At 64.3% G+C, this 54712-nt stretch carries 57 protein-coding genes and 2 tRNA genes (2 of these 59 running past the window's edge); 34 read left to right on the plus strand and 25 right to left on the minus strand.

The genetic code is table 11. The features are described 5' to 3' along the window. From FHW83_RS05505 to FHW83_RS30600, 7 genes are all read left to right on the plus strand, one after another. Positions 1-842: the end of a methyl-accepting chemotaxis protein gene (locus FHW83_RS05505; protein WP_229224030.1), read on the plus strand. Its footprint begins 1066 nt before the window's first position; 842 of the gene's 1908 nt are visible here — the last part of the coding sequence; the start codon falls outside the window, past its left edge; it ends in the stop codon at positions 840-842. A 48-nt stretch (positions 843-890) separates the two neighbouring features. Continuing rightward, positions 891-2591: a hypothetical protein gene (locus tag FHW83_RS05510; protein ID WP_176645347.1), complete on the plus strand. Its 1701-nt coding sequence runs from the start codon at positions 891-893 to the stop codon at positions 2589-2591. A gap of 80 nt (positions 2592-2671) precedes the next feature. Further along, positions 2672-3337: a hypothetical protein gene (locus tag FHW83_RS05515; protein ID WP_176645348.1), complete on the plus strand. Its 666-nt coding sequence runs from the start codon at positions 2672-2674 to the stop codon at positions 3335-3337. A gap of 88 nt (positions 3338-3425) precedes the next feature. Continuing rightward, positions 3426-4136 carry a BON domain-containing protein gene (locus FHW83_RS05520; protein WP_176645349.1) on the plus strand — a complete coding sequence of 237 codons (711 nt, stop codon included), beginning with the start codon at positions 3426-3428 and terminating at the stop codon, positions 4134-4136. A 177-nt stretch (positions 4137-4313) separates the two neighbouring features. Next, the gene (locus FHW83_RS05525) at positions 4314-5594 is read left to right on the plus strand and encodes an MFS transporter (RefSeq protein WP_176645350.1); all 1281 of its coding nucleotides are present in this window, start codon (positions 4314-4316) and stop codon (positions 5592-5594) included. 182 nt (positions 5595-5776) lie between these two features. Further along, positions 5777-6535, plus strand: a complete 759-nt coding sequence (locus tag FHW83_RS30595) for a metallophosphoesterase (protein ID WP_229224031.1) — start codon at positions 5777-5779, stop codon at positions 6533-6535. Positions 6536-6562: 27 nt separating this feature from the next. Beyond that, entirely contained in the window at positions 6563-7912 is a 1350-nt protein-coding gene (locus FHW83_RS30600; RefSeq protein WP_229224032.1) for a hypothetical protein, read from the plus strand. Between the two features lie 96 nt (positions 7913-8008). Here FHW83_RS30600 and FHW83_RS05535 read toward each other — a convergent pair whose 3' ends face one another. Further along, on the minus strand, positions 8009-10120 hold the full coding sequence (locus tag FHW83_RS05535) for a S9 family peptidase (protein WP_176645351.1): 2112 nt from the start codon (positions 10118-10120) through the stop codon (positions 8009-8011). A 96-nt stretch (positions 10121-10216) separates the two neighbouring features. Between FHW83_RS05535 and FHW83_RS05540 the strand changes: the two genes are divergently transcribed. Further along, on the plus strand, positions 10217-11062 hold the full coding sequence (locus FHW83_RS05540) for a PhzF family phenazine biosynthesis protein (RefSeq protein WP_176645352.1): 846 nt from the start codon (positions 10217-10219) through the stop codon (positions 11060-11062). On the opposite strand, the gene FHW83_RS05545 is transcribed toward FHW83_RS05540, so the two are convergent. The 7 genes from FHW83_RS05545 to FHW83_RS05575 form a co-directional block, all read right to left on the minus strand. Next, on the minus strand, positions 11059-11829 hold the full coding sequence (locus tag FHW83_RS05545) for an ABC transporter substrate-binding protein (RefSeq protein ID WP_176645353.1): 771 nt from the start codon (positions 11827-11829) through the stop codon (positions 11059-11061). The genes FHW83_RS05540 and FHW83_RS05545 overlap by 4 nt on opposite strands. 62 nt (positions 11830-11891) lie before the next feature. Beyond that, positions 11892-12653 (minus strand): hypothetical protein, encoded by a 762-nt coding sequence (locus FHW83_RS05550; protein WP_176645354.1) that lies wholly within the window; start codon positions 12651-12653, stop codon positions 11892-11894. An 86-nt stretch (positions 12654-12739) separates the two neighbouring features. Further along, the gene (locus tag FHW83_RS05555; protein ID WP_176645355.1) at positions 12740-13516 is read right to left on the minus strand and encodes an ABC transporter substrate-binding protein; all 777 of its coding nucleotides are present in this window, start codon (positions 13514-13516) and stop codon (positions 12740-12742) included. 116 nt (positions 13517-13632) lie between these two features. Next, positions 13633-13708: transfer RNA gene (locus tag FHW83_RS05560), tRNA-Lys, on the minus strand. A gap of 50 nt (positions 13709-13758) precedes the next feature. Next, positions 13759-15531, minus strand: coding sequence for a GspE/PulE family protein (locus FHW83_RS05565; RefSeq protein WP_176645356.1), 1773 nt, complete (start codon positions 15529-15531; stop codon positions 13759-13761). Positions 15532-15546: 15 nt separating this feature from the next. Continuing rightward, complete coding sequence (locus FHW83_RS05570; RefSeq protein ID WP_176645357.1) at positions 15547-16353, minus strand: spermidine synthase; 807 nt, start codon at positions 16351-16353, stop codon at positions 15547-15549. A gap of 87 nt (positions 16354-16440) precedes the next feature. Continuing rightward, the gene (locus tag FHW83_RS05575) at positions 16441-16962 is read right to left on the minus strand and encodes a glycine zipper 2TM domain-containing protein (RefSeq protein ID WP_176645358.1); all 522 of its coding nucleotides are present in this window, start codon (positions 16960-16962) and stop codon (positions 16441-16443) included. 311 nt (positions 16963-17273) lie between these two features. Here FHW83_RS05575 and FHW83_RS05580 point away from each other — a divergent pair, with 311 nt between their 5' ends. The 6 genes from FHW83_RS05580 (at position 17274) to FHW83_RS05605 (ending at position 23029) form a co-directional block, all read left to right on the plus strand. Then, positions 17274-17759: a barstar family protein gene (locus tag FHW83_RS05580; RefSeq protein ID WP_373997171.1), complete on the plus strand. Its 486-nt coding sequence runs from the start codon at positions 17274-17276 to the stop codon at positions 17757-17759. Between the two features lie 106 nt (positions 17760-17865). After that, positions 17866-18477 (plus strand): phosphoribosylglycinamide formyltransferase, encoded by a 612-nt coding sequence (purN, locus tag FHW83_RS05585; protein WP_176645359.1) that lies wholly within the window; start codon positions 17866-17868, stop codon positions 18475-18477. A gap of 21 nt (positions 18478-18498) precedes the next feature. Further along, positions 18499-19788: an RsmB/NOP family class I SAM-dependent RNA methyltransferase gene (locus FHW83_RS05590; RefSeq protein ID WP_176645360.1), complete on the plus strand. Its 1290-nt coding sequence runs from the start codon at positions 18499-18501 to the stop codon at positions 19786-19788. 69 nt (positions 19789-19857) lie between these two features. Then, complete coding sequence (locus FHW83_RS05595; RefSeq protein WP_176645361.1) at positions 19858-21201, plus strand: mechanosensitive ion channel family protein; 1344 nt, start codon at positions 19858-19860, stop codon at positions 21199-21201. Between the two features lie 98 nt (positions 21202-21299). Further along, positions 21300-22496 carry a fatty acid desaturase gene (locus tag FHW83_RS05600; protein WP_176645362.1) on the plus strand — a complete coding sequence of 399 codons (1197 nt, stop codon included), beginning with the start codon at positions 21300-21302 and terminating at the stop codon, positions 22494-22496. Between the two features lie 200 nt (positions 22497-22696). Beyond that, complete coding sequence (locus FHW83_RS05605; RefSeq protein ID WP_176645363.1) at positions 22697-23029, plus strand: hypothetical protein; 333 nt, start codon at positions 22697-22699, stop codon at positions 23027-23029. Positions 23030-23081: 52 nt separating this feature from the next. Here the strand turns inward: FHW83_RS05605 and rpmG are convergent, their stop codons facing one another. The 4 genes from rpmG to FHW83_RS05625 all read right to left on the minus strand — a co-directional run bounded on the left by rpmG (position 23082) and on the right by FHW83_RS05625 (position 25575). Continuing rightward, positions 23082-23249 (minus strand): 50S ribosomal protein L33, encoded by a 168-nt coding sequence (gene rpmG, locus FHW83_RS05610; protein WP_005665735.1) that lies wholly within the window; start codon positions 23247-23249, stop codon positions 23082-23084. A 12-nt stretch (positions 23250-23261) separates the two neighbouring features. After that, positions 23262-23498, minus strand: coding sequence for a 50S ribosomal protein L28 (gene rpmB, locus FHW83_RS05615; protein ID WP_008451488.1), 237 nt, complete (start codon positions 23496-23498; stop codon positions 23262-23264). A 161-nt stretch (positions 23499-23659) separates the two neighbouring features. Further along, a complete protein-coding gene (gene radC / locus FHW83_RS05620; protein ID WP_176645364.1) occupies positions 23660-24334 on the minus strand; it encodes a DNA repair protein RadC in 675 nt (224 codons plus the stop codon). A gap of 53 nt (positions 24335-24387) precedes the next feature. Beyond that, positions 24388-25575, minus strand: coding sequence for an acyltransferase family protein (locus tag FHW83_RS05625; protein WP_176645365.1), 1188 nt, complete (start codon positions 25573-25575; stop codon positions 24388-24390). 144 nt (positions 25576-25719) lie between these two features. Between FHW83_RS05625 and FHW83_RS05630 the strand changes: the two genes are divergently transcribed. The 6 genes from FHW83_RS05630 to FHW83_RS05655 all read left to right on the plus strand — a co-directional run bounded on the left by FHW83_RS05630 (position 25720) and on the right by FHW83_RS05655 (position 31018). Next, on the plus strand, positions 25720-26166 hold the full coding sequence (locus FHW83_RS05630) for a peptidylprolyl isomerase (RefSeq protein WP_176645366.1): 447 nt from the start codon (positions 25720-25722) through the stop codon (positions 26164-26166). Continuing rightward, entirely contained in the window at positions 26166-27131 is a 966-nt protein-coding gene (ispH, locus tag FHW83_RS05635) for a 4-hydroxy-3-methylbut-2-enyl diphosphate reductase (protein ID WP_176645367.1), read from the plus strand. Before FHW83_RS05630 ends, ispH begins: the two co-directional genes overlap by 1 nt. Before the next feature lie 220 nt (positions 27132-27351). After that, complete coding sequence (locus tag FHW83_RS05640) at positions 27352-28281, plus strand: branched-chain amino acid ABC transporter permease (protein WP_176645368.1); 930 nt, start codon at positions 27352-27354, stop codon at positions 28279-28281. A gap of 13 nt (positions 28282-28294) precedes the next feature. After that, entirely contained in the window at positions 28295-29512 is a 1218-nt protein-coding gene (locus FHW83_RS05645) for an ABC transporter ATP-binding protein (RefSeq protein WP_176645369.1), read from the plus strand. Between the two features lie 13 nt (positions 29513-29525). Beyond that, positions 29526-30296, plus strand: coding sequence for an ABC transporter ATP-binding protein (locus FHW83_RS05650; protein ID WP_176645370.1), 771 nt, complete (start codon positions 29526-29528; stop codon positions 30294-30296). Then, positions 30296-31018 (plus strand): ABC transporter ATP-binding protein, encoded by a 723-nt coding sequence (locus tag FHW83_RS05655; protein ID WP_176645371.1) that lies wholly within the window; start codon positions 30296-30298, stop codon positions 31016-31018. Before FHW83_RS05650 ends, FHW83_RS05655 begins: the two co-directional genes overlap by 1 nt. A 220-nt stretch (positions 31019-31238) precedes the next feature. Here FHW83_RS05655 and phaP read toward each other — a convergent pair whose 3' ends face one another. Continuing rightward, on the minus strand, positions 31239-31799 hold the full coding sequence (phaP, locus tag FHW83_RS05660; RefSeq protein WP_176645372.1) for a phasin family protein: 561 nt from the start codon (positions 31797-31799) through the stop codon (positions 31239-31241). Positions 31800-32134: 335 nt separating this feature from the next. Between phaP and FHW83_RS05665 the strand changes: the two genes are divergently transcribed. The 3 genes from FHW83_RS05665 (at position 32135) to pbpG (ending at position 34949) form a co-directional block, all read left to right on the plus strand. Then, positions 32135-33043 (plus strand): DMT family transporter, encoded by a 909-nt coding sequence (locus tag FHW83_RS05665; protein ID WP_176645373.1) that lies wholly within the window; start codon positions 32135-32137, stop codon positions 33041-33043. An 8-nt stretch (positions 33044-33051) separates the two neighbouring features. Further along, positions 33052-33747, plus strand: a complete 696-nt coding sequence (locus tag FHW83_RS05670) for a nitroreductase (RefSeq protein ID WP_176645374.1) — start codon at positions 33052-33054, stop codon at positions 33745-33747. Between the two features lie 128 nt (positions 33748-33875). Beyond that, complete coding sequence (pbpG, locus tag FHW83_RS05675; RefSeq protein ID WP_176645375.1) at positions 33876-34949, plus strand: D-alanyl-D-alanine endopeptidase; 1074 nt, start codon at positions 33876-33878, stop codon at positions 34947-34949. Here the strand turns inward: pbpG and FHW83_RS05680 are convergent. Beyond that, positions 34931-35710: an IclR family transcriptional regulator gene (locus FHW83_RS05680; RefSeq protein WP_176645376.1), complete on the minus strand. Its 780-nt coding sequence runs from the start codon at positions 35708-35710 to the stop codon at positions 34931-34933. The two genes, pbpG and FHW83_RS05680, sit on opposite strands and share 19 nt — an antisense overlap. A gap of 103 nt (positions 35711-35813) precedes the next feature. Between FHW83_RS05680 and FHW83_RS05685 the strand changes: the two genes are divergently transcribed. From FHW83_RS05685 to FHW83_RS05730, 10 genes are all read left to right on the plus strand, one after another. Then, entirely contained in the window at positions 35814-36197 is a 384-nt protein-coding gene (locus FHW83_RS05685) for a diacylglycerol kinase (RefSeq protein ID WP_176645377.1), read from the plus strand. Positions 36198-36285: 88 nt separating this feature from the next. Beyond that, the gene (locus FHW83_RS05690; RefSeq protein ID WP_176645378.1) at positions 36286-37293 is read left to right on the plus strand and encodes a sulfate ABC transporter substrate-binding protein; all 1008 of its coding nucleotides are present in this window, start codon (positions 36286-36288) and stop codon (positions 37291-37293) included. A gap of 4 nt (positions 37294-37297) precedes the next feature. Then, complete coding sequence (locus tag FHW83_RS05695) at positions 37298-37852, plus strand: alpha/beta hydrolase (protein WP_176645379.1); 555 nt, start codon at positions 37298-37300, stop codon at positions 37850-37852. 26 nt (positions 37853-37878) lie between these two features. Then, positions 37879-38517, plus strand: coding sequence for a peroxiredoxin (locus tag FHW83_RS05700; protein ID WP_176645380.1), 639 nt, complete (start codon positions 37879-37881; stop codon positions 38515-38517). Between the two features lie 72 nt (positions 38518-38589). Further along, the gene (locus FHW83_RS05705; RefSeq protein WP_176645381.1) at positions 38590-39366 is read left to right on the plus strand and encodes a sulfite exporter TauE/SafE family protein; all 777 of its coding nucleotides are present in this window, start codon (positions 38590-38592) and stop codon (positions 39364-39366) included. A gap of 95 nt (positions 39367-39461) precedes the next feature. Beyond that, positions 39462-40337 (plus strand): sulfate ABC transporter permease subunit CysT, encoded by an 876-nt coding sequence (gene cysT, locus FHW83_RS05710; protein WP_176645382.1) that lies wholly within the window; start codon positions 39462-39464, stop codon positions 40335-40337. A 1-nt stretch (position 40338) separates the two neighbouring features. Next, positions 40339-41229 carry a sulfate ABC transporter permease subunit CysW gene (cysW, locus tag FHW83_RS05715; RefSeq protein ID WP_176645383.1) on the plus strand — a complete coding sequence of 297 codons (891 nt, stop codon included), beginning with the start codon at positions 40339-40341 and terminating at the stop codon, positions 41227-41229. 4 nt (positions 41230-41233) lie between these two features. Beyond that, a complete protein-coding gene (locus FHW83_RS05720; protein ID WP_176645384.1) occupies positions 41234-42304 on the plus strand; it encodes a sulfate/molybdate ABC transporter ATP-binding protein in 1071 nt (356 codons plus the stop codon). Beyond that, on the plus strand, positions 42301-43233 hold the full coding sequence (locus tag FHW83_RS05725) for a CysB family HTH-type transcriptional regulator (RefSeq protein ID WP_176645385.1): 933 nt from the start codon (positions 42301-42303) through the stop codon (positions 43231-43233). The genes FHW83_RS05720 and FHW83_RS05725 overlap by 4 nt, the downstream gene beginning before the upstream one ends. A gap of 118 nt (positions 43234-43351) precedes the next feature. Next, the gene (locus FHW83_RS05730; RefSeq protein WP_176645386.1) at positions 43352-44956 is read left to right on the plus strand and encodes a methyl-accepting chemotaxis protein; all 1605 of its coding nucleotides are present in this window, start codon (positions 43352-43354) and stop codon (positions 44954-44956) included. 6 nt (positions 44957-44962) lie between these two features. On the opposite strand, the gene FHW83_RS05735 is transcribed toward FHW83_RS05730, so the two are convergent. From FHW83_RS05735 to FHW83_RS05760, 6 genes are all read right to left on the minus strand, one after another. Further along, positions 44963-47305, minus strand: coding sequence for a TonB-dependent siderophore receptor (locus FHW83_RS05735; protein ID WP_176645387.1), 2343 nt, complete (start codon positions 47303-47305; stop codon positions 44963-44965). A 187-nt stretch (positions 47306-47492) separates the two neighbouring features. Further along, positions 47493-48542, minus strand: a complete 1050-nt coding sequence (locus FHW83_RS05740) for an aldo/keto reductase (protein ID WP_176645388.1) — start codon at positions 48540-48542, stop codon at positions 47493-47495. A 9-nt stretch (positions 48543-48551) separates the two neighbouring features. Continuing rightward, a complete protein-coding gene (locus tag FHW83_RS05745; RefSeq protein WP_176645389.1) occupies positions 48552-49589 on the minus strand; it encodes a quinone-dependent dihydroorotate dehydrogenase in 1038 nt (345 codons plus the stop codon). A 33-nt stretch (positions 49590-49622) separates the two neighbouring features. Next, complete coding sequence (locus FHW83_RS05750; RefSeq protein ID WP_176645390.1) at positions 49623-50351, minus strand: arginyltransferase; 729 nt, start codon at positions 50349-50351, stop codon at positions 49623-49625. Between the two features lie 41 nt (positions 50352-50392). Beyond that, positions 50393-51121: a leucyl/phenylalanyl-tRNA--protein transferase gene (gene aat / locus FHW83_RS05755; RefSeq protein ID WP_176645391.1), complete on the minus strand. Its 729-nt coding sequence runs from the start codon at positions 51119-51121 to the stop codon at positions 50393-50395. After that, positions 51118-51699, minus strand: a complete 582-nt coding sequence (locus FHW83_RS05760; protein WP_176645392.1) for an NUDIX hydrolase — start codon at positions 51697-51699, stop codon at positions 51118-51120. Before FHW83_RS05760 ends, aat begins: the two co-directional genes overlap by 4 nt. 161 nt (positions 51700-51860) lie before the next feature. Here FHW83_RS05760 and FHW83_RS05765 point away from each other — a divergent pair. Further along, positions 51861-51937, plus strand: a tRNA-Met gene (locus FHW83_RS05765). Positions 51938-51989: 52 nt separating this feature from the next. Here the strand turns inward: FHW83_RS05765 and FHW83_RS05770 are convergent. The 5 genes from FHW83_RS05770 to FHW83_RS05790 form a co-directional block, all read right to left on the minus strand. Beyond that, the gene (locus tag FHW83_RS05770) at positions 51990-52457 is read right to left on the minus strand and encodes a DUF29 domain-containing protein (protein WP_176645393.1); all 468 of its coding nucleotides are present in this window, start codon (positions 52455-52457) and stop codon (positions 51990-51992) included. 46 nt (positions 52458-52503) lie between these two features. Further along, entirely contained in the window at positions 52504-52719 is a 216-nt protein-coding gene (locus FHW83_RS05775) for a hypothetical protein (protein ID WP_176645394.1), read from the minus strand. A 100-nt stretch (positions 52720-52819) separates the two neighbouring features. Continuing rightward, the gene (locus FHW83_RS05780) at positions 52820-53707 is read right to left on the minus strand and encodes a DNA-3-methyladenine glycosylase (protein WP_176645395.1); all 888 of its coding nucleotides are present in this window, start codon (positions 53705-53707) and stop codon (positions 52820-52822) included. Continuing rightward, a complete protein-coding gene (locus FHW83_RS05785) occupies positions 53704-54588 on the minus strand; it encodes a DMT family transporter (RefSeq protein ID WP_176645396.1) in 885 nt (294 codons plus the stop codon). Before FHW83_RS05785 ends, FHW83_RS05780 begins: the two co-directional genes overlap by 4 nt. Positions 54589-54657: 69 nt before the next feature. After that, on the minus strand, positions 54658-54712 hold the 3' end of the coding sequence (locus FHW83_RS05790) for an XdhC family protein (RefSeq protein WP_176645397.1). Its footprint extends 968 nt past the window's final position; 55 of the gene's 1023 nt are visible here — the last part of the coding sequence; the start codon falls outside the window, past its right edge; the stop codon is at positions 54658-54660.

Below are 54712 nucleotides of genomic sequence, written 5' to 3' on the forward strand. Positions count from 1 at the left end.
GCGAAGTGAACGCCAACGCGGAAGCGCTGGCGGCGGCCTCGGAACAAGTCAGCTCCACGGCGCAGTCGCTGGCGCAGGCGGCCAGCGAGCAGGCGGCCAGCGTGGAGCAAACCTCGGCCTCGGTCGAGCAGATGACGGCGTCGGTATCGCAGAATACCGAGAATGCCAAGGTCACGGACGCCATTGCCTGCAAGGCCTCCGGCGAAGCCACCGAGGGCGGCGAGGCGGTCAAGTCCACGGTGGCGGCGATGAAGCAGATCGCCGCCAAGGTGGTGATCATCGACGACATCGCCTATCAGACCAATCTGCTGGCGCTGAACGCGGCCATCGAGGCGGCGCGCGCCGGCGAGCATGGCAAGGGCTTTGCCGTGGTGGCGGCCGAGGTGCGCAAGCTGGCCGAACGCAGCCAGGTCGCGGCCCAGGAAATCGGCCAGGTCGCCACCAGCAGCGTTGATCTGGCCGAACGTGCGGGCCACATGCTGGACGAGATGGTCCCCAGCATCAAGAAGACTTCCGACCTGGTGCAGGAAATCACGGCCGCGTCGGAGGAGCAGTCGAGCGGCCTGGCGCAGATCAATTCCGCCATTACGCAACTGAGCCAGACCACCCAGCAGAACGCGGCCGGCTCGGAGGAGCTGGCGTCCACCGCGGATGAGATGAGCACGCAGGCCAGCGAGCTGCAAACGGCCATGGGCTTTTTCAAGGTGGACGCGGCCAGCCAGGCCGGGCGCGGCGCGGCGCGCGATACGCGCCAGCGCGCGGCGCAGGCGCCGGCCACGCGCAGGCAGCACAGCGAGCGTTTCGCCACCAATGTGGACGAGGCCAATTTCGTCCGCTATTGAGAGCTTCGCCTGCATTACAATGTGGTCCTCACTCCACAAGAGGACCACATGAAAAAAATCCTGCTTCCGTTGGCCATGGCGATCGCCTGCGCCAGTGCCTGCGCCGCGCCGGCCGACGTCAATCAACTCAACAAGATGAGCAAGCGATACGCGCCGATCGCGCTGACCGCCGACACCAGCCATCTCTCCGCCGGCGACAAGAAAGCCATCGCCAAACTGATCGAGGCGGCCAAGATCATCGACGTGCTGCAACTGCGCCAGCGCTGGTCCGGCAACGAGGCGCTGTGGGCCGCGTTGAAGAAGGACGCCACGCCGTTGGGCAAGGCGCGCCTGAACTACTTCTGGCTCAACAAGGGACCATGGTCCATCCTCGACGATCACCAGTCCTTCCTGCCGGCCGAAGTGGGCGGCATCAAGGTGCCGGGCAAGAAGCCCGAGGGCGGCAACTTCTATCCGGAGGACGCCACCAAGGCCGAGCTGGAAAAGTGGATGAACGCCTTGCCGGCGGTCGATAAGGAGCAGGCGCAGTGGTTCTTCACCACCATCCGCAAGAACAAGGATGGCCTGTTCACCACCGTGAAGTACTCCGACGAATACAAGGCCGACCTGGAGAAGGCCGCCGCCTTGCTGAAGCAGGCCGCCGCCGATACCGATAACGCCTCGCTGAAAAAATTCCTGGAACTGCGCGCCGAAGCCTTCCTCAGCAACGACTATCTCGCTTCCGATTTCGCCTGGATGGACCTGGATTCGCCGGTCGACATCACCATCGGCCCTTACGAGACCTATAACGACGAGCTGTTTGGCTACAAGGCCGCGTTCGAGGCCTACGTGAACATCCGCGACCAGAAGGAAACCCGGAAGCTGGACTTCTTCGCCAAGCATATGCAGGAGCTGGAGGACAACCTGCCGCTGGACGCGCAGTACCGCAATCCCAAGGTCGGCGCGCTGGCGCCGATGGTGGTGGTCAACCAGGTGTACGGCGCCGGCGACGGCAACATGGGCGTGCAGACCGCCGCCTACAACCTGCCGAACGACGAGCGCATCATCAGCCAGCGCGGCTCCAAGCGCGTGATGCTGAAGAACGTGCAGCAGGCCAAATTCAAATCGACGCTGACGCCGATCGCCAAGCTGGTGCTGCGTCCGGCCGACCAGAAGGACCTGGACTTCGATTCCTTCTTCACCCACATCCTGGCGCACGAGATCACCCACGGCCTGGGACCGCACATCACCAAGAACGATGGCAAGGAATCGACGCCGCGTCAGGACCTGAAGGAAGCCTATTCCACCATCGAGGAAGCCAAGGCCGACATCACCGGCCTGTACGCGCTGGGCTACATGATGGACAAGGGCCAGCTGCAAGGCGCGCTGGGGCAGGGCGCGGCGGCGGAGCGCAAGCTGTACACCACCTTCCTGGCGTCGGCGTTCCGCACGCTGCACTTCGGCCTGACCGACTCGCACGCGCGCGGCATGGCGATCCAGGTCAACTACCTGCTGGACAAGGGCGGCTTCGTGTCGCACGGCGACGGCACCTTCTCGGTCGACTTCGGCAAGATCAAGCAGGCCGTGATCGACCTCGACCGTGAATTCCTGACCATCGAAGCCACCGGCGACTACGCGCGCGCCAAGGACATGATGGCCAAGTACGTGGTCATCCGTCCCGACGTGCAAAAGGCCTTGGATAAAATGAAAACTGTACCGAACGACATCCGTCCGGAATTCAAGACCGCCAACACCTTGTTGGGCAAGTAAGCATTACAGTTTTTCTACGTAGTAATATACCTGCCGTCGGGCAATAATTCTTGCCCGGCGCATGCTACAGTTTGATCACCATGATCAAACGCGCCCTCCTTCCCCTGCTGCTGTTGACGTCCTCGCTGGCCGCCGCCGCCGACCTGACCGAGATGGAAATCCGCTGGCTGAAAGCCGGTTCCGCCGTGCTGGCCTACGCCAAGCAGGAGCTCAAGCTGCCGCTCGACATCACGGTGCAACCGCAGGCGCGGCCGACCGACGTGCCGCTGGCGCTGGGCTACGACAATGGCCGCTGCAAGCTGGTGCTGTCGATGCGCGGCAATCCCAACGCCGAGGACATCCTCGACAACGTCGCCGAGGCGCAACGGCCGCTGATGATCGAGGCCATGGTGGCGCACGAGATCGGCCACTGCTGGCGCTACGCGCAAGGCAACTGGCACGCGGTGCCGGCCGGCTTCGAGGAGCAACCCTTGCAGGCCGATAGCCACGCGCTGCGCGACACCCGCCGCGAGGAAGGCTATGCCGACCTGGTGGCGCTGGCGTGGATACAGCAACGCCATCCCGAACAATACGCCGCCGTGGCCGGCTGGATGCGGCAAGTGCGCCAGCCGTCGCCCGCCACCGGCTCGCACAGCACCCTGACCTGGCTGCAGCTGGCGCCGACCGGCGCCGCCTTCACGCCGGGCCTGCCCCTGTTTGAACAGGCCGATCGCCTGTGGCAAAAAGGGCTGTTGCAGGATCAGTAAAATCCCCGACTGTGTACGTTTCCGCACGGAGTGCTCGACCGTGCGGGCGTTTAATGGTGTCCACCAACCACCACAAGAGGGACACATCATGAACAAATTACTCTGCTTCGTGCTGGCCACCGCGGCCAGCGCTGCCTTCGCCGCCACCCCGAACAACGACACCGTGGCGTACAAAGCGGCGATCAATAAAGCCGACGCCGACTACAAAACCGCCAAGGCCGCCTGCGACGCACAATCGGGTAATGCCAAGGATGTCTGCCAGGAGCAGGCCAAGGTCAATCGCGCCAACGCCGAGTCGACCGCCGCCCTGCAGTACAAGAACGACAAGAAGTCCATCGAAAAAGCCCAGATCAACGTGGCTGACGCCCAGTACGACCTAGCCAAGGCCCAATGCGCCACCCGCACCGGCGCCGACAAGGACAGCTGCCTGAGCGGCGCCAAGGCGCAGCACACGGCGTGGGTGAATGACGCCAAGGCCGGCAAGAAAGCCGCCGACACCGCCCAGACCGGCATCGACTGCAGCGCGCTGAGCGGCACCGACAAGGCCTCGTGCGAAGCGCGCTCGAAAACCGAGCTGGCCAAGGACGCGCTGGCCGACACCGCCATCACCACCAAGGTCAAAACCGAACTGATGGCCGAGCCGGCGCTGAAATCGCTGGACGTGCACGTGGAAACCACCAACGGCACCGTGATGCTGAGCGGCTTCGTGCCATCGCAGGCGGAGGTCGACAAGGCGGTGGACGTGGCGCGCAATGTGAAAGGCGTCAACAAGGTGCAAAGCTCGCTGCGCATCAAGTAAGCCAAGTCAGTGCAGTAGGGCAGGGCGGGCAAGCCCCCACGCCCGTCCGCCCCGGCGCCCGGCCGCGTTCCCCTGACGCCGCCGGGCGCCACCTTTTCGCTTGTATTCATGATAGTCATCATCTAAAATGGTGGAAAGCGCGCCGTTCCGGCGCGCGTCGCCTTTGCGAGGACCTTCATGTTTGCACAACCTTTATCAAGCTGGCTGCAGCGGCGCGGCCTGCACTTTTCGTGGGTCATCGTGGCCCTGACCTTCTTCACCGGGCTGTCGTCGGCCGCCGCGCTGGGCCTGCCGGGCGCCCTGCTGCAACCGCTGTCGAAGGAATTCGGCTGGGACGTCGAGCAGATCTCGTCCGCGCTGGCGGTGCGTTTCGCGCTGTTCGGCCTGATGGGGCCGTTCGCGGCCATCTTCATGGAACGCTTCGGCGTGCGCAACGTCGTGGTCACCGCGCTGACGCTGGTGGCGGCCGGCATGGCGCTGGCGACGCGGATGACGCAATTCTGGCACCTGGTGCTGTTCTGGGGCATCATGCTGGGCGTCGGTTCGGGCCTGACGGCGCTGGTGCTGAGCGCGGTGGTGTCCAACCGCTGGTTCGACAGCCATCGCGGGCTGGTGGTCGGCATCCTGACGGCCAGCTCGGCCACCGGCCAGCTGATCTTCCTGCCGGTGGGCGCGTGGATGATCGAACACATGGGCTGGCGCATGGCGGTGCTGCCGGTGTTCGCGGCGTGCGCGGCGATGGCGGTGGCGGTGCACCTGCTGATGCGCAACCGTCCGGGCGACCTCGGGCTGGCGCCGTACGGCGCGGCGGCGGGCGCCGTGCCGGCCGCCGCGCCGGTGATGCGCGTCACGCTGGCGACGCCGTTCAAGATCCTGGCGGAAGCCTCGCGCAGCAGCGTGTTCTGGATCCTGGCCGGCACCTTCTTCATCTGCGGCCTCAGCACCAACGGCCTGATCCAGACCCACTTCATCTCGCTGTGCGGCGACGCCGGCCTGGGACCGGTGCCGGCCGCCTCGGTGCTGGCGATGATGGGCGCGTTCGACCTGGTCGGCACCATCGGCTCGGGCTGGCTGTCGGACCGCTATGACAACCGCAAGCTGCTGCTGATGTACTACGGCCTGCGCGGGCTGTCGCTGTTGTGGCTGCCGTATTCCGAATTCACGCTGTATGGCCTGTCGACCTTCGCCATGTTCTACGGCCTGGACTGGATCGCCACCGTGCCGCCGACCGTGCGCCTGACCGGCGCCACGTTTGGCAAGGAGAAGGCGGGCATGGTGTTCGGCTGGATCTTCGCCGCCCACCAGCTGGGCGCGGCGGTGGCCGCGTACGGCGCGGGCCGCATCCGCACCCTGCTGCTGACCTACAACCCGGCCCTGATCGCCGCCGGCGCGGCCTGCCTGGTCGCGGCCGCCATCGTCATGCTGATCCGCAAACCGGCGCAGGCCAAGGCCGCCTAATAAATCCGGGGTCAGGTCCTCCATTTCTACACGGCCTCTGCCGTAGCGGACGCTACGGCAGAGGCCGTGTAGAAATGGAGGACCTGACCCCGGATTGGTGGTAGCGCTTCCAAAATGTAATCAGGCGGTCATTTAGCGGTGCAACAATGCGCCGACTTTTAACCAGCGTGATGGAGTTTTGTATGCGTGTTGTTTTATCCGTGGCGGCGTTGAGCGCCGTCGCCGCCGCCTTGCTGGCGGCATGCGGCAGCGACGGTCGGCCGATCACTGAAACCAATCCGGGCGACGGTGTCAATTCCACCGCCGTCGCCTTCATGAGCGACGTGCACTTCGAGAACATCTACGGCGACTTGAAAAGCAGCCAGTTCTCCGGCATTCCGACCAAGGATGGCAAGAACGCCACCATCCGCACCATGTACGCGCAGCTCACCTCGACGCGCCTGTTCAACGAAAACTATTTCGCCTTCCGCGCCGCGCTGGATGACGCCTACAACAAGGGCATCCGCCTGGTCGCCATGCCGGGCGATATCTCGGACGATGCGCAGCCGATCAACATCGACGGCCTGGCCGATATCCTGCACGAATACCAGGCCAAGGGCATGCGCTTCTTCATCGCCCCCGGCAATCACGATCCCAACGAGCCGTATGACGATGACGAGGCCGGCAAGAACGATTTCCTGACCAGGGACGGCAAGGAGCAGAAGATCTACGCTGTCAACAACGCCGCCTGTAAGGCCAAGGACCCGGCCGTGGTGTGCACCAACCAGCTGATGGAGCAGGGCTACGAGAAGCTGATGGGCAAGCTGGGCGAGTTCGGCTATGCGCCCAACAAGAACGATGTCTACTGGGAAACGCCGTTCAGCAACTACGCCGACGGCAAGTACAGCTACGAGGCGGCCAGCGCGGCGGCCGACCTGAGCAAGCGTCAGTTCGAAATCTGAACCGAAGGCGAGGGCGGCAAGTACAAGGTGGCGGGCAAGACTTACAGCCGCTGCGTCAACATGGTCGACGCCAGCTATCTGGTGGAGCCGGTGAAAGGCATCTGGCTGCTGGCGCTGGACGGCAATGTGCACGCGCCCAACGCCAACTTCGATCCGGCCAATCCGAAATACTTCAAGGGCTATGACAACGCCGGCGACGCCGGCTGGAACAAGATGCTGACCCACAAGATCCACCAGATCGAGTGGATCAAATCGGTGGCCGCGCGCGCCAAGGCGCAGGGCAAGCAGCTGATGTCGTTCTCGCACTATCCGACCATGGACTTCTACGCCAACCAGACCGATGCGATGAAAGCCGTGTTCAAGCCGGGCGCGTTCCAGGTGTCGCGCATGCCGGCCGCGGCCACCACGGCGGCGCTGGCGGCCACCGGCCTGCCGCTGCACGTCGGCGGCCACATGCACTTCAACGGCACCAATGATTACAAGGACAGCGCCGGCAACTACCTGGTCAACGTGCAGTCGCCGTCGCTGGCGGTGTTTGGCGCGGCGTACAAGATCGTCAGCTACCAGAGCAGGGATCTGATCGACGTGCAGACCGTGAGCCTGAACAATGTCGCGCGCCACAACGAGCTGTTCCCGCTGTACCAGGTGGAGTACGACTATCTGCAGGGCAGCGGCGCGGCCGGCGATGTCGCCAAGCGCTGGAACCGCGGCATCTTCGATAGCAAGTCATACGGCGAGTTCACGCGCACCTACTTCGGCGAGCTGTCGCGTCTGCGCTTCATGAGTGACTACTGGCCGTGCGAAATGAAGGAGGCGGCGATGGCGTTGGATGCGCGCCAGATGCTGATCCTGTCGCAGCTGCAGACCAAGGTAACGCTGGCGCAGTTGAAGGACAATCCGTCGGTGCTGCCGCTCACGGCCGCCTGCGCCGCCAAGGGCGCGGTGACCGACGGCGGTGTCGCCGCCAGCCAGTTGACGGCGGACTGGGCCGTGGCCACCGCCAAGGCGGAACAGCTTGCCGCCGCCGCCAACCTGAAGCTGGGCGACTTCGCCAAGATCAGCGCCTACGAGTTTTACGGCGACTTCCACCGCACCGTGTACGCCGGTGAACTGGCGCTGCGCGACATGGGTGCCGAGCGGGTGGCGCAGTACAAAGTGTTGATGGGCGCGTTCCCGGCATCGCCGGCGGCGATCATCAGAGTGGGCGATCAACTGTCCGACCAGAACCCGGTGCACGTGGCGTTCCAGTCGCAGTTCAAGCAAGTGTTCACCATCCTGAAAGGCCTGGGCTCGGGCAAGCCCAGCGAGCACTTCACCATCGACCTCAAGGCGCAAAAGCTGAACAACGCCAGCAGCAGCGGCCTCAGCTTCAACTAAAACTTCGGGGTCAGCTCTGACATTCGGACATTCGGGAACTAATTAAAAATTTTTAGTTCCCATTTGTCCGATTGTCAGAGCTGACCCCAAATTGCTTTACTTCAGGTATTTGGCGAGCCAGCCGTGCACTTCGCTGTAGAAGTAGCGGCTGTTTTCGCCTTTGAGGATCCAGTGGTTTTCGTCCGGGAACACCAGCAGCTTGCTCGGCACGTTCAGGCGCTGCTGCGTGGCGAAGTTCATCAGGGCGTTGTTGGCCGGGACGCGGTAGTCCAGCTCGCCCACCGAGATCAGGATCGGCGTCTTGAAGCCCGTGCCTTTCTCATGGTTGCCGCCCTGTAGCACCGGGCTCTGCTCGCGCCACACGGCCCTGTCGCCCCAGACCGGGCCGCCGCTGTTGACCTCGCGCCCCCAGACGCTGTCGCTGGTGCCCCATTGCATGATGAGGTCCATCTCGCCCGCGTGCGAGACGATGGCCTTGTAGCGCGTGGTGGTCGCCTGCAGCCAGTTGGCCAGGTGGCCGCCATAACTCGCGCCGCCCGCCGCCAGCCTGCCGCCGTCGATGTAGCTGTATTTTTTGAGGGCTTCGTCGACCGCTTCGTTGATTTCGTCGGCCGGGCCTTTCAACGGGTCGCCCTGGATCGCGCGCGCGAAGTCTTCGCCGTAGCCGGTCGAGCCTTTGTAGTCGGTCAGCAGCACCACGTAGCCCGGCTGCGCCAGCAGGTGGTAGTTCCAGCGGAGCACGAACTGGTCGCGCCACATGTTGGCCGCGCCGCCATGGATGACCGCGAACAGCGGATACTTTTTGTTCGGGTCGAAGTTGGCCGGCTTGACGATCATGTTGTGGATCATGCGGCCGTCGCTGGCCTTGAACCAGAAGTGCTCCGGCGCCTGCCAGTCGATGCCGGCCGCGCGCTCGGTGTTGAACGCGGTCAGACGTTTCGGCGCGCCGTCGCCGAAGGCGTATACCTCGGGCGGATTGATCGACGATTCCCATACGCCCACCAGCGCCTTGCCGCCCGCGTTCAGCGAACCGATGCTGCCGGTCGGCGGCGATGGCTCGTCGCGCAGGTCGCCGCCGCTGTAGTTGATGGAGTGCAGCTGCTCCAGGCCCGCGTGCTCGTAACTGAACACCACGCGGTTGACGCCGGCCGGCAGCGCGTAGCGCGAGATCGAACGGTCCAGCCCGGCGGTGAGGATTTTCGGCGCCGGATTGGTCACCGGCCACGCCAGGCTGGCCAGGCGGCTCAGGTCGTAGACCTTGCCCGGCTCCTCCGCCTCGGTCAGGGTGAACAGGGTTCTGCCGTCGGCGCTGAATTTGAGGTTGCCGTAGCTGCGCTTGTCGGCGGTCAGCTGGGTCGCCTCGCCGCCGGCCACCGGCACGCTGAAGATTTGCGTGTAGCCCGAGGCGCGCGCCAGTTCGTCGCGGTTGGTCGAGGCGGAGAACACGATGGCCTTGCCGTCCGGCGCCCAGATCGCGTCCAGCGTCTGGCCTTCGTCGCCCTGGCCGCCGCCGAAGCCTGGCATGGCCGCCAGCCTGGTCGCGCTCAGCAGGTCGCGCGGCTTGGCGCCCGGCTCGGCGTCCATCACGAACAGCCGCACTTTTTTGTCGTCCAGCCATTTGTCGAAGAAGCGCGGCGGGAAGCTTTCGTAGGCGCGCGCGCTGTATTTGCGGTCCTTGCGCTCCTTGGCGGTTTTCTTGACGTCCTCCTCGCTGGCGTTGCCGGGGTAGATGTCGCTGACGAACAGGATCCGCTTGCCGTCCGGGCTGAATTTCGGCTGGCGCGCGCCCAGCGTCAGCGTGGTCAGGCGCTGCGCCTCGCCGCCGCCGGCGACGTCGATGCGGTAGATCTGGCCGGCCTCGTCGCCCTCGCGCTTGGCGATGAAGATCAGTTGCCTGCCGTCGGGCGACCAGTTGGGCGCGCCTTCGCCACCCTTGCTGAAGGTGAGGCGGCGCGCCGGCGTGTCGTCGGTCAGCGATTTGATCCACAGGTCCGACCATTGCTCCTTGCTGTCATAGGCGGGTTCGGTGACGGCGAATACGGCCCATTTGCCGTCCGGGCTCGGTTGTGGCGCGCCCACGCGCTTCATCAGCCATACATCCTCGTGAGTGATGGCGTGCTTGGCCGCCGCGGCGTCGGCCGCGAAAGCCGGGCCCGTCAGTTGGGCCGAAATGATGAAGGCGAGCAGGGAAAGTCGCGGTATAGTCATGGCGAGTTCGCTTCAAAGTCAGTGAAACAACGATAGTGGCCACAACCGTCATTGCTGTCAATCAAGTTTTCCTTCTTTTCAGATCACGGAGACAACATGCAGACCATTACCAAGGTTCACAAAGTCGCGGCGTTCACCAGCGGCGACGCCGGCGGCAATCCGGCCGGCGTGATGATACGCGCCGCGCTGCCGGAGGAGCCGGCCATGCAGCGCATCGCCGCCGAGATGGGATTTTCCGAAACGGTGTTCGCCGCGCCCCACGAGGATGGCTGGCGCGTGCGCTATTTTTCGCCCGACGGCGAGGTGGCGTTCTGCGGCCATGCGACCATCGCGCTGGGCGCGGTGCTGGCGCGGCAGCATGGCGACGGCATTTTCCCGTTGACCACCAATCACGCGCGGGTGACTGTGGAGGGGCGCGCCCACGGCGACGGCGCCATGGCGGCGCTGCAGTCGCCGGCCACCTCGAGCGCGCCGGCCGCGCCGGCGCTGGTGCGGGAAGCCTTGCAGCTGTTCGGCTATACGCTGGCCGACCTGGACGACCGCATCCCGCCCGCCATCGCCAGCGGCGGCGTGCGCCACCTGGTGCTGGCGCTGGCCAGCCGCGACAAGCTGCGCGCCATGCGCTACGAGCTGGGCGCGGGACGCGGCCTGATGCAGCGCCACGGCCTGACCACCGTCGCGCTGGTGCACGCGGAAACGCCGCGGCGCTTCCACGCGCGCAATCCGTTCGCCTCGGGCGGGGTGTATGAGGATCCGGCCACCGGCGCGGCGGCGGCGGCGCTGGCCGGCTATCTGCGCGACCTCGATTGGCCGCACGGCGGCGCCATCGACATTATCCAGGGCGAGGACATGGGCGCGCCCTGCCTGTTGCAGGCGCAGATTCCGAACCAGCCCGGCAGTTCGATCCGCGTCTCAGGCAGGGCGCGCATGATGGGCGATTAATCCCACTTCTTGAGCAGGCGCGCCAGCTCGCCGTTCTTTTCCAGTTGCTCGACGGCGCGCTGCACGCGCTGGCGCACCAACGGATCGACGTGGGTGCCCATCGCCATGTAGACGTTGGTGGTGGCCATCACGGTGGGCAGGATCTTGACCTTGCCCGCCAGGCCGGCGCGGTCGATGAAGCCCTGCATGCCGGGCGCGCGGTGCAGGAAGAAGCGGCCGCGTCCCGCCGCCAGCTTGTGCAGGTTGATGGCCGGGCTGGTGGCGCTCGGGTCGACGTGCAGGCCGCCCACGCGCTCCAGCATCTCCGGCGTGGTGTAGCCGCGGTTGGTCAGGATGACGGCCTGGGGACCCAGCGCGCGCACGTCGTCCCAGTCGTGGATGACGGCGCGCTCGCCGGCGCGCGCGATCAGCTGGTAGCGCAGCTGGAACAGCGGCGGGTCGAGGAACACGTACTGGCGCGCGCGCTCGTCGGTCTTTTGCACGGCGCACAGGGCGTCGTGCTGGTGGGTGGCGAGCTCGGACAGCGCGCGCACCAGCGGCAGCCATTGCTGGTCGCCGACGAATTGCAGCGTCGGGTCGGTGCGCTCGATGGCGCGGAACAGGTCGACGCACAGGCCGACCACGCGGCCGATGCCGGCCGGGATGAACTTGGGTTCCGTGCCTTCCTGCGCCACCACTTTCAGGACGGTGACCGGGGCCGCCGGCGCCGGCGCGCCCAGCAAGGCGCACAGCAGCGCCAGCGCGCGCCGCAATCCCTTCGACAACATGGACTCTCCCGTGGTTGCTTATGGACCGAAAGTATAGAGCAGGCGCGGCGGCCGGTGCGCGCTTATTGCTTGAGCAGGCGCGGCACGCCCTCGCTGACGGCCGCGCGCAGCAGGTGGTCGAGGTAGTCGGTTTTCTCCTTGGCGCTCAGCGCGCCCCAGGTGCGCACGGCGCGCTCGTCGGCGTTCTGGGCGTAGGTCACCATCTGGCTTTGCCTGAGGCGCACCTCGCGCTCCACCGCCAGCGTGTCGGCGTTGATCAGGCGCAGCTTGACGTAGGCGAACGGCATCAGCACGCCCTGGGTGCTCTCGTGATTGTCCGGCTTGTCCTTGTACGCGACCACATGCACCCGGTCGTCCATGTAGAAGCCCAGGCCCTCGATCTTGCCGGTGCCGCTGGATTCGTTCATGAATTTCAGCTCGGCGTCGGCGCGGTATTTGGTGATCAGGATCAGGTGGGTGATGCCCTTGTCCTTCCAAAGGCTTTTCAGGAACTCGCGGTCGGCCTGGTGGGCGGTGGCATCGTCGAACATGGCGTTCTGCTGCTGGTGCAGGCCGGCGTCGGTGCTCAGCATCAGGAAGCGGCCGGCGTCGGGCTGGACCTGCTGGACGGCGGCGCTGGCCGCGCGGATGGCGGCCTCGTCGAACAGCGTGTTCTCGCCCAGCGAATACACCTGCTTGTCGTTGGTGTCGGTGCGGCTGCCGATCTCCGGCACGTAGGTGACGGTGGAGATGCTGTCCCCCACCAGCGAGAGGATGCCGTATTTGCGCGGCGCCTCGGCGGCGTGGACGGAAGCGGCCAGCAGCAGCGCGGCCAGGACGGGCATGGAGGGTTTCATGGGCAGGCGGCGAAGTTATGTTGCGACAATCTTAGCATTGTTGACTCCTGGAAATACTCACCAATTGCCACGCGCTAGTCCCATTTGCGCATCAGCCGCTCCAGCTCGCCCTTCCTGTCCAGCTGGTGGAGCGCGTCGGCCAGCCGCTCGCCGATCCTGGCGTCCAGCTGCTTGCTGGTGGCGAAGTACAGCTTGGCGCTGTACATCACCGGCGGCAGGATTCTGACCTTGCCGGCGGTGCCGGTGCGCTGCAGCAGTCTTTGCAGGCCGGGGCCGCGGTGGAAGTACAGGCGGCCGCGGCCGGCGATCAGCTTTTGCAGGTTCAGCTCCGGGCTGGTCGAGCTGGCGTCGACCTCGATGCCGCCCATGGCGGTCACGATGTCGCCGGCGGCGAAGCCGCGGTTGACCAGCACCACGCCGTCGGGCGCGAGCCTGCGCACGTCGTCCCAGGTCTGCAGCGCCACGTCGTCGTTGGCGCGCACCAGGAAGTGGTATTCGATGGTGTACAGCGGCGGGCCGATGAAGTTGAAGCGCCGCTCGCGCTCGGCGGTGCGCTGGACCGCGCACTGCACGTCCTCGAGGCCGGCCTCGAGCTCGGAGTAGGCGCGGATCAGCGGCTTCCAGCGCTGGTCGCCGACGAAGCGCAGGCCGGGATCGATGTGCTCGATGGCGCGCAGGATGTCGACGCACAGGCCGGCGATGCGGCCCTTGCCGTCGGCGATGAACTTGGGCTCGGTGCCCTCCTGGGCGGCGGTGCGCAGCTCGATGGGGGCCGGGGCGGCGGCGGCGGGCAAAGGCATCAGGCAAGCGGCCAGCAGCAGCTTTGTCCCTATGCCATGCGCAACAGTCATATTCACCTCAAGGAGTCCGCGCCCGCGCTCTTGGCCCTAGCTTACACCAGCGCCCGCCAGCGCGGCGAACGGACGAAAAAAAAGCTTCCGTTCTGGAAGCTTTTTCTGGAATTCGGTGGTAGGCCGTGCGGGATTCGAACCTGCGACCAACGGATTAAAAGTCCGCTGCTCTACCAGCTGAGCTAACGACCCCCGAAAGAGGCCGTATTATAGACTGTCCGCCGATAATTGCAAAGGGGTTTTTATTGGGCGCCCAGCGCCGCCGTGACTTTCAGCACCTCGTCGGCGCTGGTCACGCCTTCCTGGATCTTCAGCGCGCCGGCGACGCGCAGCGGCTTCATGCCGTCGGCCACGCTCTGGCGGCGCAGCGCCTGGATGTCGGTTTCCTCGCGTACCTGCGCGCTGAAGGCCGCCGTCACGGTGAGCAGCTCGTACAGGCCGGTGCGGCCGCGGTAGCCGGTCTGGCGGCACTCGGGGCAGCCGACCGGCCGGTAGATCACGGCCGGCTTGGCCAGGTCCCACTCGCCGGCCAGGCTGTGCCAGATCTCGTCGCTGAGCTCGCCGTCGGCGGCCTTGCAGTCGGCGCACAGCGTACGCACCAGGCGCTGCGCCATGATGCCGATCAGCGTCGCCTCCAGCAGGTAGTAGGGCACGCCCAGCTCCAGCAGCCGCATCACGGCCGAGGGGGCGTCGTTGGTGTGCAGGGTGGACAGCACCAGGTGGCCGGTCAGCGCCGCCTGGATCGCCATCTCGGCGGTGGCCAGGTCGCGGATCTCGCCCACCATGATGATGTCGGGGTCCTGCCGCATCAGCGCGCGCACGCCGTCGGCGAACGACAGCTCGATGCCGGGCTGCACCTGCATCTGGTTGAAGGCCGGCTCCACCATCTCGATCGGGTCCTCCACGGTGCAGACGTTGACCTCGGAGGTGGCCAGCGCCTTGAGCGTGGTGTATAGGGTGGTGGTCTTGCCCGAGCCGGTCGGCCCGGTGACCAGGATGATGCCGTGCGGGCGCCGCGTCAGCGCGTCCCAGCGCTGGGCGTCCTCGGGCGGGAAGCCCAGTTCCGGCAGGGTCTTGACCACCACCTCCGGGTCGAAGATGCGCATCACCAGCTTCTCGCCGAACGCGGTGGGCAGCGTCGACAGGCGCAACTCGACCTCCTGGCCGCCGGCGGTGCGGGTCTTGATGCGGCCGTCCTGCGGGCGGCGCTTCTCGATCACGTCCATGCGCCCCAGCAGCTTGATGCGCGCGGTCATGGCGATCATCACCACCGCCGGCACCTGGTACACCTGGTGCAGCACGCCGTCGATGCGGAAGCGGATCGCCGCCATGTCGCGCTTGGGCTCGAGGTGGATGTCGGAGGCGCGCTGCTCGAACGCGTACTGCCACAGCCAGTCGACGATGTTGATCACGTGCTGGTCGTTGGCGTCGACCTGCTTGTTGCTCTTGCCCAGCTCCACCAGCTGCTCGAAGTTGTTGCGCAGCGCCAGGTCGTTGCCGCTGGACTGGTTGGCCTTCTTGATCGACTTGGCCAGGCTGAAGAACTGGGTGATGTATTGCGCGATGTCGAGCGGGTTGGCGATCACGCGGCGCACCGCGCGGCGCGAGATCTTGGCGATCTCGGCCTCCCATTCCTGGGCGTTGGGGTCGGCGGTGGCCACCACCAGCGTGTCGGCGGTCAACTCCACCGGCAGGATGTTGAAGCGCGCCGCGTAGCTGGCCGACATGACGTCGGCCACCCTGGTGAAATCGATCTTCAGCGGGTCGATGCGGATGAACGGCAGATTGGCGCGCCGCGCCAGCCACTCGCACAGCGCGTCCAGCGTCAGCAGCTTGTGCGGCGGCCGCGCCGACAGCAGCTTGACGTGCGCCACCGCGCACAGCGGATGCATGTAGCCGCTGGTGTTCTTCAGGATGGCCGAGCTTTGCGCGTACAGTTCCTTGACCTCGGCCTTGCGCACCATGCCGTCGGCCAGCAGCCATGTGTAGATCTGTTGCAGGTCGAGCGGTGCCATGGTGCGCCAGCCTTTCTATTGCGTGGTTATGCCCTTGACCCAGGATTTGGCCGGCAGCTTGGTGTCGGCCGCGATCTGGGCGGCGCGCGCCGCCAGCGCCGCCGGATCGAGCGCGCGCTGGCGCTTGAAGGCAATCGCGACCACGTTACCATCATGTACCCGCGGCAGGCAAATCACCTGCGCAAACGCGAACTTCATGGCCTTCAGGTTGCGCGCGTAGCTCGGGTGGTCGCCAAACAGGTTGACCGTCATCACGCCGTCCTCGGTCAGGCAGGCGTTGCACGAGCGGTAGAATTCCGGCGTGTCGAGCACCGGGCCGCGCGCGGTGGCGTCGTACAGGTCGACCTGCAGCGCGTCCAGCGTGTTGGCGTTGGCCGGGTCGTTGACGTAGTCCTGCGCGTCCATCTCCAGCACGCGCAGGCGGTCATCGTTGGGCGGCAGCTTGAACATGGTTTCGCAGATGGCGATCACCGAGGGGTTCAGTTCGACCGCCGTGACCTGCGCGTCGGGGAAGGTGGCGTGGCAGAACTTGGTCAGCGCGGCCGTGCCCAGGCCCAGCTGGGCGATGCGGCGCGGCTGTTCCAGCCACAGCATCCACGCCATCATCTGCTGGGCGTATTCGAGCTCCGGCCAGTTGGGCTTGCGGATGCGCATGGCGCCCTGCACCCATTCGGTGCCGAAGTGCAGGTAGCGCACGCCGTCCTGCTCGGACAAGGTCACTGGCGCGTATTTCGGTTTGCGGGCCTTGGCGGGCGCCGTGTCCGGCTTGCTGGCGGGGCGCGAGGATTCTTCTTTTTCGATGGATTTGCGTTTAATTAACATGGGGCGGGCCGCTGGAGGTGACACGGCATTATCTGAAAACGACAATGCCGGCGCAAGGCCGGCATTGAAGGGAGGGGCGGGCAGGGCTCAGCGCTGCATCGGTTCCACCACCACGCGCAGGCGCACGCGCTCGCCCGGGTCGTAGGACATGACGCTGGTGTAGTTGCGGCCGCGGTAGTCGTAGGTCACCTCGTAGCCCGAGGTGCGCGACTCCCAGTGGTCGACCGTGCGGCACTGCTTGACGGCCTGCTGCGACACCGGGCCGCTGCTCGGGGTGTTGGCGTTGTCGACGCGGTCGCCCACCAGCGCGCCGGCGATGGCGCCGGCGGCGGTGGCCACCGAGCGGCCGGAGCCGCCGCCCACCTGGTTGCCGGCCAGGCCGCCGACCAGGCCGCCGATGATGGCGCCGCCCACGCTGCGCTCGGGCGCCGGCTGCTGCACCTGCACGTACTCGGTGCGGCATTCCTGGCGCGGACGGTTGATCTGTTCGACTTGCGGGGTGACGCGCACCACGCGGCCGAAGTCCTCGAAATCGGCGGCTTGGGCATGGGCAAAGGGCATGGCGCTCAGGCACAGGGCCGACGCGATCAGTTTGGCTTGCAGATTCATGTGATACCTCGTTTTGGTTCAGGGTGTCTATCAGGGGGATTCTGATATTGCATGAAACGTATGGTAATCCCGCGCGCAAGCCCCGACTAGTGGCCGGGCGGTATCTGTGGCAACAAATTGTAACAAGGGGGCAAGGGCGAATTGTGCCGATTCCACCGCTAAAACCGGCAAAAAACTTCTGTTTTTAACAAATATTGCGTTAGACATCACATACGTGTTGATCTGGGAGGAACAACACGTTACCCTAATATGCGTATGGGATTAATGGCCGGCGCCGACCTGCTGGCCATGTTTAGTGGACAGGTGCTCAAATTATTTACTCTTTAATACACAAGTTAGGCACTCCCGACAGTAATAAAGTGGACACTCCGTACATACCAGGTCAAATTGAGGGAAACGAGAGCTTGCTGGCCAGCGTGCCGCCCAACCTCGTGCAGTCGATCCGCGCCTTCCGCGTGGCCGAGCTGCAGGAGGAGGCCGCCCGTCTGGGACAGCACTTCCTGTACGCGCACTGCATCGCCGGCGCGACCAAGCAGCAGGTGCTGGGCATCATTTCGGAATCGTTCCAGTTTCCCAAGGGAGTAGGCAAGAACTTCGACGGGCTGCGCACCACCCTGACCGAGACCATGTACCAGGCCGGCGCGCAAACCGGGTTCCTGATCGTGCTGGAGCAGTTGCCGAACACCCAGAAATTTGACAAGGAGGCAAGGGAAACCCTGCTGGACGTCTTCCGCGACGCTGCCGATTACTGGGCCGACAAGAAAGTGCCATTCCGGGTGTTTTACTCCTTCGAGTAAGCCCGCGCCGCCGCCTGCCCGCGCCTGGGCAGGCGGCGCGCCGTCTGCTGCATCGCAACAATTCTTCGGTGGCCCTGTGCCTGTGGACAAGGTACAATGCCGGGTTATGAAAAACATCGTCATCCTGATTTCCGGCCGCGGCAGCAATATGGAAGCCATCGTGCACGCCCTCGCGCGCGAGGGCTGGCCGGCGCGCGTCGCCGCCGTGATCAGCAACCGCGCGGACGCCCCGGGACTGGCCTTCGCGGCCCGCCACGGCATCGCCACCGCCGTGGTGGCCAACAAGGATTACGCCAGCCGCGCCGAGTTCGACGCCGCGCTGCGGGCGGTGATCGACGGTTACGCGCCCGACCTGGTGGTGCTGGCCGGCTTCATGCGCATCCTGACCGAGCCGTTCGTCGCGCATTACGCCGGCCGCATGCTCAACATCCATCCGTCGCTGTTGCCGCTGTTCCCGGGCCTGGCGACCCACGCGCAGGCGCTGGCGGCCGGCGTGCGCGAACATGGCGCCACGGTGCATTTCGTCACGGCCGAACTCGATCACGGGCCGCTGGTGCTGCAGGCCGCCGTGCCGGTGCTGCCGGACGACACGGTCGAGACCCTGTCGGCGCGCGTGCTGGAACAGGAACACGTGATTTATCCGCGCGCGGTGCGCTGGTTCGTCGAGGACCGGCTGCGGCTGACGCGCGGCGCGGTCCAGGTGGACCACAGTCAGTAACAAAATTAACCAAGGAATTCCATGAGATTGCCTCCAGCGATACTCGCCAACGCCGAAGAAGTGTTGCGCGAGATTTTACGCTTTGCCGCGCCGGCCGACACCACCCTGTCGCGCTACTTCAAGGACCACCCGCGCCTGGGCGGCCGCGAGCGCGGCGCCATCGCCGAAGCCGTGTACAACGTGCTGCGCAACAAGAACTTCTACACCGACTTCTCGGAGGCCGGCGGCGGCGCCACCATGCGCCGCCTGACCCTGCTGGGCATGGCCGACGCCGTCGGCCTGGCGTCGCTGGGCGGGGTCAGCGAGGACGAGGCGGCGTGGGTCACGCGCATCCTCGAGATCGATCGCGGCCTGATGCACAAGTCGAGCCGCTCGAACATGCCGAAGTGGCTGTTCGACAAGCTGGTGGCGCAGATGGGCGAGCAGGAGACGCTGGCGCTGGCCGACGGCATGAACCGCCCGGCGCCGCTGGACCTGCGCGTCAACACGCTCAAGGCCAACCGCGACGAGGTGATCGCCAAGCTGGCCGAGGCGCCGATCAAGGCCGAGCCGACGCCGTTCGCGCCGCAGGGCCTGCGCATCCAGACCAAGCCGCAGCTGCAGAACCTGCCGCTGTTCAAGGACGGCCACATCGAGGTGCAGGACGAGGGCAGCCAGATCCTGTCGGCGCTGGTCGCGGCCAAGCGCGGCGAGATGGTGGTGGACTTCTGCGCCGGCGCCGGCGGCAAGACGCTGTCGCTGGGCGCGGCCATGCGCAACACCGGCCGCCTGTACGCGTTCGACGTGTCGGAAAAGCGCCTGACCAAGCTCAAGCCGCGGCTGGCGCGCTCCGGCCTGTCGAACGTGCATCCGGTGGTGATCGCGCACGAGCGCGACGCCAAGATCAAGCGCCTGGCCGGCAAGATCGACCGCGTGCTGGTCGACGCCCCGTGCTCGGGCCTGGGCACGCTGCGCCGCAACCCGGACGTCAAGTGGCGCCAGCAGCCGGACGCCATCGCCGAGCTGCAGGCCAAGCAGGCCGCCATCCTGGACGGCGCCGCGCGCCTGGTCAAGGGCGGCGGCCGCCTGGTGTACGCCACCTGCTCGGTGCTGGACGACGAGAACGACTTCATCGCGCGCCAGTTCCTGGAAACCCATCCGGACTTCGAGCTGGTGCCGGCGAGCAAGGCGCTGGCCGAGCAGAAGATCGACCTCGAGATGGGCGACTACCTGAAGCTGTTGCCGCACCGGCACCAGACCGACGGCTTCTTCGCCGCCGTGTTCGAGCGCAAGCCGATGCCGAAGAAGGCCCCGGAAGCGGACGACGAGTAAACCTACAGGCCGGCGATCCCGGCCTGTTTTACGTTAAGCTACACACCTCAACAACCAATCCCTGTCACGATGGCGCAACAACAACCCCTGCTCAACCTGATCGAAGACCTCACCGGCGACCTTGGCGACCCGCGCATCCTGTGGCAGATCGGCGCCATCGCGCTGTGCGCCGCGCTCGGCTTCGGGCTGGCGCGGGTGCTGAAGAAGCGCTTCGGCCGCCAGGAGGCGCAGGGCGGGGTGCTGGGGTTCGGCGTCGAGAGCTTCGGCCGCGTGATGGCGCCGCTGATGGTGGTGGGCCTGCTGGCGCTCGCGCGGCTGGTGCTGCTGCGCTACCACTTCCACGTCAACTGGCTCGACGTGGCGCAGCCGATCTTCGGCTCGCTGGTGGTGATCCGCTTCACCTTCTACCTGATCCGCCGCGTGTTCGCGCGCAACGGCCGCACCATCAGCCCCGGCATGCTGGCGTTCGAGAAGGTGTTCCAGCTGCTGGTGTGGCTGGCCTTCGTGCTGTACGTGACCGGCATGTGGGTCGACGTGTTCGACGTGATGGAGGGCACCAAGCTGCCGATCGGCAAGTACAAGGTGTCGATCGCCGATATCCTGCAGGCCAGCGCCTCGGTGATCGTGCTGCTGATGCTGGCGCTGTGGGCCGGCGCCGCGCTCGAAGAATGGCTGATGAAAATGCAGGGCGGCATGCACACCAACCTGCGCGTGGTGCTGTCGCGCACGGCGCGCGCGGTGCTGATCCTGGTGGCGGTGCTGATGAGCTTGTCGCTGGTGGGGATCGACCTGACGGTGCTGTCGGTGTTTGGCGGCGCGCTCGGCGTCGGCCTCGGCCTGGGCTTGCAGAAGATCGCCAGCAACTACGTGTCGGGCTTCGTGATCCTGCTGGACCGCTCGCTGACCATCGGCGACATGATCACGGTCGACAAATACAGTGGCCGCGTGACCCAGATCAACACCCGCTACACCGTGCTGCAAAGCCTGGACGGCATGGAATCCATCGTGCCGAACGAGATGCTGGTGTCGGGCGCGGTGCAGAACTCCTCGCTGACCAACAGCCGGGTCAACCTGTCGACCAAGGTGTCGGTGGCGTACGACACCGACGTCGACTTCGTGATCCGGCTGCTGGGCGAGGCCGCCCAGACCGTGGAGCGGGTGCTGAAGGAGCCGGCGCCGTCGGTCAACCTGACCGCGTTTGGCGCCGATGGCCTGGACCTGACGGTCAACTTCTGGATCGACGATCCGGAGAACGGCCGCGGCGGCGTGACCTCGGACGTCAACCGCGCGATCTGGCGCGCGCTCAAGGAAAACAACATCTCTGTTCCATTCCCGCAACGCGAAATGCGCATCCTCGGCCCCGTGCCCGCGCCCCTGGCACCACAGGAAAGCACGACCGTGCCTTCGGAATAATCAGTGATTCACAGAAAACCGTCGTACAATATCGTCCAAAAGCGGGGCACGGCGGGCGGCGTACGCCTGTAAAAATTTCAATCTTGGTTGGAGTAGTAATGAGTTTATATGCAGTATTGGATTTCCTGTCGAACGGCATCACCCGCTTCACGGGCTGGGAAGTGTTCTTTTACACCCTGGTGGTGACCCATATCACCATCGCCGGCGTGACGATATACCTGCACCGCTGCCAGGCGCACCGCGCGCTGGACCTGCATCCCGTCGTCAGCCACTTCTTCCGCTTCTGGCTGTGGCTGACCACCGGCCAGGTGACCAAGGAATGGGCCTCGATCCACCGCAAGCACCACGCCAAGTGCGACACCGAGGAGGATCCGCACAGCCCGGTCACGCGCGGCATCAAGAAAGTGTTCTGGGAGGGCGCCGAGCTGTACCGCGCCGAGGCCAAGAACAAGGAAACCATGGAGAAGTACGGCCACGGCACGCCGGACGACTGGATGGAGCGCAACGTCTACACCCGCTACAGCGCGCTGGGCGTGTCGTCGCTGCTGGTGATCAACTTCCTGCTGTTCGGCGTGATCGGCATCACCGTGTGGGCCGTGCAAATGCTGTGGATCCCGGTGACCGCCGCCGGCATCATCAACGGCATCGGCCACTACTGGGGCTACCGCAACTACGACTGCGCCGACGCGGCCACCAACATCATCCCGCTGGGTCTGCTGATCGGCGGCGAGGAGCTGCACAACAACCACCACACCTTCGCCACCTCGGCCAAGCTGTCGTCCAAGTGGTATGAGTTCGACATCGGCTGGGGCTACATCCGCACGCTGGAGATGCTGGGCCTGGCCAAGGTGAAGAAGCTGGCGCCGGAGCCGAAGTTCGCCAAGGACAAGCTGGAGGCCGACTTCGACACCCTGCAATCGGTGATCGCCAACCGCTACGACGTGATGGCCAAGTACGCCAAGTCGATCAAGAGCGCCTGGAAGGAAGAGCTGGAGCACCTGAAGGACAAGGCCCAGCTGGAGGCGCGCTTCCTGAAATCGTCGCGCAAGCTGCTGCAGCGCGAGCCGGGCAAGCTGGAGGCGCCGCAACAGCAGCAGCTGTCGGAACTGTTCCAGCACAGCAAGGCGCTGGAAACCATGCACAATATGCGCGTGGAGCTGGGCGTGATCTGGGAGCGTTCGCACTTCACGCGCGACCAGCTGCTGCACAAGCTGCAAGACTGGTGCAACCGCGCGGAAGCGTCGGGCATCAAGTCCCTGCAAGACTTCTCGCTGCGACTGCGCAGCTACGCATAAGAAATGGCCCTTCGGGGCCATTTTTTTTGTGAGGTGGGCATTGGGGAGCTTGTTGCCGGATCGCCGCAAGTGGCGTATCCGCCTTGATCACCTTTGACCAAGTCCAGCAGCCCATTTTCCTACAAGCCCGGATGGCGCCCGCCTATATGGGCGGGCCGGGCGCCTCGCTACACTGCATGCTCAATGGAGAAAGGGAGGACATGATGCGATCAAGCTATCGGACCATCCTGGCGGGCGGCCTGCTGATGCTGGCGCTGGGCGCATGCAAGGACAACAGTGTCAACGGCACGCCCAGCGGCGCGGGCAACAGCGAGTCGGGCGCCAGCGGCGGCTCGGCGGCGGCGCCGGGCGGTGAGCGCGGCAACACCGGCGCCAGCTCCGACACCCCGGCCGCGGCGGCGCCGGGCACCACCACGGACGGCGCCGCAGGCAACGCCGGTGCCGGCACCAGCACCGCGACCGGCGGCAACCCCAACGCCACCGACCGGCCAGTCACGCCGCCGCCGGACGGCAAGACCAACACCACGCGCTAGCATAAAAAAAAGCCACTCGATGAGTGGCTTTTTCACAGAAGCGAAGACCGGATTACTTGATCTTGGTTTCTTTGTAGATCACGTGCTTGCGTGCTTTGGGATCGAACTTGGTGATCTCCATTTTCGCAGGCATGGTGCGCTTGTTTTTGGTGGTGGTGTAGAAGTGACCCGTGCCTGCGGTCGATTCCAGCTTGATTTTGTCGCGGCCAGTTTTTGCCATGATAGCTCCCTATTAGACTTTTTCGCCACGGGCGCGCATGTCGGCCAGAACGGCATCGATGCCGACCTTGTCGATTACACGCAGACCAGCGTTGGACAGACGCAGGGAGACCCAGCGGTTTTCAGATTCAACAAAAATACGACGGTTCTGCAGGTTAGGCAGGAAACGACGTTTGGTTTTGTTGTTTGCGTGGGAAACGTTGTTGCCGACCATCGGCTTCTTCCCAGTAACTTGGCAAACACGTGCCATAACGCACTCCTTAAAAGACATTCCAAAATTGGAAAAACAAGAGTATATCCAAAAAAATCAGGTTTTTCAATCACTTACGAAAAACAATTGTGTCTCGATAACGTGGAAAAATTTAACAATTGTGAATCCGCTCGTAAACCCTTGAGCGCATAGGGGTAAACCTAGAGTTGTCCATGCTCGGCAAACGAGTGGATTTGATGCCCGGCGACCACAAAGTGGTCGAGGATGCGGATATCGACCAGCGCCAGCGCCTGCATCAGCGCGCGCGTCAGCAGCAGGTCGGACTCGCTCGGCTCGGGCGTGCCGGACGGGTGGTTGTGGGCCAGCATCACGCTGGCGGCGTTGCGCGCCAGCGCCTCCTTGACCACCTCGCGCGGGTAGACCGAGGTGTGGGTGAGGGTGCCGCGAAACATTTCCTTGGCGTCGATCAGGCGGTTCTTGACGTCGAGGAACAGCACATGGAAGGACTCGAAGGACTTGGCGGCAAAGGTGGTGCGCAGGTATTCCTTCACCGCGCGCGGCGAGCTGAGCATGGAACCGTTGTGCATCTCTTCCCGTATCGCGCGGCGCGCCAGCTCCATCACCGCCTGCAATTGCGCGAACTTGGCTGGCCCCAGCCCGTGGACGGCGGCGAATTCCGGCAGCGTCGCGCTGAACAAGCGCTGCAGCGAGCCGAAATGGCGCATCATGTCCTGTCCCAGCTGGACCGCATCCTTGCCGGCCACGCCGATGCGCAGGAATATCGCCAGCAGCTCGGCGTCGGACAGCGCCTGCGCGCCTTCGCGGATCAGGCGTTCCCGTGGGCGTTTTTCTTGCGGCCAATCGTGGATGGACATGGCGAGCTCCTTGTGAGCTCCCATTATCGGCATGCGCCATGAGCGGGTACTGATCAAAGCCGGAGGAAGATGTTTTTCCGGTAGAGCTGCAACAAGATGGCGCCCAGCAGCAGCACCAGCCCCGCCGAGTAGGCGAGCGAGGCGACGCGCGCATCGGCCAGCATCCCGCCCAGCAGGCCGGCGAAGTAGTCGTGGTAGCTGGCCGGCGGGCCGGCGCGCAATGGCAGCTGCAACAGACAGTCCAGCAGGCTGATGCCAACGAAAGCCAGGGTGGCATTGGCGCCGAACGCCAGCACCGGCGCGGCGCGGCGGAGCGGCCACAGGACGATGATCGCCAGCAGCGCAAAACCGGCGGAGGCCAGGGCAAAGCTGGGCGTCCAGATTTTCTTCACCAGCGGCAGCCAGGGATCGAGCGCAAAGCCGGCCAGCAGCAGGGCGGCGCCGATGGCGGCCAGTTTGATGAGCGTGCCGCGCGCGGCGTCGTCGCGCAGCATGAGGCCGGCCGCCAGCCCGGCCAGCACGTTGACCAGCGCGCCCACCGTGGACAGCAAGCCTTCCGGCTCGTAGGTGACCACGCCGTCGCTCAGGCCGTAAGGCCACATGTGGTGCACGCCGAAAACGGCGCGGTCGATGACGGCCGGCAGGGCGTGCACGGAATCAAAGCAGGCGGGACCGCAATGGGGCGCGTCCCAGCCCAGCAGCAGGGCGCCATAGCCGGCCGCCAGCACCGCTGCCGCGCTGCAGACGCGCAGCGGGCGCAACACGAAACCGCTGTCCGTGCGCCGGCCGAGCGCCAGCACCAGCAAGCCGGCCGCGAAATAGCAAATGCCGATGCGCTGCAGGATGCCCATCACCCGCACCTGGGCAAAGTCGAAGTAGGGCAGCAGGTTGAGCAGCAGTCCCAGCAGGAAGAGGGCGGCGCCGCGGCGGGCGAGGTAGGCGATCACGGCCGCCACCGGCCGGCGCTCGATGCGCCCGAGCAGCGAAAACGGCATGGCCGCGCCAACGCAGAACAGGAAGCAGGGGAAGATCATGTCGGCCAGCGCAAAGCCGCGCCAGCCTGCATGGTTGAGCACGCCGAAGCGGTGCTCCCAGTCGCCGGCGTAGGCCACCAGGATCATGCCGATCACCGCCAGGCCGCGCAGCAGGTCGATGGCGATGACGCGCGTGGACACCGCCTGGAGGGCGCCGGCGCGCGCGGGCCGCCCTGCAGGCGCGGCGGCGGGGGAGGCGGTAGGCATTGCCGAGTCTCCTTTTTATAATCTGGGATCGTTTCCATACTGCGCTTGAAAACGTTTTCAGTCAACCTTTGTTTGATGTCGGCGAGCGCAAAGCGCTGGGTGGCTTACAATATGGCCTTTGTCAGTTCACACTAGCTTACGCCCATGTCTAACGAGCAACCTGTCGTCACCGCGTCGTCCTACCTTACCCTGAACTATCGTCTGGCTTCGCTGGACGGCAAGGATATCGTCACCACCTTCGGCACCACGCCCGCCACGCTGCTGATGGGCCAGGGCCAGTTGGCGCCCGTGCTGGAGGAGTTGCTGATCGGCTTGCCGGAAGGCACGCACCAGACCTTTGAGGTGAGCGGCGGCATCGGCCCGCGCAATCCCGAGCTGATCCGCGAAGTCAGCCGCGCCACGCTGGACCAGAACTCGGCGCCGGACGCGGAATACAAAATTGGCGACCTGGTCGATTTCGCCGCTCCGGGCGGCGGCCGTTTTGCCGGCATTTTGCGTGAATTGGGCGAAGAAACCTGCGTGTTCGACTTCAATCACCCGCTGGCCGGCCAGCCGTTGAAGTTTGAAGTGCAACTGATCTCGGTGCTGTGATGAGCGATAAAGAACTCCTGTTGGCCCAGCCGCGCGGCTTTTGCGCCGGCGTCGACCGCGCGATTGAAATCGTCGAGCGCGCCCTGCAGCAATTCGGCGCCCCCATCTACGTGCGTCACGAAATCGTCCACAACGCCTACGTGGTGGCCGACCTGCGCGCCAAGGGCGCCATCTTCATCGAGGACCTGGACGAGGTGCCGGCCGGCCAGACGCTGGTGTTCTCGGCCCACGGCGTGTCCAAGGCGGTGCGCGCTGAAGCCGACGCGCGCGGCTTCAGCATCTTCGACGCCACCTGCCCGCTGGTCACCAAGGTGCACGTGGAAGTGGCCAAGATGCGCAAGCAGGGCTGCGAGATCATCATGATCGGCCACGACGGCCACCCGGAAGTCGAAGGCACCATGGGGCAGACCGAGGAGGGCATGTACCTGGTCGAAACCGTCGAGGACGTCGAGAAGCTGCAGGTGACCAAGCCGGACCAGCTGGCCTACGTGTCGCAGACCACGCTGTCGGTGGACGACACCGCCGACATCATCGAGGCGCTCAAGCGCAAGTTCCCGGCCATCATTGAGCCGAAGAAGGGCGACATCTGCTACGCCACCACCAACCGCCAGGAAGCCGTGAAGTTCATGGCGCCGCAAGTGGAGGTGGTGATCGTGGTGGGCAGCCCGAACAGCTCGAACTCCAACCGCCTGCGCGAAGTGGCGGAAAAGAAGGGCACGCCGGCCTACATGGTCGACAACGCCAGCCAGATCGACCCGGCCTGGCTGGACGGCAAGCTGCGCGTCGGCGTGACGGCCGGCGCCTCGGCGCCGGAAGTGCTGGTGCAGGCCGTTATCGACCGCCTGAAGGAGTTGGGCGTGCGCAGCGTGCGCCCGCTGGAGGGCGTGGAGGAGAACGTCACCTTCCCGCTGCCGAAAGGCCTGGACGGCGTCCAAAAAACTGCACCAGTCGAGGGCGCGATCTAACTATTGTTTGGACGGCGCGGAATATAATTCAGCGCCGTTGGTATTATTCCACGATTAGTTTTTCGGAATTGTCGCTATCATTTGCAACGCTCTAAACGGGTAACGAGACACCGATCAGGCATGAATCTTGCATAGTGGGCATGCAGTCAACGGCGGCACTACGGGGACACCCGGGTGCCGTTTTTGTTACATGGTCGCATAACAATAGGTAAAGGCATAAATGGATACTTTTATCCAACAAATCATTAACGGACTGGTGCTGGGCAGCATGTATGCGCTGGTCGCGCTCGGTTACACCATGGTGTACGGCGTGCTGAATCTGATTAACTTCGCCCACGGCGATGTGCTGATGATCGGCGCCATGACCGGTCTCACCATCCTCAACATCCTCAACACCCATTTCCCGGACTTGCCCAGCTACGTCAAGCTGGCGATCGCCATCGGCGGCGCGATTCCGGTCTGCATGATCGTCAACGTCATCATCGAGCGCGTGGCCTACCGCAGCCTGCGCAATGCGCCCCGGCTGGCGCCGCTGATCACCGCGATCGGCGTGTCGACCTTGCTGAACACCTTCGCCATGATGATCTGGGGCCGCAACCCGCTGGCCTTCCCGCAACTGCTGCCATCGGATCCTATCGCCATCGGCGGCGCGCTGATCTCCCCGACCCAAATCCTGCTGCTGGCGCTGGCGCTGGTGTCGATGGCCGGCCTGGTGCTGCTGGTCGAGAAAACCCGCATGGGCCGCGCCATGCGTGCCACGGCGGAGAATCCGCGCGTGGCCGGCCTGATGGGCGTCGATTCGAACAAGGTCATCATCGCCACCTTCGCGCTGGGCGCGGCGCTGGCGGCGGTGGCCGGCGTGATGTGGGGCGCCAACTACGCCTCGATCCAGTTCTCGATGGGCTTCCTGCCCGGCCTGAAGGCCTTCTGCGCGGCGGTGCTGGGCGGCATCGGCAACATCTACGGCGCCATGCTGGGCGGCATCGTGCTGGGCATTATCGAAAGCCTGGGCGCCGGCTACATCGGCGACCTGACCGGCGGCTTCCTCGGCAGCCACTATCAGGACATCTTCGCGTTCGTCGTGCTGATCCTGGTGCTGACGGTGCGTCCGTCCGGCATCATGGGCGAGCGCGTGGCGGACCGCGCGTAAGGAGGGCGGCAATATGGGCATCATGAACTTCGACACCACCCGCAATCCGCGCAAGGCCTACGCCAGCATGGCCGTGCTGGCCATCCTGGTGGTGGCCTTCCCATTCTTCGCGCAGAACTACGGCAATTCCTGGGTACGCATCGCCGACATGGCCCTGCTGTACATCATGCTGGCGCTGGGCCTGAACATCGTGGTCGGCTTCGCCGGCCTGTTGGACCTGGGCTACATCGCGTTCTACGCGGTGGGCGCCTATCTGGCCGGCCTGCTGGCCTCGCCGCAGTTCGCCACCCTGCTGGAATCGATCATTTCCCAATATCCGGCGCTGGGCGAGTCGCTGGTCGCCATCCTGGGGCCGGAGATCCAGCAAAACGGCATCCACCTGTCGGTGTGGGTGATCGTGCCGCTGGCGGCGGCGCTGGCCGCCTTCTTCGGCGCCTTGCTGGGCGCGCCGACGTTGAAGCTGCGCGGCGACTACCTGGCCATCGTGACGCTGGGCTTCGGCGAGATCATCCGCATCTTCATGAACAACCTGAACGAGCCGATCAACTTCACCAACGGCCCGCAGGGCATCAACCTGATCGACCCGATCAAGGTGTTCGGCGTCAACCTGGCCGGCGAGGCCGGCTCGCGCGCCACCGTCTACATCGGCGGTTACGGCATGCCGTCGGTGAACGCCTACTACTTCCTGTTCCTGTTCCTGTGCGTGGCGGTGGTGTTCGTCACCTCGCGCCTGCAGCATTCGCGCCTGGGCCGCGCCTGGGTGGCGATCCGCGAGGACGAGATCGCCGCCAAGGCGATGGGCATCAACACCCGCAACGTGAAATTGCTGGCGTTCTCGATGGGCGCCTCGTTCGGCGGCATCGCCGGCGCCATGTTCGGCTCGTTCCAGGGCTTCGTCTCGCCCGAGTCGTTCTCGCTGACCGAGTCGATCGCGGTGCTGGCGATGGTGGTGCTGGGCGGCATCGGCCACATTCCGGGCGTGATCATGGGCGGCGCGCTGCTGGCGGCCCTGCCGGAAGTGCTGCGCCACGTGGTCGAGCCGCTGCAGGAGAAACTGTTCGGCCACGTGCTGATCGAGGCGGAAGTGCTGCGCCAGCTGCTGTACGGCCTGGCCATGGTGCTGATCATGCTGAACCGTCCGGCCGGCCTGTGGCCCGCGCCCAAGCATGAGGACCGCCCGGATGGCGACTCCGACACCAAGAATCAATCGTCCGGCGTGATGGCGGCTTGAGGAAGAGACAATAATGACTGAACAGGTAATTCTCCACATCGCCGGCGTCAACAAGCGCTTCGGCGGTTTGCAGGCGCTGACCGATGTCGGCATCAAGATCATGAAAGGCCAGATTTATGGCCTGATCGGCCCGAACGGCGCCGGCAAAACGACGTTCTTCAACGTGATTACCGGCCTGTACCAGCCGGACACCGGCACCTTCGAGCTGGCCGGCAAGCCGTATTCGCCGTCGGCGCCGCACGAGGTGGCCAAGGCCGGCATCGCCCGCACCTTCCAAAACATCCGCCTGTTCGGCGAGATGACGGCGCTCGAAAACGTCATGGTGGGCCGCCATGTGCGCTCGAAGCAGGGCGTGTTTGGCGCGATTTTCCGCCACAAGGCTGCGCGCGAGGAGGAGGCGGACATCCGCCGCCGCGCGCAGGAGCTGCTGGACTTCGTCGGCATCGGCCAGTTCGCCAAGCGCACCGCCAAATTCCTGTCCTACGGCGACCAGCGTCGCCTGGAAATCGCCCGCGCGCTGGCCACCGATCCGCAGCTGCTGGCGCTGGACGAACCGGCGGCCGGCATGAACGCCACCGAGAAACTGGCCCTGCGCGAACTATTGATCAAGATCAAAGAACAGGGCCGGACTGTGTTGTTAATTGAACACGATGTAAAGATGATGATGAGCTTGTGCGACCGCCTGATGGTGCTGGAATACGGCAAACCGATCGCGGAAGGTCTGCCGGCGGAGATACAAAGCAATCAGGCGGTGATTGACGCCTACCTCGGAGGATCGCATTAATGAGCGACAACGTTCTAAAAGTATCGGGACTGAAAGTCGCGTACGGCGGCATTAAAGCCGTCAAGGGCATCGACCTCGAAGTAAACAAGGGTGAATTAATCGCCCTGATTGGCGCCAATGGCGCCGGTAAAACCACCACGCTGAAAGCCATTACCGGTACGCTGCCACCCTGCAAAGTCGAAGGCACGATTACCTATCAGGGCGAGGCTTTAAAAGGCACCAAATCCTTCCATTTAGTGGAAAAGAAATTGGCGATGGTGCCGGAAGGCCGCGGCGTATTTACCCGCATGACGATACACGAGAATCTCATGATGGGCGCATATACTCGCGACGATAAAGCCGGCATTGAATCCGATATTGCGAAATGGTTCGATGTATTCCCGCGTTTAAAAGAACGCGCGCAGCAATTGGCGGGGACTTTATCGGGCGGCGAACAACAAATGCTGGCGATGGCACGGGCATTAATGTCGCATCCAAAATTATTATTATTGGATGAGCCGTCGATGGGTTTATCGCCGATCATGGTGGAAAAGATTTTCGAGGTGATCCGCAATGTCTCGAAAGAGGGCATTACCATTTTGCTGGTGGAGCAAAACGCCAAGCTCGCCTTGCAGGCCGCCCATCGCGGTTATGTCATGGACTCCGGCAACATCACCATGACCGGCAACGCCAGCGACATGCTGGACGATCCCCGCGTCAAAGCCGCCTACCTGGGCGAATAAGCCCGCTCTCCTATGAGAAAGCCGCTTCGCGCGGCTTTTTTATCGTCGCAATCATGCCAGAACTTGGCGCGTATAAGCCGTTTTCTGGCTTGGAGCGGGGATAAAAAAAAGCCTCGGGATTAACCGAGGCTCTTAAGGACACCCGTTAAAAGCGGAACCCACGGATGCCGAGGAGACCTTTCAAACGGGAGCCGGCGCCCTACCGCGCCGGCGTCCTTGTTTATTTCTTGGCTGGAGCGGCTTTAGCGGCGGCAGCGCTGAATTGGTTCACAGCGGCATTCAGATTGGTTTCCAGCGATTCAACCGCTTGTTTTGCGGTCTTGGTGAATTGCTCGTAACCGGCGCTGGCGTTGCCGATGGCCGATTTAAACAGGGCCACGGCATTTTCGGTGCCGGCCGGGGCGTTTTTGCTCACTTCTTCAACCAGCGAAATAACCTTGCGGTTGGTTTCAGCGATCTGGGTTTCAGCGGCTTTGCTGAATTCGGCGCCGGTGCTGGTGGCGATGGTCGCCAGGTGACGGCCATAAGCGATGGTTTTTTCAGCGCTTGGTTGAGCCTGGGCAGTGGCCAGCGAGAAGAATTCCTGTGGATCTTTAGCGGCCAGCAATTGCTTGGCGGTGCTCGAGGTTTCTTCCAGCGACGCTTTGGCGGCGGTCAGGTTCAGATCGACGAATTTCTCCACGCCTTCGAAGGCTTTATTGGTCAGGGTCGAGAAAATAGCGAATTGGGCTTCGAAATTGGCTTTGGTCGCATTCGAGAATTGCTCAGGAATCGAAAACATTTAGTTCTCCAGGAAAAATAGTCATTAATAAATACTGCTGTTTCTACCGTCGGTGAGAAACCTTCTAACTACGTTTCAGACCGAACAACGAATTGTGCAACGCAACAAACCCGATTTTACGGCCTTCAAAAATTAAGTCAAGCGATTTTTTGTGCGTTGCACCAAAGAACCCAGTCTTCGTCTTGGAGAAATATTGACAAAACCAAATTCTTGCTTCCCGCCGAGGAAAATAGCGGCCTCCCGATGAGAAATGGGCCGCCGTGTTAGACTGGCCCCCATCCCGAGTCGGCGCCGGCATGTGGCGCCGATTGCCTTTCAGATCACAAGTCGACTTGATGCCCGATACCTCCAAAGCCGTTCCCATGGCCCGGCACGCCACTTTTTTGTCGCCGTTGCCCTTGTTTTTCGTGCTGTTGTGGAGCAGCGGCTTCATCGTCGCCAAGTTCGGTTTGCCGTACGCGCCGCCGCTGACCTTCCTGCTGCTGCGCTTCCTCGGCGTGCTGGTGTTCCTGGTGCCGGCCGTGCTGTTGCTGCAGGCGCCTTGGCCGCAGGGCAAGATCGGTCACATCGCCGTGGCCGGCTTGCTGGTGCAGGCCGGCTACCTGATCGGCGTCTGGTGCGCCATCAAACAGGGCATGCCGGCCGGCCTGTCCGCACTGATCGTGGGCATGCAACCGATCCTGACCGCGTTTGCCGCGCCCCTGATTGGTGAAAAAGTCCGCCCGCGCCAGTGGCTGGGCCTGCTCTTCGGCATCGGCGGGGTGGGGCTGGTGGTGGCGGCCAAGATCCAGCTGGTCGGCCTGACGCCGGCGGCGATCCTGCTGTGCGTGCTGGCGCTGGTGAGCATCACGGCCGGCACCCTGTATCAGAAGCATCATTGCCCGCAATTCGACCTGCGCGTCGGCACCGTGATCCAGTTCGCCGCTTCCGCCGTGCTGATATTGCCGCTGGCCATTATTTTCGAGGGGCTGGGCCCGGATTTTGCTGCGGTGCGTTGGGAGCCGCGCTTCATCGGTGCATTGCTGTGGTCGGTGCTGGGGCTGTCGATCGGCGCGATCTTCCTGTTGTTCGCCCTGATCCGCAGAAATGACGCCACCCAGGTCACCAGCTTGATGTATTTGACGCCGCCAACCACCGCTATCATGGCGTGGCTGATGTTTGGCGAAGCTTTCAACGCCCTCGGCATGGCAGGCATGGTGCTGGCCGTCACCGGCGTGATATTCGTGGTGAAGCAACCCAAGTGAGAGGACGCATGATTTCCAATCCAGCCCAGCAAGCCGTCGACGCGGCCATCACCTCGCGCCGCTCGATCCGCGCGTACCTGGACATGCCGGTGGCGCGCGAGGACATCGAAGCCATCCTGCGGGTGGCCGCGCGCGCGCCGTCCGGCACCAATACCCAGCCGTGGAAAGTCCATGTGCTGCAGGGCGAGCGCAAGCGGCGCTTGTCCTCCGCCATCCTGGCCGCACATAACGATCCGGAGCTGGCCCGGCAGCACACCGAGGAATACGCCTACTATCCGCGCGAGTGGGTCTCGCCCTATATCGAGCGGCGCCGCAAGGTCGGCTGGGACCTGTACGCGCTGCTGGGCCTGACGCGCGACAACAAGGCCGGCATGGCGGCCCAGCATGGCAGGAACTATGAATTTTTCGGCGCCCCGGTCGGCCTGATCTTCACCATCGACCGCGTCATGGAGCAGGGCTCGTGGCTGGACTACGGCATGTTCCTGCAAAGCGTCATGGTGGCGGCGCGCGGGCGCGGGCTCGACACCTGCCCCCAGGCCGCGTTCACCCAGTATCACCGCATCATCCGCGAGCAGCTGGCGTTGCCGGAAAACGAAACCGTGGTGTGCGGCATGGCGCTCGGTGTTGCCGATTTGAGCAAGATCGAGAATTCTTTGATCACTGAGCGCATGGCGCTCGAAGAATTTGTTAAATTTGTCGAATGACTCAGCTTGTTTTTCCCGTATTGCGGCTACGCAACCAATCACGCGGAAAAGGTTAAATTTGCTTGCGCTCGCTCAGCGTTTTGCTACACTGCAACGAGTGTTGAATCCGATTTTTTTGGGGAAGTGGAATGGTTAAACTCGCAATAAGCGCGCTCATCTCGCTGATGTTTGCATCCGCCGCCATCGCCGCGCCGGCGACCGACGCCGGCGACGCCGCGCCCAAAAAACAGCAGGTGAAAAAGAAACGCCAGGCCGTGCGCCTGGCCGCCGCCGACGCCGGCGAACGCGTGGTCAAGCGCGTGATCAAGGTCAACGGCAAGCGCAAGGTGGTGTACCAGCGCGTGCTGGCCGCCGCGCCGGCCGTGCCGACCATGGGCGACCTGGCCGGCCTGAACCAGACCAGCGATCCGCTCGACCTGAAATCCAATGTGGCGCTGGTGCTGGACCAGGCCAATTCGGAAGTGCTGTTTGAAAAGAATTCCAACGTCGCCCTGCCGATCGCCTCGATCACCAAGATGATGACCGGCCTGATCGTGGTGGAAGCCAGGCAGGACATGGACGAAGTCCTGACCATCACCGACGAGGACGTGGACCGCGAAAAATTCAGCAGCTCGCGCCTGAAGGTGGGCACGCAGATGACGCGCGCCAACATGCTGCACATCGCCCTGATGAGTTCGGAGAACCGCGCCGCCTCGGCGCTGGGCCGCAACTACCCGGGCGGCAAGGCGGCCTTCGTCGAAGCCATGAACGCCAAGGCGCGCGAGCTGGGCATGACCGACACCCATTACGTCGATTCCAGCGGCCTGTCGAAAATGAATGTGGCCAGCGCGCGCGACCTGGCCAAGCTGGCCATGGCCGCCTACCAGCAGCCGATGCTGCGCCAGTTCTCCACCGATCCGAAGGCCATCGTCGAAACCAGCAACGGCCGGCCGATGCAGTTCGGCACCACCAACCATCTGGTGGCCAGCCCCGACTGGGCGATCGGCCTGCAGAAGACCGGCTTCATCAATGAAGCCGGGCGCTGCCTGCTGATGCAGGCGGTGATCGAGGGCCGCTCGGTGATCATGGTGTTCCTCGATTCCAAGGGCAAGCAGTCGCGTACCGCCGACGCCGGCCGCATGCGCAAATGGCTGGAAGCGCTGCGCCCGGCCAGCCTGGGCGGCACCAGCAGCGCCGGCGCCGCCTATTCGACCGGGATGTAACCGAGGGTGACGGAGATCTGGCGCGCGGTCAGCACCAGGTCTTCCAGCCATTCTTCCTGCAGACGGTCGGCCGGCGCCGAGATCGACAGCCCGGCGATCAGCTTGCCGCTGTCGTCGTAGATGCCGGCGGCCATGCAGCGCACGCCCAGTTCCAGCTCCTCATTGTCGCGCGAGTAGCCGCGCGCCTTCACCAGGCTGAGCTCGCGCTCCAGCTTGCCCAGATCCGTGATCGAATTCTTGTTGTGCCCGGCCAGGCCGGTGCGCGTGGCGTAGGCGCGGATGGCTTTCGGCTCGTCCACCGACAGGAACAGCTTGCCGGTCGAGGTCAGGTGCAGCGGGCCGCGCCCGCCGATCGCGCGCACCACCTGCATGCCCGAGCGCTCGGAGAACGCGCGGTCGATGTAGACGATCTCGTCGCCCTGGCGCACCGACAGGTTGATGGTCTGCTGGGTTTTTTTGTGCAGTGCACGCATGAAATCCAGCGCGGCTTCGCGCACGGACAGGCGGCTCTTGACCACATTGCCCAGTTCCAGCAGCCGCATGCCGAGCCGGTAGGTGCCCGGTTCGACCCGGTCGACAAAGCGGGTGACCACCATGTCGTTCAGAATCCGGTGGGCGGTGGACGGGTGTAGCCCCGAGACCTTGGATAATTCCTTCAGGCTCACGGGGTCGGGATACTTGGCCAGGGCATCGAGCAGCGCCACCATGCGCTCGATCACCTGGATGGTGGTCTTTTGCTCTGGAACGGGTTCGATTTTCATGATGTGGTTGGTGCGATGCAGTATTCAATACCAAACTTTATACCATAATGTGGAAAAAAACGAAAATGCTGCATAATGTGACATTATTTCTTTTTGCTACATCATGGATCCAGTCAGCGAGTTCAAGAGCAAGAGCGGCCTCAAACGCATCTACACGGCATTTTTCTATTCCATCGACGGCTTCCGTTCGGCGTGGCGCAACGAGCACGCCTTCCGCCAGGAGGTGGGCGTGTTCGCGGTCGGCGCCATCATCGCGCTGCTGCTGAAGGTCTCGGCGTTTGAAAAGCTGGTGCTGATCGGCGTGCTGCTGCTGATCCTGATCGTGGAGCTGATCAATTCCTCGATCGAGGCGGTGGTGGACCGGGTGTCGCTGGAGCGCCATCCGCTGTCCAAGAACGCCAAGGACTTCGGCAGCGCGGCCGTGCTGCTGACCTGCCTGCTGGCGATCGCTACTTGGTCTGTGGTGCTTTACAATCGTTTCATATGAGTTTTCTGAATATGGAACTGATAAAAGCTTAGTTCTCATTTATAAGAGCCGGCAGTAATCTGGAGCCCTTCACTACTAGGGGAATCCAATGCTGTCCAAGAAAATCATAGCTGCCGCCGTTCTCGCCGTTTCCGCCATTGCCCCAGCCCTGGCTGCGGACATCTCGCTGTTGAATGTGTCGTACGACCCGACCCGCGAGCTGTACCAGGACGTCAACACCGCGTTCGCCAAGGAGTGGAAGGCCAAGACCGGCGACACCGTGAAGATCAAGCAATCGCACGGCGGCTCGGGCAAGCAGGGCCGCGCTGTGATCGACGGCCTGGAGGCCGATGTGGTGTCGCTGGCGCTGGCCTACGACATCGACGCCATCGCCGAGCACAAGCTGCTGTCGCCGGACTGGCAGAAAAAACTGCCGCACAACAGCACCCCCTACACCTCGACCATCGTGTTCCTGGTCCGCAAGGGCAATCCCAAAGGCATCAAGGATTGGAACGACCTGGTGAAACCCGGCGTGGCCGTGATCACCCCGAATCCGAAAACCTCGGGCGGCGCCCGCTGGAACCACCTGGCCGCCTACGGCTACGCCCTGCGCCAGCCGGGCGGCAGCGAAGCGTCGGCTAAGGACTTCCTGAGCAAGCTGTACAAGAACGTGCCGGTGCTCGATTCCGGCGCGCGCGGCGCCACCACCACCTTCGTCGAGCGCGGCATCGGCGACGTGCTGATCGCCTGGGAAAACGAAGCCCTGCTGGCGATCAAGGAACTGGGCCCGAACAAGTTCGACATCGTGGCGCCGTCGGTGTCCATCCTGGCCGAGCCGCCGGTGGCGGTGGTCGACAAGGTGGTCGACAAGCGCGGCACCCGCAAAGTGGCGGAAGCCTACCTGAACTTCCTGTACACCGATGAGGCGCAGGACATCATCGCCCAGAACTACTACCGTCCGGGCACCGACAAGGCGGCCAAGAAGTACGCCGCCCAGTTCCCGAACGTCAAACTGTTCACCATCGCGCAGGTGGCCGGCGACTGGACCAAGGCCCAGAAGACCCACTTCGCCGACGGCGGCCTGTTCGACCAGATCTACCAGCCGACCGGCAAGTAAGACCATGGCCAGCGTCTTTGAACAGCTGCGCGTGCTGATCGCGCCCGGCCTGCACAACAGCGGACCGGACCACTGGCAAAGCCGCTGGCAACGCCTGTACCCCGCCTTCGAGCGGGTGCGGCAGGACGACTGGGAAACGCCGGACCTGCCGCGCTGGTCGGCGCGGGTGGACCAGCTGCGCCGGCGCGACCGGCGTCCGACGCTGATCGTCGCCCACAGCTTCGGCGCGCTGGCCACGGTGCACAGCGTGGCGCGCGATCCGGACAACGTGGCGGGCGTGCTGCTGGTGGCGCCGGCCGATCCCGACAAATTCCAGGTGGCCGCGCTGCTGCCGCAGCAAGCCTTGCCCGTGCCCTCCATCATGGTCGGCAGCACCAACGATCCGTGGATGGCGGCGCCGCGCGCCGAGCTGTGGGCGCGGCGCTGGCACAGCCGCTTCATCAATGGCGGCGCGCTGGGCCATATCAATGCCGAGTCCGGTCTGGGCGACTGGCCGGAGGGGCTGGAAACCTTGTACTTTTTAGCAGAGCAGGCGCACAATAGCGCATTGTCTGTGTGACCACTTTCTACTCTGGAGACCAAGTTATGACTATCCGTCTGGGCGATACCGCGCCCGATTTTGAACAAGATTCGTCGATCGGCAAGCTGAAGTTCCACGAGTGGGCGGGCAATTCGTGGGTGGTGCTGTTCTCGCACCCGGCCGACTTCACCCCGGTCTGCACCACCGAGCTGGGCCTGACCGCCAAGCTGAAACCGGAATTCGACAAGCGCAACGTCAAGGCGATCGCGCTGTCGGTCGACCCGGCCGAATCGCACCAGGCCTGGATCAAGGACATCGAGGAAACCCAGAAGACCGTGGTCGGCTTCCCCATCATCGCCGACGCCGACCGCAAGGTGGCCACGCTGTACGACATGATCCACCCGGAAGCCTCGGCCACCGCCACCGTGCGCACCCTGTTCGTGATCGATCCGAACAAGAAGGTCCGCCTGAGCATCACCTACCCGATGAGCACCGGCCGCAACTTCGACGAGGTGCTGCGCGTGATCGACGCGCTGCAACTGACCGATGGCTACACCGTGGCCACGCCGGGCAACTGGAAGGATGGCGACGACGTCATCATCCCGCTGACCGTGCAGGACCCCGAGGTGCTGAAACAGAAATATCCGAAAGGCTACACCGCCGAGCGTCCATACCTGCGCGTGACGCCGCAACCAAACAAATAAGCTTATAAGTTTTCCGTTGTTTGGATCTTTCCTCAAAGTAGGTAATCTTCAGACCTACTTTGGGGAAAGTCTATGGATTTGCAGTTTGTCGCGTCGGGTTTTGCAGTAGGCTTGCTGGTCGGGATGACCGGCGTGGGCGGCGGTTCGCTGATGACGCCGCTGTTGACCTTGCTGTTCGGCGTCACGCCCGCCGTGGCGGTGGGCACCGACCTCGCGTTCGCCTCCCTGACCAAGGGCGTCGGCACCTTCACCCACCGTCTGCGCGGCACCGTCCACTGGGACATCGTGCGCCGCCTGTGCATCGGCGCGCTGCCGGCCGCCTTGGTCGCCAGCGTCGGCCTCAAATACTTCGGCACGCTCAGCAAGGAGATGGGCCAGATCATCCGCTACACCATCGCCGGCTCGGTGCTGCTGACCGTGATCGCCCTGCTATTCAAGCGCAAGATGCTGCTGTGGATCACCGCCCATCCCGACCGCCAGCTGCAGGGCAGGGCGCTGCACAACGCCACCATCCTCACCGGCGCCGTGCTGGGCGTGCTGGTGACGATATCCTCGATCGGCGCCGGCGCCATAGGCGCCACCGTGCTGGTCATGCTGTATCCGCGCCTGACCGCCGCCGAGGTGGCGGGCACCGACATCGCCTACGCCGTGCCGCTGACCGCGATCGCCGCCGTCGGCCACTGGTGGCTGGGCTCGATCAACTGGACCCTGCTGCTGACCTTGCTGGTGGGCTCGGTGCCCGGCATCACCCTGGGCGCCTACGCCGCCCGCGCCGTGCCGGAACGCTTGCTGCGCGGCATTTTGGCGTTCACCCTGGTGGCGGTGGCGGTCAAACTCGTATATAGCTAAAGCGCATAACGACATGAGAAATGCTTCGTTTGTATTATGAAGCATTGATGAGAATATGCAGCCCTTATAGAAGGATTTGTAATAAGGGAGCAATCATGTCAGCAGTTCTTGCAGCGTCCGGCGCCGCCCCCGCGGGGGCCAAACGGGGCGCACCGTTCCGCGTCATGCCGGGATTCCGGCTGTCGCTGGGCTTCACGATTTTCTACCTGACGCTGATCGTCCTGATCCCGCTGTCGGCCGTGTTCCTCAAGACTTCCACCATGAGCTGGGAGCATTTCTGGAACACCGTCACCTCGGCCCGCGTGGTCGCCTCCTACAAGCTGACGTTTGGCGCCTCGCTGCTGGGCGCCTTCATCAACGTCGTCTTCGGCGGCATCGTGGCCTGGGTGCTGGTGCGCTACGAATTCCCCGGCAAGCGCATCGTCGACGCCCTGGTCGACCTGCCGTTCGCGCTGCCGACCGCCGTGGCCGGCATCACGCTGACCGCGCTGTACTCGGCCAACGGCTGGCTGGGCCGCTTCATCGAGGGCGAGCTGGGCATCAAGGTGGCCTTCACCCCGCTGGGCGTGATCATCGCGCTCACCTTCATCGGCCTGCCGTTCGTGGTGCGCACCGTGCAGCCGGTGCTGGAGGACGCCGAGCGCGAGCTGGAGGAGGCCGCCGCCAGCCTCGGCGCCAACGCCTGGCAGACCTTTTCGCGCGTGGTGTTCCCGACCATCCTGCCGTCGCTGATGACCGGCTTCGCGCTGGCCTTCGCGCGCGCCACCGGCGAATACGGCTCGGTGATCTTCATCGCCGGCAATATGCCGATGGTGTCGGAGATCACGCCGCTGTTCATCATCACCAAGCTGGAGCAGTACGACTACTCGGGCGCCACCGCGATCGCGGTGGTGATGCTGGTGGTGTCCTTCATCCTGCTGCTGACCATCAACCTGTTGCAAGCCTGGGCTCGCGGAAAGTCGGGGAAATAATATGAGCGGAGCTCCTGTCACCAACGTGCGTCGCGGCGAACTGCCGTCGGCGCCGCAAATCCTCGAGCCGCGCTGGGTGCGCGGCGCGCTGATCGCCATCGCGCTGCTGTTCCTGACCCTGTTCCTGTTCGTGCCGCTGGTCTCGGTGTTTTACGAGGCGCTGAAGAAAGGCTGGGACGCCTACGCCGCCGCCATCGTCGAGGAGGACGCGATCTCGGCCATCAAGCTGACCCTGATCACCGCCGCCATCGCCGTGCCGCTCAACCTGGTGTTTGGCGTGGCCGCCTCGTGGTGCATCGCCAAGTTCGAGTTCCGCGGCAAGAGCGTGCTGCTGACCCTGATCGACCTGCCGTTCTCGGTGTCGCCGGTGATCTCGGGCCTGATCTACGTGCTGCTGTTCGGCGCCCAGGGCTGGTTCGGCCCGTGGCTGCAGGAGCACGACATCAAGATCCTGTTCGCCGTGCCGGGCATCGTGCTGGCCACCATCTTCGTCACCTTCCCCTTCGTGGCGCGCGAGCTGATCCCGCTGATGCAGGCGCAGGGCAGCGAGGAGGAGGAGGCCGCCATCGTGCTGGGCGCCTCGGGCTGGGACACCTTCCGCCGCGTGACCCTGCCCAACATCAAGTGGGGCCTGCTGTACGGCGTGATCCTGTGTAACGCCCGCGCCATGGGCGAGTTCGGCGCGGTGTCGGTGGTGTCCGGCCACATCCGCGGCGAGACCAACACCATGCCGCTGCAGGTGGAGATTCTCTACAACGAATACAACTTCGCCGCCGCCTTTGCCGTGGCGTCCCTGCTGGCGCTGCTGGCGCTGGTGACGCTGGTCGTGAAAACCTTTATCGCCTGGCGCCTGAACGAATCCATCGCCGACGACGTGCGCACTTCGGAGTAATACCATGACGATCCAAGTTAAAAACATCAACAAGCGTTTCGGCGATTTCGTCGCCCTCAACAACATCTCGCTGGACTTCCCGCAGGGCGAGCTGACCGCGCTGCTCGGCCCCTCGGGCTGCGGCAAGACCACGCTGCTGCGCTGCATCGCCGGCCTCGAGCATCCGGACTCGGGCCAGGTGCTGCTCGACGGCGAGGACGCCTCGGACCGCCACGTGCGCGAGCGCCAGGTCGGCTTCGTGTTCCAGCATTACGCGCTGTTCAAGCACATGACGGTGTTCGAGAACGTCGCCTTCGGCCTGCGCGTGAAACCGCGCGGCGAGCGGCCGTCGGAAGACCAGATCCGCCGCAAGGTCAAGGACCTGCTGGAACTGGTGCAGCTGGACTGGCTGGCGGATCGCTATCCACCGCAGCTGTCGGGCGGCCAGCGTCAGCGTATCGCGCTGGCGCGCGCCCTGGCGGTCGAGCCGCGCGTGCTGCTGCTGGACGAGCCGTTCGGCGCCCTGGACGCCAAGGTGCGCAAGGAACTGCGCCGCTGGCTGCGCCGCCTGCATGACGAACTGCACGTCACGTCCATCTTCGTCACCCACGACCAGGAGGAGGCGCTGGAAGTGGCCGACCAGGTGGTGCTGATGAACAAGGGCAACGTCGAACAGATCGGCGCGCCGGACGAGGTGTACAACCATCCGGCCTCTCCGTTCGTGTACGGCTTCCTCGGCAACGTCAACGTCTTCCATGGCCGCGTGCAGGATGGCGTGCTGGCCAGCGGCGAAGCCAGCTTCACCGTGCCGGGCCAGCCGGGGGCGGCGGGCAAGGGCACGGCCTATGTGCGCCCGCACGAGCTGGACGTGGACCGCTACACGCCGGGCGCGGAAGGCATCGTGGTCAAGCTGCGCCGCGCGCACGCTATCGGCCCGCTGGCCCAGCTGGACCTGGAGCGTGGCGACAACAATGAATTGATCGAAGCAGTCATCCCCAACGAGCGCTTCAGCAGCCTCGGCCTGAAAGAGGGCGAGACGCTGGTGGTGCGACCAAAACGTCTGCGCGTGTTCGTGGACGAAGGAGCGTCCATATGAATTTTCAACAGCTGCGGTCCATCCGCGAAGCCGCCCGTCGCGGCTACAACCTGACCGAAGTGGCGAATGCCCTGTTCACCTCGCAGCCTGGCGTGTCGCGCCAGATCCGCGAACTGGAGGACGAGCTGGGCGTCGTCATCTTCGAGCGCAACGGCAAGCGCCTGACCGGCATGACCGAGCCCGGCAAAGGCATCCTGAAAATCATCGACCGCCTGCTGATCGAGGCCGAGAACCTGCAGCAGGCCAGCCTGGAATACACCGGCCAGCAAAGCGGCACGCTGAGCGTGGCGGCCACCCACACGCAGGCGCGCTACGCGCTGCCGAAGGTGGTGCAAAGCTTCCGCAGCGCGTATCCGGACGTGCGCATCGCCCTGCAGCAAAGCGCGCCCGAACACATCGCCGAGTGGATCTTGTCCGGCAAGACCGACATCGGCATCGCCACCGAGGGCCTGTCGCAGTTCCCCGACCTGGTGTCCTTCCCGTGCTACCGCTGGAGCCACCTGATCGTGGTGCCGGACGGCCACCCGCTGCTCGCGCGCTCGCCGATCAGGCTGGAGGACCTGGCCGAGTTCCCGCTGATCACCTATGACGTCGGCTTCACCGGCCGCGGCCACATCGACGCCGCCTTCGAGCAGGCCGGCGTGCGCCCGGACATCGTGCTGACCGCCATGGATTCGGACGTGATCAAGCAGTACGTGTCGCTCGGCCTGGGCGTGGGCATCGTCGCCTCGATGGCGTTCGACCACGGCCGCGACAAGGGCATGCGCGCGGTGGAGGCCTCGCACCTGTTCGCGCAGAACACCACCCGGCTGGCGGTGCGCAAGGGCGCCTACCTGCGCTCGTACGCCTATCACTTCATCCAGCAATTCGCGCCGGACCTGAGCCGCGCCGATATCGACGCCGCCCTCAACGGCGGGGACGTGAACTGATGGCGCCGCCGTCGCCACATGAGTGTGGCGGCGGCAAAACATTCCGCGAATTTTTCCTATTTGCATTGTTCAAAGGCCCATATACTGAATCCCTGACACCAACTCAGGGGAGCTCATCATGGGATTCGGCAATTGGAAAATCGGCTACCGTCTGGCGGCCGGTCTGGGCGTGGCCATCGTCTTCATGATCGGCATAGCGGTTGTAGGTATCGGCAATCTTGCCAAGCTCAATAACAATACCCACGATCTGGCCGTCGACAAAGTGCCCAAGGTCATACTGGCTTACGAAACGATAGGCGGGCTGAACGACATCGCCCGCGCCATGCGCAACGCCATGCTGTCCAACGATCCCGCCGTGGTCAAGGCCGAGCTGGAGCGTGTGGAAAAGCGCAAGGTCGAGAACGCCGAGCGTCTCGACAAGCTGTCCAAGCTGATGGCCGACGACCAGGACCCGCAAAGCAGGGCCAAGCTGCAAGCGGTGCTGGACGCGCGTGAAAAATACCTGGTGGTGCAAGGCAAGTTCATCGCCATGTCGGCCGATGACAGCCAGCGCGACGAGAACGTCAAGTATCTGCTGACCACGGTGCGCAAGGAACAGACGGCTTACCTGAACGCGCTGACCGACCTGGTCAAGTTCCAGAACGCGGCGGTGGAGGAAGCCAGCGCGGTGGCCGCGCAATCGTATGCCAGTTCGCGCACCACCATGGTGGTGTTGACGGTGGTGGCGGTGGCGCTGGCGGCCTGGGTGCTGCAGTGGATCACGCGCAGCATCACGCAGCCGCTCAACCGCGCGGTGGACATGGCGCAGGCGGTGGCGGGCGGCGACCTGACCATGCGCATGGAGTGCAACACCACCGATGAAACCGGCCAGCTGCTGCGCGCGCTGATCGACATGAACGAGTCGCTGGCGCGCACGGTGGGCCAGGTGCGCTCGGGGACGGACACCATCACCAACGCCTCCAACGAGATCGCCAACGGCAACATGGATTTGTCCACGCGCACCGAGCAGCAGGCCTCCAGCCTGGAGGAGACGGCCTCGTCGATGGAGGAGCTGACATCGACTGTGTCGCAGAACGCCGAGAATGCGCGTCAGGCCACCAGGCTGGTGGTGGCCGCCTCCGACTACGCCACCAAGGGCGGGCAGGTGGTGGGCGAGGTGGTGAGCACCATGGGCGCCATCAAGGAAAGCTCCAGCAAGATTGTCGACATCATCAGCGTGATAGACGGCATCGCGTTCCAGACCAATATCCTGGCGTTGAACGCGGCGGTGGAGGCGGCGCGCGCGGGCGAGCAGGGCCGGGGCTTCGCGGTGGTGGCGTCGGAGGTGCGCAATCTGGCGCAGCGCTCGGCCTCGGCGGCCAAGGAGATCAAGGAGTTGATCGGCCGCTCGGTGGAAACGGTGGACGCCGGCGCCGCGCTGGTGGATCAGGCCGGCAGCACCATGCAAAACATCGTGCAATCGGTGCAACAGGTGGCCGACATCATGAAGCAGATCAGCGCCGCCAGCAGCGAGCAGAGCACGGGGATTGAGCAGGTCAACCAGGCCATCGTGTCGATCGACGATGTGACGCAGCAGAACGCCGCGCTGGTGGAGGAGGCCGCCGCGGCCGCGCAAAGCATGCGCGACCAGGCGGACTTGCTGGCGCAGGCCGTCAGCGTGTTCAAGCTGGCGGGCGGGCCGCCGCCGGCCAATCCGGCGCCGCGCCGGCTGGCCGTCATCTGAGCGGGCTTACCAGCTGTAGCCGGCCTTGGCGTAGTAGTAGCGGCCGTTGAAGCCGTTCGGCGCCCAGCCGCTGTACGGGTTGATGCCGTTGTTGTTGAGATTGCCGGCCGACGTGACCTGGTCCGGATAACGGTCGGTCACGTTGTCGATGCCCGCGCTCAGGCGCCAGTTCTTGCTCAGCTTGACGCTGGCCGACAAGTCCAGCACCCACTGCGGATCGTAGGTCTGGTCTAGCGCCGCGTTATTCTGCGGCACGGTGAAGCTGCCGTAGCGCGTGACCACCGCGCGCGCGCCCCAATTCCCCTGCGTCCAGTCTGTCGCCAGGCTGAACTTGTCCTTGGGCGAGCCGACCGTGATGCGGTTGATGGACTGGCGGTCGATCAGGGTCAGGCCGTTCGCGGTCAGGATCGCCGGGTTGGCGTTCACATGCTCCAGCGAGGTCTTGTTGTGGTTGTAGGCGGCGGTGAAGTCGAAGCGGCCGGCCTTGCTGCTCTCCCAGCGATAGGTGCTCAGGATGTCGACGCCGGTGGTGCGGGTGTCGATGGCGTTGGTGAAGTAGCGGCCCGCGCCCACCAGCAGGCCCTGCCTGGCCAGCGTGTCCTTCAGCGCCTGGTTCAAGGTCATATTGGCCGACAGCGCGATGCGGTCGTCGATGTCGATGCGGTAGGCGTCGATGCTGGCGGTCCAGTTGCGGGTCGGCTGCAGCAGGACGCCGAGGCTGTAGTTGCGCGCCTTCTCGGCCTTGAGCGGCGTCGCGCCCAGCGCGGCGGCGGCGGCGCTGCCGACGGCGAAGGTGCCGGTCTCGATCGGCGTGTTGACGCCGTTCACCACCGAGAAGTTGGTGGTGGTGATGGTGTAGAACTGCTGCGCCAGCGATGGCGCGCGGAAGCCGGACGAGGCGGTCGCGCGCAGCGACACCGCCTCGTTGAAGGCGTAGCGCGTCGACGCCTTGGCCGAGGTGGTGTTGCCGAAGTCGCTGTAGCGCTCGTGGCGCAGCGCGGCCGAGGCCGAGAACTGCTTGGTCACCTCCGCCTCGAAGTTGGCGTAGACCGACTCGTTGTGGCGGCTGTTGCTGCCCGCGTTCACCGCGCGGAAGCCGGAGAAACCCTGGGCGCCGGTGCCGCTGTAGGAGGCGACGTCGCCGGCGCCGATCTCGTATTCCTCGCGGCGGTATTCGGCGCCCAGCGCCACCGTCAGCGGGCCGGTGAACGCTTCCACCGGGTAATCGCGCGCCACGTCCACGTTCAGCAGCGACTGCGAGTTCTTCAGCTTGCCGGCGTAGAAGTGGGTCGGGCTGTTGGCGCCGAGGTCGAGGTTGACGGTGTTGTCGAGGTCGAGCTTGAATTCATTCTGGCCGTAGTTGAGGCTCACGTCCCAGCGCCAGCCCGAGGCCTCGCCGCGCAGGCCGGTGACCAGCGCGGCGTCGGTGGACTTGCTGTTCTCCAGCGGCAGGAAGCCTTCCGGGTAGAGCGGCGAGCGGCCGAAGGTGCGCCAGGTGGCCGCCGCCGACGTGTCGCGCTGGCCGTAGTTGGCGAAGGCGTACCAGTCGGTGTTCTCGCTCACGCGGTACTGGCCGTTGACGAACAGCACGCGCGGCTTGGTTTCCGGATCGCCGAAGCGCTGGTTGACCTTGCCGTAGCGCGGGTCGGCCGGATTGCGGAAATCGGCGCCGGCGCGGTTGGTCGGGTCGCGGTCGGCGGCGTCGATGGCGATGCGCACCCAGCCATCCTCGCCGAGGTTGAAGCCGGTTGAGCCGCGCAGCGAGACTTGCTTGCCGTCGCGCTCCTGGTACTCGCCAAAGCCGATCTCGGCTTCGCCGCCGGCCGCGCCTTTCTTCAGGATGATGTTGATGACGCCGGCGATCGCGTCCGAGCCGTACTGCGCCGCCGCGCCGTCGCGCAGCACCTCGATGTGGTCGATGGCCGACAGCGGGATCGCGTTCAGGTCCACCGGCGCCGAGCCGCGGCCCTGGGTGCCGTTGACGTTGACCACGGCCGAGGCGTGACGGCGCTTGCCATTCACCAGCACCAGCACCTGGTCCGGCGACAGGCCGCGCAGTTGCGCCGGGCGCACCGCGTCGCTGGCGTCGGCGCCCGACGGACGCGGGAAGTTCAGCGACGGCAGCACGCGGCCCAGCACGGTGGCCAGCTCGGTCGAGCCGCTGGCCTGCAGCTCGCGCGTGCCGATGATGTCGACCGGCGATTCGGTGTCGACGGTGCGGCGGTTTTTGGCATAGGTGCCGGTGACAATGATGGACTGCAATTCGCCGTCAGCGGCTTGTTGCTGCGCGAAGGCGGGAATGACGATGGAGGAAATCAGGCTGGCAAGCAGAAGGGGACGTACGCGCATCGGTAAACTCGCTGTGGTATCAATAGCAAAAGGATAGCAGCGGGCAACTATGCTGCCCACTAATCGTTATGACTAATGATATTCAAGTTTTGGATAACGCGTCGCCAACGCCGTCATTCCGGCGAAGGCCGGAATCCATAGAACGCGTGGGCTGTGCTAACGCATGCGTTCTATGGGGGGCCGGCGTTCACTGGCCCGGATTGGTGATCTCGGCGTGAATCTGGTCGACTTGTTTGACGAGGTCCAGCGGCAGCTCAACATCATAGGCGTCGATATTCTGCCTGAGCTGCTCCAGGCTGGTGGCGCCGATGATGGTGGAGGCCACGAACCAGCGCGAGTAGCACCACGCCAGCGCCAGTTGGGTCGGCGTCAGGCCATGGTCGCGCGCCAGCTGGGCGTAGCGCGTGGCCGCCGCCACCGTGGCCGGGCGCGCATAGCGCGGGCTCCAGTTCGGCGGAAAGATGTTCAGGCGCCCGTGCGCCTTCGGATCATCGATGTACTTGGCGGTCAGCTGCCCGAACGCCAGCGGGCTGTACGCCAGCAGGCTGACGTTCTCGCGGTAGCAGGTCTCGTCCAGCAGGCTGGTCTCGAAATGACGCGCGGTCAGGTTGTACAGGTTCTGGATGGTGGCGATGCGCGGCAGGCCTTTCATCTCGGACTGCTTGATGAACTCGTTCACGCCCCAGCACGACTCGTTGGACACGCCAATCGCGCCGATCTTGCCTTCCTTGACCAGCTCGCCCAATGCCGCCAGCGTGTCCTCGATCGGCACACAAGCGCGCTCATGCTTGGGATTGAACACGTTGTTGCCGAACACGGGCACGTTGCGGCTGGGCCAGTGCAATTGGTATAAATCGATATGCTCGACTTGCAGGCGCCGCAGGCTGGTCTCGACCGCAGCCTGCAGGTTGGCGGCGTCGAAATTGCGCGCGCGGCCGCCGCGCAGCCAGGTCACGCTGGCGTTGGGACCGGCGGCCTTGGTGGCGATCACCACCTTGTCGCGCCGGCCGGTCTTGCTCAGCCAGGTGCCGATGTAGCGCTCGGTCAGGCCCTGCGTTTCCGGGCGCGACATCACCGGGTACATTTCCGCCGTGTCGATGAAGTTGATGCCGCGCTCGAACGCGTAGTCGAGCTGGCTGTGCGCTTCCGCCTCGGTGTTCTGCTCGCCCCAGGTCATGCTGCCGAGGCAGATCTTGCTGACGTGCAGATGGCTGTTACCCAGTTGTACCTGTTGCATATGCAGTCCTTATTGACGTACCGCGTCGGCGCAATCCTTGATCAGGGCCGGGCCGGCGTAGATCAGGCCGCTGTACAGCTGCACCAGCTGCGCGCCGCATGCCATTTTCACGCGCGCGTCGGCGCCCTGCATGATGCCGCCCACGCCGATGATCGGCAGCGCGTCGCCCAGCTCGGCCTTGAGCAGGCGGATCACGGTGTTCGAGAACTGGAACACCGGCGCGCCCGACAGGCCGCCCGCCTCGGCGCCGTGCAGCATGCCGGTGACGGCGTCGCGGTTGAGCGTCGTGTTGGTGGCGATGACGCCGTCGATCTTGTGGCGGAGCAGCGCGTCGGCGATGTTCTTGACCTGGTCGCCATCCATGTCCGGCGCGATCTTCAGGGCCAGCGGCACATAGCGCTTGTGCTGGTCGGCCAGGCGCAGCTGGGCATCCTTCAAGGTCGACAGCAGGCCGTCCAGCTCCGAGCCGCCCTGCAGCTGGCGCAGATTCTTGGTGTTGGGCGAGGAAATGTTGACGGTGACGTAGCTGGCGTAGGGATAGACCTTCTCCAGGCAGTGCAGGTAATCGTCGGTGGCGCGCTCGATCGGGGTGTCGGCGTTCTTGCCGATGTTCAGGCCCAGCACGCCGGCCTTGTCCTGATAGAAGCGCGAGGACTGCACATTGGCCACGAAGGCGTCCACGCCGCCGTTGTTGAAGCCCATGCGGTTGATGATGGCGTGCGCCTCCGGCAGGCGGAACATGCGCGGCTTCGGGTTGCCCGGCTGCGCGCGCGGCGTCACCGTGCCCACCTCGATCGAGCCGAAGCCCAGGTCGGCCAGCGCGTCGATGTAGGCGCCGTCCTTGTCCAGGCCGGCGGCGAGGCCCACCGGATTCTTGAAGGTGATGCCCATCACCGTGCGCGGATCGGCCTTGGGTTGCTGGATCAGCTTGGTCAGGCCCAGCGAGGCGGCGCGTTTCAGGGCGGGCAGGGTGAAGTGGTGGGCGGCTTCGGCGTCCATCGAGAACAGCAGCGGACGGGCCAGGGAGTACAGGAATTTGTTGGACATGGGGCGCTCTGGTTATAGTTCGCCCGTATTTTATCAGGCGTCCAGCACGCTCCACACGCCTTTCACGCGGGCTTCCAGCGGTTTGAAGTTGGTTTTGTAAGACATTTTCGGGCTTTCCTTGATCCAGTAGCCCAGGTAGACATACGGCAGTTTCAGCTCGCGCGCCTGCTCGATTTGCCACAGGACGTTGAAGGTGCCGTAGGAGGCGCCCTCCACGTCCGGGTCGAAGAAGGTGTACACCGAGGACAGGCCGTCCGACAGCACGTCGATGATGCTGACCATGCGCAGCGTGCCGCCCGGCTCGCGGAATTCCACCAGCCGCGTGTTGACGCGGCTTTGCAGCAGGAATTGGGCGTACTGGTCGCGGCTGTCCTGGTCCATGCCGCCGCCGGCGTGGCGCTTGCTCTGGTAGCGCAGGTAGAGCTCGTAATGCTCGTCGGAGAACGACAGCGTGGCCACCCCCGCGATCAGCTCGCCGTGCTTCATCCACGCGCGCCGCTGGGTGCGGTTTGGGCGGAACTGGTCGGCCACCACGCGCACCGGGATGCACGCCTGGCAGCCATCGCAATATGGACGGTAAGTAAAGATGCCGCTGCGGCGGAAGCCGTTCTTCACCAGCTCCGAGTAGACGTCGGCGTTGATCAAATGCGAAGGCGTGGCCACCTGCGAGCGAGCCTGACGGGCGTCAAGATAGCTGCAAGGGTAGGGCGCCGTCGTGTAAAACTGCAGCGTCGCGAAAGGCAGGTCGTTCAGGTGCGTCATGCACGTCCTATCTGGCGTTTTGGTTGAGTCTTTATGCTAGCTTAACTGGCTGGCGCGAGTGGTGCAATTGGTTCCCATCCGGTGATCTGGGGCAATTCAATACTGTTGCGCAGATGCGCCAGGAATTGCGCGCGCGGCATCGGGCTGGCGCCGAGGGAGGCCAGGTGGCCGGTCTCCTGTTGGCAATCGATCATGCTTACGCCTTTGTCACGCAGGAAGCGCACCAGATAGGCCAAGGCGATCTTGGATGCGTCGGTGACGCGCGCGAACATCGACTCGCCGTAAAACATGCGGCCGATGCAGACGCCGTAGGCGCCGCCGACCAGCTCGCCGTCAAGCCAGACTTCCGACGAATGCGCATAGCCCATGCGGTGCAGTCCGGTGTAGCCGGCGATAATGTCTTCCGAGATCCAGGTGCCGGGGCCATCGCGGCGCGGCGCGGCGCAGGCGCGCATCACCTGTTCGAAGGCGCTGTCGAAGCGCACCTGCCAGCGGCCGTTTTCGGTGCGGCTGCGTTCGACCTTGCGCAGGGTTTTCTTGAGCGAATCGGAGACGCGGAAATTCGCCGTTTGCAGCACCATGCGCGGATCGGTGCTCCACCACAGGATAGGTTGCCCTTCCGAGAACCAGGGGAAGATGCCGTGCCTGTAGGCCATCAGCAGGCGCTGCGGCGACAGGTCGGCGCCGGCCGCCAGCAAGCCCGGCGCGTCCCTGGTCAGCGCCTCGGAGACGTCGGGGAACGGGGTGTCGGTATCGAGCCAGGGGATCACGTTGGTTCGATGTCAGAGCGCATATTGCGGTTGATGTCCTGGGTGTGGAAGCCGTAGCTGCCGCCTTCACGGATTTTGACGCGGTCGGCGAAGAACAGTTCCAGCGTGGTGCGGATGGTGGGGAAGGCCAGGTCGTCCCAGGGGATTTCCTTTTCCGTGAACATTTTGACGTCCAGGCTTTCCTCGCCGGGCGCGAATTCGAGGTCGAGCAGTTCGGCCAGGTAGAACATGTGGACCTGATGGACGCGCGCCACGTTGAGCAGCGTGAACAGGTTGCCAAGCTTGATATTGGCGCCGGCTTCCTCCTGGGTTTCGCGGATGGCGGCTTCGCTGGTGGTCTCGTTGTTTTCCATGAAACCGGCCGGCAGCGTCCAGTAGCCGTAGCGCGGCTCGATGGCGCGCTTGCACAGCAGCACTTTCAGTTCGCCGTCGCGCTCCCACACCGGGATCGAGCCCAGCACCATCTTTGGATTCTGGTAATGGATGGTGGCGCAGCTGCTGCACACATAGCGGGGACGGTTGTCGCCAGCCGGAATGGACAGGCTGACGGGGGAAGCGCATTCGGAACAGAATTTCATAAACAATTGCTCAAGTCGATTTTATGCTTACTTTACACCGATTGCCGTCCGCGCGGCATGTCGCGCGCGGCGCCGGCCGGGCATTTATTCGAACTATCGCGCCTGTTTTGGGGATTGATATTGCCTAAACTCCAGATCTGCCCTATAATAACGGCATCAGACGCGGGGTGGAGCAGTCTGGCAGCTCGTCGGGCTCATAACCCGAAGGTCACAGGTTCAAATCCTGTCCCCGCAACCAAATTCGAAGCCGTTGATACCGTCGGGGATCAGCGGCTTTTTCGTTTTGGCCCTCAGGGGCGAACGTCCTTTTCATCATCTTCTGGGAAAAAATTTTCGTTAAGAAGCTGATCTAATGAATATGGATTCTCTTGCGGGAAAAGTGCTGGGCTCATGTGCGTTTCGTTTGCCACAGCCATCAGAGCTCTGGGATAGTTATGCTTTACGTAGTCGTCCAGCTGGGGGCGCAGACTAGGCATGCGTTCAAGGATGTCCAGAATCCGGCTGCGATGTTCGATGATTGTGCTGACCCAGCTCCGTGAGCGCCGTAGAGGCTGAAATTGATACTTCAGCAAATGCGTCATCAAGCCACGCAAACGGCTTGCGATCTCGTTCTTGTCCTTGCGCACTTGATGCCCCAGCTCTGAGATGATGTTTTCCACATCCAGCTGATCGAATTTGCCGGCGCGGAGCAGGGCGATCTGGGTTTCGGTCCAGATCAATGTGTCGGCTTCGTAGAGGTTGTTGAGATGATCGTCCATGGGGCACCATCTTAGAACGGTGAGTGAATATCCAATTTATGCTGGATCAAATAGGGCTGCAAGCAGCCACGGCTTGGCGGATGTAGGTCACCATCGTCTGGCTGATCCAGGTCCCCTTCAGGAGCTCAGGCTCGTTGTCGTGGGCGAGGTCGAGGCGGGCTTGGAGGTCCGGGCTGTCGCCAATGCGGTCGCGTATTAATTGCTGCCACTCGCGTGCCAAGGCCTGGGATACCGGGTCTTCCGGCGGAACGCCGTTGTCCATTTGGCGTTGCAGCCTAAGTTAGAGTGCCGTTGACTCCTCTGCGGGTTTATTGCTGCCGGCGCGCAGTAAGCCCTGAAGTTACGTCAGGTTCAAGGGGAATTTAGTCACGTGGATGCAGGCTGGCCCACAGGTGGGCGGCAGCCATGGTGCGATGCGGAGCGTAAGCGGCCAGGATGGCCTCGGTGCGTTTGATGTCCGGCTTGGCGTCCTCGCCCAGCAGGGTTTGCAGTGCGGCGCGTACGGCCACGTCGCCGTGCAGCGAGCAGTCGGCGTAACCGTAACCGCGCAGCAGACCGTAGTTGACGGTCCAGGGGCCGATGCCTTTGACGGCCAGCAGGGCGGCGGAGATGTGTTCGATGGTGTTGTCGTCCGCGAGCTCCAGCCGCAGCTCACCATTGGCCACCAGGGCGGCGAGGCGCAGCAGGGTTTCGGCCTTGGCGCGCGAGAATTTGCGGCTGGTGAGGTCTTCCACCGACAGCGCCGCCGCGCCGCGCGCGTCCGGGTAGCACCACAAGCCGCTGCTGTGCTGGCGGCCGGCCAGCAGGATGAAGGTGCGGCGCAGGGCGATGGCGAACGACAGGTTGATCTGCTGGCCGATGATGGCCCAGGTCAGCGCCTCGAACACGGTGGCCGACTGCACGATGCGCAGGCCGGGCTGCCGGCGTACGAGGGCGCCGAATAGTTTGTCCTTCTTCACGAAGGCGCTGAACGGCGCGGGATCGATGCGCAGGCCAAGGATGTTCAGCACGGCCTCGCGCGCTTGCTCGCGGCCGTCCGCGCTCAGGGCGCCGTCCGCGCGGACGGTGATGCTGGCGCTGGCCGGCCGCAGCGCGATGTCCAGCACCACCGGCACGCCATCCAGCAGCACGCCCTTGCGCAGGCGTTCGTCGCTGACTTCTTCCGCCACGCTTTCGGCGTCGCGGCGGTGGAAGGCCAGCACGTCTTGCAGGCGATAGTCGGCCGGCAGTTCCAGCGTGTAGGGCTTCATGCGGAACGTGGCTTGACGCCGAAGCTGGGCCGGAAGCCCGTCACCAGCGCGGTGCCGGCGATGACGATGGCGGCACCGGCGAAGGTGTACCAGCCCACCGTCTCGCCCAGGAACAGCACGCCCCAGAGGATGCCGAACAACGGGCTAAGGAAGGTCACGGTCAGCGCCGACGACGGGCCGACGTCTTGGATCAGGCGGAAGTAGATCAGGTAGGCCACGCCGCTGCACAACACGCCCAGCGCGATCACCGCGCCCATGATGCCGACGGTCGGCTCGCCCGGCGCGGGGAAGAACGGCACCACCGGCAGCACCAGCAGCGCCGAGGTCCACATCGAGCCATGCGCGTTGGCGAACGGCTCCACCGCCTTGGCCTGCTTGGCGTAGTTGCTGGCGATGCCGTAGTTGAAGGACGCGAACAGCACCGCCGCGATGGCGATGCCGGCGCCCGGCTTGGAACTGACGTGGTCAAAGCCCACCAGCAGCGCCACGCCGGCCGTGCCCAGCGCGAGGCCGAGCAGCACCTTGCCGCTGACCATGGTGCGCGACCATACGGCGGCGATCAGCGTGCCCCACAGCGGCGTGGTGGCGTTCAGCACCGCCAGCACGGAGGCCGACAGCGTGCGCGCGGCGAACGCGAACATCAGGAAGGGCAGGGCGGAGTTGAACAGGCCGAGGATGAAGTAGTGCTTCCAGTGCTGTTTCAGGTCCAGCGATTTTTTCAGGAACACGCCGATCACCGCCAGGAACAGCGCCGCGAACAGCACGCGGTATTCGATCAGCACCGCGGCGCCCAGCACCGGCGCGGCGATCCGCATGAACAGGAAGGAACCGCCCCAGATGGCGGCCAGCAGGATAAGGCGGAGTAGGTTGGCGGTGCTCATGCGGATTCCAGAAAAAGACGTATTCTCCGGCCAGCGCGCCGATCACGCCAGTCGTTTCTTGCTTTTGAATTAAACCGCGCCGCTGTCGGCCACGCACACCGCGTCGCCGGCCTTGGTCGGCGCG

Origin of the sequence: Duganella sp. SG902, assembly GCF_013376005.1 — a bacterium.
Lineage (GTDB): Bacteria > Pseudomonadota > Gammaproteobacteria > Burkholderiales > Burkholderiaceae_D > Rugamonas.

Coding starts and splice junctions, on each gene's coding strand:
- FHW83_RS05600 (WP_176645362.1), top strand. CDS start 21,300: ATGAGTTTATATGCAGTATTGGATTTCCTGTCGAACGGCATCACCCGC.
- FHW83_RS30595 (WP_229224031.1), top strand. CDS start 5,777: ATGCGTGTTGTTTTATCCGTGGCGGCGTTGAGCGCCGTCGCCGCCGCC.
- FHW83_RS05705 (WP_176645381.1), top strand. CDS start 38,590: ATGGATTTGCAGTTTGTCGCGTCGGGTTTTGCAGTAGGCTTGCTGGTC.
- FHW83_RS05735 (WP_176645387.1), bottom strand. CDS start 47,305: ATGCGCGTACGTCCCCTTCTGCTTGCCAGCCTGATTTCCTCCATCGTC.
- rpmB (WP_008451488.1), bottom strand. CDS start 23,498: ATGGCACGTGTTTGCCAAGTTACTGGGAAGAAGCCGATGGTCGGCAAC.
- FHW83_RS05730 (WP_176645386.1), top strand. CDS start 43,352: ATGGGATTCGGCAATTGGAAAATCGGCTACCGTCTGGCGGCCGGTCTG.
- FHW83_RS05625 (WP_176645365.1), bottom strand. CDS start 25,575: ATGCCTACCGCCTCCCCCGCCGCCGCGCCTGCAGGGCGGCCCGCGCGC.
- FHW83_RS05775 (WP_176645394.1), bottom strand. CDS start 52,719: ATGGACAACGGCGTTCCGCCGGAAGACCCGGTATCCCAGGCCTTGGCA.
- FHW83_RS05665 (WP_176645373.1), top strand. CDS start 32,135: ATGCCCGATACCTCCAAAGCCGTTCCCATGGCCCGGCACGCCACTTTT.
- FHW83_RS05575 (WP_176645358.1), bottom strand. CDS start 16,962: ATGAATCTGCAAGCCAAACTGATCGCGTCGGCCCTGTGCCTGAGCGCC.
- FHW83_RS05645 (WP_176645369.1), top strand. CDS start 28,295: ATGGGCATCATGAACTTCGACACCACCCGCAATCCGCGCAAGGCCTAC.
- FHW83_RS05590 (WP_176645360.1), top strand. CDS start 18,499: ATGAGATTGCCTCCAGCGATACTCGCCAACGCCGAAGAAGTGTTGCGC.
- cysT (WP_176645382.1), top strand. CDS start 39,462: ATGTCAGCAGTTCTTGCAGCGTCCGGCGCCGCCCCCGCGGGGGCCAAA.
- FHW83_RS05680 (WP_176645376.1), bottom strand. CDS start 35,710: ATGAAAATCGAACCCGTTCCAGAGCAAAAGACCACCATCCAGGTGATC.
- cysW (WP_176645383.1), top strand. CDS start 40,339: ATGAGCGGAGCTCCTGTCACCAACGTGCGTCGCGGCGAACTGCCGTCG.
- FHW83_RS05540 (WP_176645352.1), top strand. CDS start 10,217: ATGCAGACCATTACCAAGGTTCACAAAGTCGCGGCGTTCACCAGCGGC.
- FHW83_RS05510 (WP_176645347.1), top strand. CDS start 891: ATGAAAAAAATCCTGCTTCCGTTGGCCATGGCGATCGCCTGCGCCAGT.
- pbpG (WP_176645375.1), top strand. CDS start 33,876: ATGGTTAAACTCGCAATAAGCGCGCTCATCTCGCTGATGTTTGCATCC.
- radC (WP_176645364.1), bottom strand. CDS start 24,334: ATGTCCATCCACGATTGGCCGCAAGAAAAACGCCCACGGGAACGCCTG.
- FHW83_RS05640 (WP_176645368.1), top strand. CDS start 27,352: ATGGATACTTTTATCCAACAAATCATTAACGGACTGGTGCTGGGCAGC.
- FHW83_RS05685 (WP_176645377.1), top strand. CDS start 35,814: ATGGATCCAGTCAGCGAGTTCAAGAGCAAGAGCGGCCTCAAACGCATC.
- FHW83_RS05670 (WP_176645374.1), top strand. CDS start 33,052: ATGATTTCCAATCCAGCCCAGCAAGCCGTCGACGCGGCCATCACCTCG.
- FHW83_RS05700 (WP_176645380.1), top strand. CDS start 37,879: ATGACTATCCGTCTGGGCGATACCGCGCCCGATTTTGAACAAGATTCG.
- FHW83_RS05550 (WP_176645354.1), bottom strand. CDS start 12,653: ATGCCCGTCCTGGCCGCGCTGCTGCTGGCCGCTTCCGTCCACGCCGCC.
- FHW83_RS05720 (WP_176645384.1), top strand. CDS start 41,234: ATGACGATCCAAGTTAAAAACATCAACAAGCGTTTCGGCGATTTCGTC.
- FHW83_RS05770 (WP_176645393.1), bottom strand. CDS start 52,457: ATGGACGATCATCTCAACAACCTCTACGAAGCCGACACATTGATCTGG.
- FHW83_RS05535 (WP_176645351.1), bottom strand. CDS start 10,120: ATGACTATACCGCGACTTTCCCTGCTCGCCTTCATCATTTCGGCCCAA.
- purN (WP_176645359.1), top strand. CDS start 17,866: ATGAAAAACATCGTCATCCTGATTTCCGGCCGCGGCAGCAATATGGAA.
- phaP (WP_176645372.1), bottom strand. CDS start 31,799: ATGTTTTCGATTCCTGAGCAATTCTCGAATGCGACCAAAGCCAATTTC.
- ispH (WP_176645367.1), top strand. CDS start 26,166: ATGAGCGATAAAGAACTCCTGTTGGCCCAGCCGCGCGGCTTTTGCGCC.
- rpmG (WP_005665735.1), bottom strand. CDS start 23,249: ATGGCAAAAACTGGCCGCGACAAAATCAAGCTGGAATCGACCGCAGGC.
- FHW83_RS05555 (WP_176645355.1), bottom strand. CDS start 13,516: ATGACTGTTGCGCATGGCATAGGGACAAAGCTGCTGCTGGCCGCTTGC.
- FHW83_RS05760 (WP_176645392.1), bottom strand. CDS start 51,699: ATGAAATTCTGTTCCGAATGCGCTTCCCCCGTCAGCCTGTCCATTCCG.
- FHW83_RS05785 (WP_176645396.1), bottom strand. CDS start 54,588: ATGAGCACCGCCAACCTACTCCGCCTTATCCTGCTGGCCGCCATCTGG.
- FHW83_RS05740 (WP_176645388.1), bottom strand. CDS start 48,542: ATGCAACAGGTACAACTGGGTAACAGCCATCTGCACGTCAGCAAGATC.
- FHW83_RS05520 (WP_176645349.1), top strand. CDS start 3,426: ATGAACAAATTACTCTGCTTCGTGCTGGCCACCGCGGCCAGCGCTGCC.
- FHW83_RS05780 (WP_176645395.1), bottom strand. CDS start 53,707: ATGAAGCCCTACACGCTGGAACTGCCGGCCGACTATCGCCTGCAAGAC.
- FHW83_RS05750 (WP_176645390.1), bottom strand. CDS start 50,351: ATGACGCACCTGAACGACCTGCCTTTCGCGACGCTGCAGTTTTACACG.
- FHW83_RS05545 (WP_176645353.1), bottom strand. CDS start 11,829: ATGTTGTCGAAGGGATTGCGGCGCGCGCTGGCGCTGCTGTGCGCCTTG.
- FHW83_RS05650 (WP_176645370.1), top strand. CDS start 29,526: ATGACTGAACAGGTAATTCTCCACATCGCCGGCGTCAACAAGCGCTTC.
- FHW83_RS05745 (WP_176645389.1), bottom strand. CDS start 49,589: ATGTCCAACAAATTCCTGTACTCCCTGGCCCGTCCGCTGCTGTTCTCG.
- FHW83_RS05525 (WP_176645350.1), top strand. CDS start 4,314: ATGTTTGCACAACCTTTATCAAGCTGGCTGCAGCGGCGCGGCCTGCAC.
- FHW83_RS05725 (WP_176645385.1), top strand. CDS start 42,301: ATGAATTTTCAACAGCTGCGGTCCATCCGCGAAGCCGCCCGTCGCGGC.
- FHW83_RS05595 (WP_176645361.1), top strand. CDS start 19,858: ATGGCGCAACAACAACCCCTGCTCAACCTGATCGAAGACCTCACCGGC.
- FHW83_RS05695 (WP_176645379.1), top strand. CDS start 37,298: ATGGCCAGCGTCTTTGAACAGCTGCGCGTGCTGATCGCGCCCGGCCTG.
- FHW83_RS05570 (WP_176645357.1), bottom strand. CDS start 16,353: ATGTTAATTAAACGCAAATCCATCGAAAAAGAAGAATCCTCGCGCCCC.
- FHW83_RS05630 (WP_176645366.1), top strand. CDS start 25,720: ATGTCTAACGAGCAACCTGTCGTCACCGCGTCGTCCTACCTTACCCTG.
- FHW83_RS05655 (WP_176645371.1), top strand. CDS start 30,296: ATGAGCGACAACGTTCTAAAAGTATCGGGACTGAAAGTCGCGTACGGC.
- FHW83_RS05565 (WP_176645356.1), bottom strand. CDS start 15,531: ATGGCACCGCTCGACCTGCAACAGATCTACACATGGCTGCTGGCCGAC.
- FHW83_RS05605 (WP_176645363.1), top strand. CDS start 22,697: ATGATGCGATCAAGCTATCGGACCATCCTGGCGGGCGGCCTGCTGATG.
- FHW83_RS05690 (WP_176645378.1), top strand. CDS start 36,286: ATGCTGTCCAAGAAAATCATAGCTGCCGCCGTTCTCGCCGTTTCCGCC.
- FHW83_RS05515 (WP_176645348.1), top strand. CDS start 2,672: ATGATCAAACGCGCCCTCCTTCCCCTGCTGCTGTTGACGTCCTCGCTG.